This window comes from Psychromonas sp. SR45-3 (assembly GCF_014163575.1).
In the GTDB taxonomy this organism is placed as follows: Bacteria; Pseudomonadota; Gammaproteobacteria; order Enterobacterales; family Psychromonadaceae; genus Psychromonas; species Psychromonas arctica.
The window spans coordinates 1-49895 of the sequence record NZ_JACJDP010000029.1 but is presented as its reverse complement, the minus strand read 5'-3'; the positions used below and the strand labels follow the sequence as shown (position 1 = coordinate 49895).

At 37.0% G+C, this 49895-nt stretch carries 35 protein-coding genes, 1 tRNA gene and 2 rRNA genes; 21 read left to right on the top strand and 17 right to left on the bottom strand.

The window, feature by feature from the left end:
- Positions 1 to 179 precede the first annotated feature (179 nt).
- The 5 genes from rrf (H5084_RS14345) to H5084_RS14325 all read left to right on the top strand — a co-directional run bounded on the left by rrf (H5084_RS14345) (position 180) and on the right by H5084_RS14325 (position 3992).
- A 5S ribosomal RNA gene (rrf, locus tag H5084_RS14345) occupies positions 180 to 295 on the top strand.
- Positions 296 to 364: 69 nt separating this feature from the next.
- Positions 365 to 480, top strand: a 5S ribosomal RNA gene (gene rrf / locus H5084_RS14340).
- A gap of 8 nt (positions 481 to 488) precedes the next feature.
- Positions 489 to 564 (top strand) — tRNA-Thr (locus H5084_RS14335).
- A 913-nt stretch (positions 565 to 1477) separates the two neighbouring features.
- Positions 1478 to 2557 carry a nucleoid-associated protein gene (locus tag H5084_RS14330; protein WP_182690998.1) on the top strand — a complete coding sequence of 360 codons (1080 nt, stop codon included), beginning with the start codon at positions 1478 to 1480 and terminating at the stop codon, positions 2555 to 2557.
- Positions 2541 to 3992: a hypothetical protein gene (locus H5084_RS14325; protein ID WP_182690996.1), complete on the top strand. Its 1452-nt coding sequence runs from the start codon at positions 2541 to 2543 to the stop codon at positions 3990 to 3992. Before H5084_RS14330 ends, H5084_RS14325 begins: the two co-directional genes overlap by 17 nt.
- A 435-nt stretch (positions 3993 to 4427) precedes the next feature.
- On the opposite strand, the gene H5084_RS14320 is transcribed toward H5084_RS14325, so the two are convergent.
- The gene (locus tag H5084_RS14320; RefSeq protein WP_028867879.1) at positions 4428 to 4679 is read right to left on the bottom strand and encodes a hypothetical protein; all 252 of its coding nucleotides are present in this window, start codon (positions 4677 to 4679) and stop codon (positions 4428 to 4430) included.
- A gap of 422 nt (positions 4680 to 5101) precedes the next feature.
- Between H5084_RS14320 and H5084_RS14315 the strand changes: the two genes are divergently transcribed.
- On the top strand, positions 5102 to 6523 hold the full coding sequence (locus H5084_RS14315; protein WP_182690994.1) for an MDR family MFS transporter: 1422 nt from the start codon (positions 5102 to 5104) through the stop codon (positions 6521 to 6523).
- Positions 6524 to 6772: 249 nt separating this feature from the next.
- Here the strand turns inward: H5084_RS14315 and H5084_RS14310 are convergent, their stop codons facing one another.
- Positions 6773 to 8497, bottom strand: a complete 1725-nt coding sequence (locus tag H5084_RS14310; protein WP_182690981.1) for a GGDEF domain-containing protein — start codon at positions 8495 to 8497, stop codon at positions 6773 to 6775.
- A 763-nt stretch (positions 8498 to 9260) separates the two neighbouring features.
- Here H5084_RS14310 and H5084_RS14305 point away from each other — a divergent pair.
- The gene (locus H5084_RS14305; RefSeq protein WP_409077640.1) at positions 9261 to 10433 is read left to right on the top strand and encodes an NRAMP family divalent metal transporter; all 1173 of its coding nucleotides are present in this window, start codon (positions 9261 to 9263) and stop codon (positions 10431 to 10433) included.
- A 324-nt stretch (positions 10434 to 10757) separates the two neighbouring features.
- On the opposite strand, the gene H5084_RS14300 is transcribed toward H5084_RS14305, so the two are convergent.
- Positions 10758 to 12821 (bottom strand): bifunctional 2',3'-cyclic-nucleotide 2'-phosphodiesterase/3'-nucleotidase, encoded by a 2064-nt coding sequence (locus H5084_RS14300; RefSeq protein ID WP_182691014.1) that lies wholly within the window; start codon positions 12819 to 12821, stop codon positions 10758 to 10760.
- A 1237-nt stretch (positions 12822 to 14058) separates the two neighbouring features.
- On the opposite strand from H5084_RS14300, the gene H5084_RS14295 reads away from it, so the two are divergent.
- The 4 genes from H5084_RS14295 (at position 14059) to H5084_RS14280 (ending at position 19932) form a co-directional block, all read left to right on the top strand.
- Positions 14059 to 15792 carry a diguanylate cyclase domain-containing protein gene (locus H5084_RS14295; RefSeq protein ID WP_259396815.1) on the top strand — a complete coding sequence of 578 codons (1734 nt, stop codon included), beginning with the start codon at positions 14059 to 14061 and terminating at the stop codon, positions 15790 to 15792.
- A gap of 239 nt (positions 15793 to 16031) precedes the next feature.
- Positions 16032 to 17444: an esterase-like activity of phytase family protein gene (locus H5084_RS14290; protein ID WP_182690977.1), complete on the top strand. Its 1413-nt coding sequence runs from the start codon at positions 16032 to 16034 to the stop codon at positions 17442 to 17444.
- Positions 17445 to 17905: 461 nt separating this feature from the next.
- The gene (locus tag H5084_RS14285) at positions 17906 to 19069 is read left to right on the top strand and encodes a methyl-accepting chemotaxis protein (RefSeq protein ID WP_182690968.1); all 1164 of its coding nucleotides are present in this window, start codon (positions 17906 to 17908) and stop codon (positions 19067 to 19069) included.
- A gap of 26 nt (positions 19070 to 19095) precedes the next feature.
- Positions 19096 to 19932: a nitrate- and nitrite sensing domain-containing protein gene (locus tag H5084_RS14280; protein ID WP_182690966.1), complete on the top strand. Its 837-nt coding sequence runs from the start codon at positions 19096 to 19098 to the stop codon at positions 19930 to 19932.
- Between the two features lie 115 nt (positions 19933 to 20047).
- Here the strand turns inward: H5084_RS14280 and H5084_RS14275 are convergent, their stop codons facing one another.
- The 5 genes from H5084_RS14275 to betI all read right to left on the bottom strand — a co-directional run bounded on the left by H5084_RS14275 (position 20048) and on the right by betI (position 25982).
- Complete coding sequence (locus H5084_RS14275; RefSeq protein WP_028867871.1) at positions 20048 to 20527, bottom strand: MarR family winged helix-turn-helix transcriptional regulator; 480 nt, start codon at positions 20525 to 20527, stop codon at positions 20048 to 20050.
- Between the two features lie 170 nt (positions 20528 to 20697).
- Entirely contained in the window at positions 20698 to 21915 is a 1218-nt protein-coding gene (locus H5084_RS14270) for a BCCT family transporter (RefSeq protein WP_182690965.1), read from the bottom strand.
- Between the two features lie 310 nt (positions 21916 to 22225).
- Positions 22226 to 23917: a choline dehydrogenase gene (gene betA, locus H5084_RS14265; RefSeq protein WP_182690963.1), complete on the bottom strand. Its 1692-nt coding sequence runs from the start codon at positions 23915 to 23917 to the stop codon at positions 22226 to 22228.
- A 2-nt stretch (positions 23918 to 23919) separates the two neighbouring features.
- Positions 23920 to 25386 carry a betaine-aldehyde dehydrogenase gene (gene betB / locus H5084_RS14260; protein ID WP_182690961.1) on the bottom strand — a complete coding sequence of 489 codons (1467 nt, stop codon included), beginning with the start codon at positions 25384 to 25386 and terminating at the stop codon, positions 23920 to 23922.
- Positions 25374 to 25982, bottom strand: coding sequence for a transcriptional regulator BetI (betI, locus tag H5084_RS14255; protein ID WP_182690959.1), 609 nt, complete (start codon positions 25980 to 25982; stop codon positions 25374 to 25376). The genes betB and betI overlap by 13 nt, the downstream gene beginning before the upstream one ends.
- An 876-nt stretch (positions 25983 to 26858) precedes the next feature.
- Here betI and glpT point away from each other — a divergent pair.
- Both glpT and glpQ read left to right on the top strand, forming a co-directional pair.
- A complete protein-coding gene (gene glpT, locus H5084_RS14250) occupies positions 26859 to 28229 on the top strand; it encodes a glycerol-3-phosphate transporter (protein ID WP_182690957.1) in 1371 nt (456 codons plus the stop codon).
- Positions 28230 to 28590: 361 nt separating this feature from the next.
- A complete protein-coding gene (glpQ, locus tag H5084_RS14245) occupies positions 28591 to 29670 on the top strand; it encodes a glycerophosphodiester phosphodiesterase (RefSeq protein ID WP_182690955.1) in 1080 nt (359 codons plus the stop codon).
- Positions 29671 to 29799: 129 nt separating this feature from the next.
- On the opposite strand, the gene H5084_RS14240 is transcribed toward glpQ, so the two are convergent.
- From H5084_RS14240 to rhlB, 6 genes are all read right to left on the bottom strand, one after another.
- Positions 29800 to 30579, bottom strand: a complete 780-nt coding sequence (locus tag H5084_RS14240; protein ID WP_182690954.1) for a DeoR/GlpR family transcriptional regulator — start codon at positions 30577 to 30579, stop codon at positions 29800 to 29802.
- A 262-nt stretch (positions 30580 to 30841) separates the two neighbouring features.
- Positions 30842 to 32371, bottom strand: coding sequence for a glycerol kinase GlpK (glpK, locus tag H5084_RS14235; RefSeq protein WP_182690952.1), 1530 nt, complete (start codon positions 32369 to 32371; stop codon positions 30842 to 30844).
- A gap of 109 nt (positions 32372 to 32480) precedes the next feature.
- Positions 32481 to 33299, bottom strand: a complete 819-nt coding sequence (locus tag H5084_RS14230) for an MIP/aquaporin family protein (protein ID WP_182690950.1) — start codon at positions 33297 to 33299, stop codon at positions 32481 to 32483.
- Positions 33300 to 33944: 645 nt separating this feature from the next.
- Complete coding sequence (locus tag H5084_RS14225; RefSeq protein WP_182690948.1) at positions 33945 to 34610, bottom strand: DUF4136 domain-containing protein; 666 nt, start codon at positions 34608 to 34610, stop codon at positions 33945 to 33947.
- Between the two features lie 452 nt (positions 34611 to 35062).
- Complete coding sequence (locus tag H5084_RS14220) at positions 35063 to 35977, bottom strand: guanosine pentaphosphatase (protein WP_182690946.1); 915 nt, start codon at positions 35975 to 35977, stop codon at positions 35063 to 35065.
- A 1-nt stretch (position 35978) separates the two neighbouring features.
- Positions 35979 to 37235: an ATP-dependent RNA helicase RhlB gene (gene rhlB, locus H5084_RS14215; RefSeq protein WP_182690945.1), complete on the bottom strand. Its 1257-nt coding sequence runs from the start codon at positions 37233 to 37235 to the stop codon at positions 35979 to 35981.
- Between the two features lie 124 nt (positions 37236 to 37359).
- On the opposite strand from rhlB, the gene trxA reads away from it, so the two are divergent.
- From trxA to polA, 7 genes are all read left to right on the top strand, one after another.
- A complete protein-coding gene (gene trxA, locus H5084_RS14210; protein WP_025563658.1) occupies positions 37360 to 37686 on the top strand; it encodes a thioredoxin TrxA in 327 nt (108 codons plus the stop codon).
- 165 nt (positions 37687 to 37851) lie between these two features.
- Positions 37852 to 39120, top strand: coding sequence for a transcription termination factor Rho (rho, locus tag H5084_RS14205; RefSeq protein ID WP_028867859.1), 1269 nt, complete (start codon positions 37852 to 37854; stop codon positions 39118 to 39120).
- A 273-nt stretch (positions 39121 to 39393) separates the two neighbouring features.
- Entirely contained in the window at positions 39394 to 40863 is a 1470-nt protein-coding gene (gene ubiD / locus H5084_RS14200; protein ID WP_182690943.1) for a 4-hydroxy-3-polyprenylbenzoate decarboxylase, read from the top strand.
- Positions 40864 to 40971: 108 nt separating this feature from the next.
- Positions 40972 to 41667 carry an NAD(P)H-flavin reductase gene (fre, locus tag H5084_RS14195; protein ID WP_182690941.1) on the top strand — a complete coding sequence of 232 codons (696 nt, stop codon included), beginning with the start codon at positions 40972 to 40974 and terminating at the stop codon, positions 41665 to 41667.
- Between the two features lie 66 nt (positions 41668 to 41733).
- On the top strand, positions 41734 to 42903 hold the full coding sequence (locus H5084_RS14190; protein WP_182691002.1) for an HDOD domain-containing protein: 1170 nt from the start codon (positions 41734 to 41736) through the stop codon (positions 42901 to 42903).
- Positions 42904 to 42976: 73 nt separating this feature from the next.
- Positions 42977 to 44086: a 1-acyl-sn-glycerol-3-phosphate acyltransferase gene (locus tag H5084_RS14185; RefSeq protein WP_182690939.1), complete on the top strand. Its 1110-nt coding sequence runs from the start codon at positions 42977 to 42979 to the stop codon at positions 44084 to 44086.
- Between the two features lie 383 nt (positions 44087 to 44469).
- Positions 44470 to 47268 carry a DNA polymerase I gene (gene polA, locus H5084_RS14180; RefSeq protein ID WP_182690937.1) on the top strand — a complete coding sequence of 933 codons (2799 nt, stop codon included), beginning with the start codon at positions 44470 to 44472 and terminating at the stop codon, positions 47266 to 47268.
- A gap of 152 nt (positions 47269 to 47420) precedes the next feature.
- Here polA and H5084_RS14175 read toward each other — a convergent pair whose 3' ends face one another.
- From H5084_RS14175 to H5084_RS14165, 3 genes are all read right to left on the bottom strand, one after another.
- Positions 47421 to 47891 (bottom strand): chemotaxis protein CheX, encoded by a 471-nt coding sequence (locus H5084_RS14175; protein ID WP_182690936.1) that lies wholly within the window; start codon positions 47889 to 47891, stop codon positions 47421 to 47423.
- 48 nt (positions 47892 to 47939) lie between these two features.
- Positions 47940 to 48419 (bottom strand): transcriptional repressor, encoded by a 480-nt coding sequence (locus H5084_RS14170; protein WP_259396814.1) that lies wholly within the window; start codon positions 48417 to 48419, stop codon positions 47940 to 47942.
- A gap of 83 nt (positions 48420 to 48502) precedes the next feature.
- Positions 48503 to 48967: a helix-turn-helix domain-containing protein gene (locus H5084_RS14165; RefSeq protein WP_182690934.1), complete on the bottom strand. Its 465-nt coding sequence runs from the start codon at positions 48965 to 48967 to the stop codon at positions 48503 to 48505.
- A gap of 122 nt (positions 48968 to 49089) precedes the next feature.
- Between H5084_RS14165 and H5084_RS14160 the strand changes: the two genes are divergently transcribed.
- Positions 49090 to 49857 carry a ferredoxin--NADP reductase gene (locus H5084_RS14160; protein WP_182690932.1) on the top strand — a complete coding sequence of 256 codons (768 nt, stop codon included), beginning with the start codon at positions 49090 to 49092 and terminating at the stop codon, positions 49855 to 49857.
- The last annotated feature ends 38 nt before the right edge of the window (positions 49858 to 49895 follow it).

Here is a 49895-nt window from a genome sequence, read left to right as displayed (position 1 = left end):
ACCAAGACAAGTCAAAGAAGACGTTAAAATATACGCTTGTGAAGTGTATTTACTAAAATATTTTGTGATTAATCAGTTTTCCTAGTGTTTTTATATTTGAAGCCCGCCACCGGACATTAACAAAAAGACGTTAATCTCCTCATGGCCTTTGAATAAAAAGACATTCAAAGTTTTTATTGCTTGGCGACAATAGCGCTGTGGTACCACCTGATCCCATGCCGAACTCAGAAGTGAAACGCAGCTGCGCCGATGATAGTGTGGGGTCTCCTCATGCGAAAGTAGGTCATCGCCAAGCGCCTAATTCAAAACCCCAGTCCAATGACTGGGGTTTTAATATTTATAACGCTATAAATATAAGATTTTTTCTGATAATAATAGCGCTGTGGTACCACCTGATCCCATGCCGAACTCAGAAGTGAAACGCAGCTGCGCCGATGATAGTGTGGGGTCTCCCCATGCGAAAGTAGGTCATTATCAGATCCCCATTTGCTGATATGGCTCAGTTGGTAGAGCGCACCCTTGGTAAGGGTGAGGTCGGCGGTTCAAATCCGCCTATCAGCACCATTCCCCTGTTCCATATCATCAAAAACTTTACTTCCAATATCAATTACTATTCAATTTAATTAGCTTTCTTAATTTATCCTCAGAACTTCATGATTTAAAAATTTAACTTACTAAAATCGATTTCTATTAAGTTATCAGGAATTAAGTTACCTGATTAATGCAATCTCTATAACACTGCCAGAACACCCTATATTTGCCTTCTAAAGCGATCCTAAGCATCGCAGTATCTATAATGGTATCTTTTGTCGTTATAACCATAAAGCACCTATCCGCTAGTCTATTGCTCTGCATCCATTACTGAAATTACTGGTTCGAGTTTAACTCAGGGGAACAGGGAGAGTTATAGAGTTTTTACTGTGAATGTACGACTTGGGTATCCGGCTTTTTTTGCTTGTTTACGCTCGATGGATCAAAGTGAGCGTAATTAGTTAAATACATTCGACTTCAATATAAACGACTTAGAACGGTATAATTATTGGAAAGGCAAAAAGAAAGACCTGACCCTCGGCTTTTTTACCTTCATCACTTTGAAGGATAATGAATTGTCCTGTGGTGCTTAGTTTATCAGTCATCCGATTTGCCAACATTTTAATAAGTTAACACTGAAGAAAATTTTACATAAATAACAGGGGAAATATGGATTTACTGTTAATTAAATTAAAGCAGTATAAAAGTGACCTGTTTGGGTTTGATAGCTGTGGCGAAACCATTATGATATATGACATCCCCCTCTCACTGTTCCTACCCTCAAGTATAGTTTAAATGGGGAATTAACTGATTTAGGAGCAGATAAATTAATGTTTATATCACAGAATTAATAATTAACTATACAAATAAGTGTAATAAGTAAAGCTTATCTACCATAGGGAGTATATTTAAAAAATTATAAACTTTCGTAATATAAGGAAAAATAATGGCTAATGAACGTCCGTTAGTAATTAATCAGGTAATGCGAGATAGTATTAAAATTCATGATTTTATCTACCATATTTTGATTACTTCGGCAGAGGAAGTTGATTACCTTCAGCAAGTGACGCTAACTCCTAAACAAACTAATTTTTTTAAAGATATGATTGCAGAATCATCCCGTGGCACTAAATATGAATTTATAGATAAACAAAGATCATCAATATTTAATGATTGTTCAATCATTATTGACAACCCAGACGATGATGATTTTTTTATTAACCAAAGTGAAATCATTGCAAAAAACTTTAAAGAAAAACATGACAAACGAATGGCAGATGGAATTGTTATTGTTACAGTGTTTAGTATGGAAGTTAACTTGAAACGTGTACGGTTTATTGCAATATTAAAATTAGATTACAAACCTGTTTTACAACAAGTTAGAGACCCAATAAAGCCGAAACACGTTATATTTAATGAAATAACCGATACTTTACTTGAAGATAAATCAGCTATCCAAAAGCGAGCGATAATTGATATTAGTGAATCATTTAAGTGGGATGTTATTGCAGTAGAGAGAAGTAAAACAGCAGCAGAGCAAGATACAGAAACAGCAATTGGAGAGCACTTTAGTACTTTTTTAAATGTACGACTGTTGATGAATAACAGTACATCAACAAGAAAAGCTATAAGCCATGTATTTGTTTGGGCAAAGCAACAAGAAGATATTATTCCAACTGACATTAAAGCAAGAGTTATACATTATATTGAAGCCCATAACGAACAAAATATAACTATGGATGATATTCGAGATTTAGTTTGTAATCACGAAGATGACAATCGTAAAGTCAAATTAACTAATAGCTTTAATGCATTTATGGATGAAGTCGATTTTAGTGGTGTACAATTTACAGCGATGCAAAATAGCATCCCACCATCAGAAAAGAAAAGCAAAGTAAAAACAAATAAAAACGTTATCATTGAATGGCAAGGTGAACGTCAAGACGCAGGGATCAGCATAGTCACTAAGGCTGGTAAAACTACCATAACTATAATTGCAGACAACTTGGATGATCTCACTAAATAAACTCTGCCAATGCCTTGAAGAATTAGCAGAGGGGACAGATAAAAAAACTGAGAATTTAGACTCTTTCTTTATTGCGGGAAGCTTTTCGGCGTCCGCAGAAAAAACTTTGAATAAAATTATATCCATATTTAAAGACTCAGAAATGAATCCATATTTTCACTTGCAGTTAGATGGTGAGAAAGTTGAACTAAGCAATTTCAAAGAGTATCGCGACAATGACCCTTATATAAATGCTTTTCAACTCACTTTTGAAAAGAAGAAATATATCCAAAAACTGTTCTCTGGTAATGGTGATATTAATGAAATCCTATTTATTTCATTAGACATATTTAACAACAATGAAAACGGCCTCTGTTTAGACTCACCTTTCATAAAAGGACCAATAAATAACTCAACTAATACTAGAGTTCATGTTTTTAAATTACAAACCCCCTTTGGCGGGCCCAGGTTAGCGATTGTTCCGTTAAATGAAGAAAATATTGATAAGTCATGGTTATCAGGAGGAAAGCTACCAACATCTGATACTTTGTTAAAGCAAATTCATTTAATAACAAATGAGAACATCATCATTGCTCCTAGAGAGTTTCAAGTTACATGGGGGGACTTGTCTACCAGTTCTTCTCTGCCTTTTAGGTTAGCTTATGCTCAGCACTTACTTATTGCATTATGTTCTGATTTTTATTCTATTGATAAAGTTTTACTCAAAGGTGTTAAGCATATAGATGCAAATATAACGGTGACTGATGAAACTAGCATTACTGCTTGCTGGCTAAGTAAAGTAACGGAATGTGTGGAGTGGTGTTATAGCGTAGAAGATCCTGATGTACGCATTCAGTTACTAATTGATAGGCTTTCTCTCGACTATAAAGATGGAAGTTTACTCGACTTAAATACTGATATATTCAAGAATGCACTGGAGCAAGCTCGTAACAATTACAAGTTCGTAATAGCTAAAAAAAGTGATGAATATAGAAAAGAACTTAAAAATATCTACTCAGATATTCAATCCGTTACTAATAAATTTGCAGAGAAAACTTCATTATTATCTTCCGAATTATTGAAAACATTATTGGCTATTTGTTTTGTTTTTACTGTTGGTACAATTTCAAAAGCAATTATCAATAACCAATTACTACATTCGAACGAAGGGCTCTTTTTATTCAAAGTCATATCAATTTATTTAGCGATGAGCTTCTTCATTCGATGGCTAAATATAAGCGCAGATTTAAAAATATCTTATCGAGCACTTAATGATTGGTCAAATAAACTACATAGCCACATTTCAGTAGAAGAAGTTAAAAATGAAATAGACAAACAAACATTTTGGTCTAAAGTTTTTTACCGTTGTTCGCTAGCCTTTGTCGCCACTGTTCAACTATCTATTGCTTTAGCTGCCTACTATGCGGAGGGCGTATTAAAGCTTTTAGGTCTTTAGGTCTGAATTTATGTTTGCAATGTATTATCATTTACGCTTTATTAGCCTGCTACTCTTCATTGTCTTCCCATTGTAGCTTTATGTAAGTGGTGAGGATGGTTTAGGAAATTAGCTGGTAACTTTATTTTAAAGTAACCTCTCACGTAACCTTTTGTTTTTTGTTTGTCATTGTTGGCATGTAAGATGCTGTTTATTGGTGCTTATATTTTCCTGTTCGAAGATGCCTATCGCACCATTCCCCTGTTCCATACCATCAAAACTTTACTTTCAATATCAATTACTATTCAATTTAATTAGCTTTCTTAATTTATCCTCAGCAAGAAAGCCGAGGGTCAGGTCTTTCTTTTTGCCTTTTTATCAATGCTAATGAGGACAGCACTTATTGCTAGCCCTCATTATTACATTTAAAAATATTTTTGATTTAAATACTTGGCATTAATGCTGAGTGGGGTTGGTGCCATTGCGTACTAAATCTTGGCCTGTTTGAAAAACCTCTTCTGTAACCCAGCGTGAAAGCAGTAATTGGTGTTTATCATCTAATACTGCGACAAAACGGCGTCCATCTTTATTGTTGGTTGCCAGTGCCACACCTTCGATGTTCGTAAGCCCTAGTCCACCGTTTTCAACGAGTTTTAAAAAATTTTCTAACTCTTTTAGGGTTGAAATAATCTTGTCATCGCTATTCATGTTGTGTTTCTCTTTATTGTTTAATATGTTGTCGTTACATACATTTTTATTAAATGCATTATTGCAGGGATGTTACGGTGTTTACTTTTTTAAGGCAATCCTTGGCTTACTTAAAGGCTTATCCGCTTGATCACGATTGAGAACTGTATTACTAAAAATTAAAAAACTAAAAAACTAAAAATTAAACTGTCTCGTTATTATTAAAGGATTGATATCTTCTACGTTAATTCTTGAGCGAAGTGTATTCACTTAACTTTTAAATTACTCCATTTTAACTGCGTAAAATTTAGGTCATCTTATTGTGCAATGGTTATCAGAAATAGATTGATGTGTTTTGTTAATATGTCATTATTTAATATCTTAATTCTTTAAATAATGAGCGTCGACTTGAATCTGTTATTCCTACTATTTCTTCCAGCATCATGAGCTCTCCTCTAACGCGACAAGCTTTCCTCGTTTTCTTTTCAGCGGTATTCTTACCGATGTTTTTAGCGGCGGTTGATCAAACTATTTTAGCCACGGCCACACCGAGTATTGTCGGCGACCTTGGGCAGCTTCATTTATCTTCTTGGATAGCGATAGGTTATCTATTAGCGACGGCTGCGTCAGTGCCTGTTTATGGCTGGTTAGGTGATCGTTATGGGCGTCGTAATATATTGATTTGGGCACTGGGAATATTCAGCTTAGGATCCGTGATTGGAGCATTAGCGCAAGATATGCCGCAAATGATTAGTGGGCGTGTGATTCAAGGCCTTGGAGGCGGTGGTTTGATGAGTCTTTCTCAGGCATTAATTGCTGAATTAATACCTCCACGACAGCGAGCTAAATACCAGGGGTATTTCGCGGCTATGTTTGCTTGTGCAAGTGTTGGTGGGCCTGTTATCGGAGGGTTAGTCGTCACCCATTATTCATGGCATTGGTTGTTTTGGGCGAATATTCCTTTAGCGTTAATTGCCGTATGGCGATTACTTCGTTTAACGCCTAAAGCTACGCTTGAACATCGACACAAACCTATCGATTGGACAGGGTTAGTTATATTTCCATTATTATGTACTTTGTTTTTATATTGGGCATCTGTTGCCGGGCAAGATTTTGAGTGGATATCTGTAACAAGTGGTTATTACTTACTTTTAATTTTGCTACTAGGGGCTTTGTTCTATCGTAATCAACATCGCCATGCAACGCCATTTTTACCCAATGAGTTACTTAAAAATAACGCTATTTATATTCCACTGATCACCTCAATGTTATTTGCAGCCTGTATGTTTGCTTTGATATTTTTCTTACCGATTTATTTACAATTGGGGTTAAAGACTAATGCGGCAACTTCTGGGTTATTACTTTTACCATTAACGATAGGGCAGATTTCAGGAGCGTTAATAAGCGGACGTATTATGGGGAAAACAGGCATTCCTAAATGGATACCTGTGGTTGGAATGTCTTTATCTATGTGTGGTTTTATCGCGCTGGGGTCATTGACTCCTGAGCCACTTATTGTCGGGTTACTGGGTATGCTTTGTGGTATTGGGTTTGGTACTGTTATGCCCACCACACAATTAGTGATTCAAACGGTTGGTGGAAAAGCCAATGTGGGTTCAGTTACTGCGTTAGCTTCTTTGTGTCGTAACTTAGGGGCTGCGATAGGCACCGCTTTATTTGGGGCGTTGATTTATTCGTTATTGCCCGGGTTTGACCATAATACCAGTATTGAAGTGTTACGAAGTGGCCCACAGGAGCCTGTTATTGCAGCGTTTCAAACTGCCTTTTATGTTGCCGCTGTGATTGCTGCTTTAGCTGCACTTAATGCCGCTCGTGCGCCTCTTGTTCATCTTGCGAATGAATAGAAATATTCCCCCTAAAAATTCTAATGCTTATGCAGTGCAACGCAGTTATCCATAGTATTAGTGGGTGAGATTTGACTAGAACGGTTGAGCTAGAGTTGTTGGGAGCGCATTGTTAAACATTTAATAAGAGGTTTAATGGGGAGCTTGATGCTGCCACATTGAGCTAAACTGAATTAAATCGAACTATATTGAGCTATATGGAACGGAGCTAGACGGAGCTAAGCTAAACTTACAATTTATTATCTGTCGTTAACCTGATGTGACACAATTTTTGCCGCTTCCTTTAGAGACATATAAGAATCTATCGATTTTTTTGAAAATGGAATCTTTAGAATCCTGAGCACTAATTTCTGTTAAGCCAATACTGAGCGTGACTTTAACCTTATTCTCAGTATTCAGGCTAATATCTACTTTCTTTCTTATTTTTTCAATAACGGTTTTACTTTCTTCCAAGGTAGTACTTGGGAAGATGACAATAAATTCCTCTCCCCCTATGCGATAAACCATATCGCCATTTCTAATGCTAGATTGTAATGCTTTCGCGATATTTTTTAATACAGTATCTCCAAAGCTATGACCGTAAGTATCATTTATTTCTTTAAAATCATCGGCATCAAAAATAGCGATTGAAAATGTCGTGTCATATCTTTTATATAAAGAAACCAATTCCTCTATTTTTTCATCGTAAGCTTTTCTATTTTTAATCTCTGTTAGCGAGTCTATATAGGAGAGTTCTTTATTCATTTTAATTTGGTAATTTAATTCACTTAACATCTGATTATAGCTATCGATTAATACACTGATGTCTTTAATCGCAGATGTTTCATCATTGATCATTTCATTATTTTTAATAACTTTGGTGATTGAGGTTATTTTTGATGTTATTTGTTTTTGTTTAAAACACTCAAAAATAATCAAAAAAAGTAATACTAAAATAGTTATAAACAAAAATGTATTAAGGTTGTTTTTTAAGCTTTTATCTAAGGGGGCTAGCGGAAAAGAGGTTTTAATAAATAGCAAAGTGCCACTTTCTTTGCCAAATAATGAGCCGGTAGCGGAGTAAAAATTGACTATATTGTCTTGTTTATCCACAAAGCTTATTAATGTTTCATTTAAGGGGATTATTTTTTCTAATGCTTTATTTAAGCTGATTGTTCTTGTATCTATATTGGCAAGCTGCTCTATTTTTGGATCTTTTAATGCAATGTTAATATCCAATAAGAACTCTTTTGTGACCTTCCTACAATATTCATTATGCTCATCTTTAGACTTAAAATCTCCGGACTTTACATCAATATCTTGTATAAAAAACTCAGTGGCGAGATATAAGCTCGTCTTACTCTTGTCTGAGCTAAGGTAATGTAATTGCTTATTTATTTCAGAACTATAATCCAGAGAAAAGCCTATCTGAAGAATATATTTTTGATCACCAGATAATTTAATTAAATACCTTTTTAATCTTGAATCAATATCTAGTTTAGGAGAAGAGATGTCTACTTTTATCTTTTTGCTGAACATATCGTCAAAGAGATCTTTTACAATTTTAAATTGCCCTAAATTTAGCCCTATTTCTTTTTCATATGATGCTTTTTCAATAATATAATCTTTGTTAATCATGAAAATTTCATACTTACCGAACTGTACATTTTTGTTTAATATATTTTCAGCATTTTTTAAGTCAAAATTTTCTTTTTGATTGCCATATAACTCAGATAATAAATCAAGCTTTTCAAGATTTTCAGCTTCCGCTTGGATAAACTGATATTCTAACTTATCGAAAATTAACCTGAATTTTTCTCTGATTTCTAATGATTTGTTGTAGTTGTTATTGTGGAAGTTTGCTGAGGTGCTGTGATTGGCGGCGTTGTATTGGTAATAAAGACCTGAAAATATAACGATGAAAAGACTAACGAAGACAAAAACGTTAAAAGCTTTTAAGCTGATTTTGTTATTCAACAAATCATATATCTGCATAATTGATCAAAATTTTGGTTATATCCATTATTACCATTACTTTATGAGGTTTAAAATTGATGTTACATGATTAATTGACAAAATAAAGTGTTCTATATCAACCCTATTTTTATGATCAAGTCCCAATCAAACCATAATCAAGCGATTATCAATAAATATCTTGAACCTTCGTTCAGTTTTCATCTCCACCCAGTCTTTATAGGTTACTGATATAGAAGCTACTTTTAATAACATCTTCTTTTAGATGTTCAAATGAACCTGCAGGGCTTGCATTCAGCGGGGTGGAGAGAGTTAGCTTGTTCGCAATCAATAATAAATTAAAGTTGTGAGATGGGTGATTGATTACACTAAGCATATTGGAGTATTTAAGCCGTTTATCTTGATCGAAATGTTTTTAAGAAAAATAATAAACGCCAAAAATGAGGTTAAAAAGGCCATTATCAGCAACTGTAACGGTACAGTTTATTGATAGTGTCTATTTTCAATGAATTAGAGCGCAGTCCGTCATATTGTTGTGCTGCTGTTGAGGGGGATTGAAGGTGCAGATGTCGAGTAACTGATCAAATATAAAAATAGTTAAACCGGTAAACTTATCTTTAAGCTTTTCTTTCATTAAGTCTTTTAAAGTAGTGACTTACTCTTTTTTATTACTGTTAATTTCTGTATCTTAGCTTTCCATATTAATGCATATCTAGAGTTATACATGAATCAATCCGTATCTACATTAAAATCTCGTCTTAATGCCTTCGGTCCTGGCATATTAATGGCCACCGCCGCTATCGGTGGCTCTCACCTCGTTGCTTCAACCCAAGCTGGTGCTATTTTTGGTTGGCAATTATTATGGTTAATTGTTGCTGTTAATGTCCTTAAATATCCATTTTTCCGCTTTGGTGTTGAATATACATTAGCGACAGGTAAGAGTTTGATTGAAGGTTATCAAAGTCGTGGGCCTTGGTTTTTCTATAGCTTTATTGTACTGAATATTATTGCAGCAATAGTGAATACGGCTGGGGTGATTTTATTAACCGCTAGCCTGTTGCATTATGCATTACCCATAAGTGTTTCTATTACTTTATTATGTTGGTTGATTTTAGCTGTATGTTTAGTCATTTTATTACTCGGGCACTTTAAAGCCTTAGATAATGTCGCTAAAATTATTATGGTTATCCTAACAATTACGACGGTGATCGCTTTCATTATTGCCTTTAATAATGGTGCAATGGCGCCCGCTGATTATGTGGGTCCTTCTCCTTATGAATTAGTGATGCTTAGCTTCATGGTGGCGTTGATGGGATGGATGCCAGCACCTATTGAAGTATCTGCATTGAGCTCATTATGGTTGAAAGAAAAACAAGCGCAGCAAGTGATCACAAGAAAACAAGGTTTGCTCGACTTTAATGTTGGTTACTGGTTAACGGCCGGGCTTGCGTTAGTCTTTTTTGGGTTAGGTGTACTGGTTCAATATGGGCAAAGTAGTACTGTTGTCTTAGGGGGCGTGGCATTTGCTAAGCAACTTATCGATATGTATGCACTTACCATTGGCGAATGGGCTCGCCCTTTAGTGTCCGTGATTGCTTTTTTATGCCTGTTTGGTACGACTTTGACCGTCTTAGATGGTTATGCTCGTACCCTTAACGAATCTCATAAACTATTAGGTTTTAAGCAGTCTAAACACAGTTTGAATATTTGGTTATTATTACAATCCTTTACAGGGATGGCGGTTATTTTATTCTTTAAATCGTCACTTGCTCCGATGCTGACGTTTGCGATGACCCTGGCGTTTGTGACCACACCGGTATTTGCTTGGCTTAACTTTAAATTAGTACGTTCTGAAGCAAGTATTAAACATAGTTTATTACTACGTAGTTTAAGTTGGCTGGGCTTATTGTATTTAGTGGGGTTTGCAGTGACGTTTGTGGTGTGGAAAATGTTATAACTTAAACATCTCTTAACCTAACTCTTGATCTATAAACCATGATTCATAGTCTATTATAAATTTTCAAAGTGTTACTTAATACTTCGATAAATAAAAAGCTTGAAAATATTGTTTTGAAGCTTTTTTCTACCACCATATTAATCTCTCAAATACGCTATAGTGATTCGAATTAACTTTCTTTCATTGGCAATCTTTTACTTGCTACAGATTGACGTGTTCTGCGCTTTTTTATTTCTTCGAATTGCTTTTATAGTATTGATTTTAGTGATTTTTAGCCTTTATTGAGCGTTAGCGATATAAAGCCTCCGAAAAGGCTTTTTTATCTTAAGGAGCGGTTCTTAAATCAATATTGTAAACTGCAAAACCTAGTTCATCAGTACCAGCTCGTTTGATTAATGGGCGTTGTCCATATGTACCAACAAAGGTATCTGCTGTTGTGCTGTTTTGGGTTTCAAAGCGAACATCGAGTGCAACCGGTGTATCAATATCTAGGAAGTCCCAGTTATTGTCTGCAGAGGGATCAACGGTACCATTGGCAGCCGTTTCAGAGGTGATGTAAGCAGCCAAAACATCACGGTTAGTATCAGGTTGTTCCATCACCACATAATCACTACCCGTACCTGCAAATTTTCCGCCGAATGCTCGGTAGTTGTTAGTCGCAATAATAAACTCTTGCGCTGCTAATTCATCGCCTGTGATTTGATTATTTTCTTCATCAGTATAAGTTAAATCAACAATACGTTGAGCATTAGAGTTAATAACGGCGCAGTCACCATCAAATTTACTTGGCTGTGTAACATCGACTTTGTAAGTGACTCCATCAATGACATCAAAGTTATAAGTACGGTGATCTTGCCAATTAATTAAGTATTGCGGTTCGGTACTATTTTTATCAATTTGATTAAATTGATTTACACTACACTCTAGCCAATCTTTTAATTGTGCGCCTGTCACTTTAAGTGCTACTACTGTATTGGGGTAAAGGTATAAATCGGCAGCATTTTTATAGGTAAGGTCACCACTTGGTACTTGAACATAAGAGTCAGCATCTGAACCTGCACTATGGCGACCACCTGCTTTAAACGGCGCGGCAGCCGATAATACTGGCAATCCTTTTAGCGAGTCGTTATCTGATGATGCCACTTGATCTTTAACGTATTGCATTTGTGCATTCGATACGATCTGAACTGTTGGGTCATCTTGTACTAACGTTAAATAGCTGTACATGTCACTGTCTGCTTTACCAATTGGCGCATTCACAAACTCTAAAGTTGCTTCGTGTTCAATGGCGACGGCATCCTGAATATCTTTATCTGCTTCAACAACTGCTACTTTAGTATTTGTCTCATTACGTGTATAGATTTGGCGTGATTCTGATGTGGCGCTTTTAATTGTCCATTTCTGATCGCTATATTCTAAGTCAAAATCAATTACACCTAGGTTATCACCCCAACGTCCCGGCATGACTGCAGGAATTCCGTTAATTAATCCTTTTTCTATATCAACATTTGGGATGTCTGCAAACTGTGAGCTTGGGAAAACGGAGTGACTGTGGCCAAACATAATGGCATCGATACCATCAACCGTTGTTAAAGCATAAGTCGCATTTTCTGCATTGACGTCACCTGGATTCTCACTAGAGCCAATACCTGAATGCGGAATAGCAATAATAATATCAGCACCAGCAGCTTGCATTTCAGGGATAAATTTCTGAGCGGTTTCTACGATGCCTTTAACCGTTACTTTTCCATCAAGATTTTGTTTATCCCACTGTAGAATTTGTGGAGGCACAAAACCAATATATCCAACATTGATAGTACGTTGCTCGCCTTTATTATCAATGATTTGAGTCTTTTTAATTAAGTAAGGAGTGAATAGGTTTTCGCCGGCTTCTTTACCATCCCAACAATCTGCTTGGCAATATACGTTGGCATTAATATAAGGGAAATTAGCACTGTTAATTGCTTTTTCAAGAAAATCGAGCCCGTAGTTAAATTCATGATTACCTATATTTCCGACTTCATATTCTAGTAAGTTCATGGCTTTATGAGCAGGATGGGTAGCGAACTCGTTACCTTTATTGAATTCACTTGCGATATAATCACCCATTGGGCTGCCTTGCAGCAAGTCACCGTTATCAACCAGTAGCGTATTATCCACTTCTGCTCTCGCTAGTTTGATAAGACTTGCAGTTCGAGTTAAGCCGATTGTGATATCTGTTTTTGTTTGGTAATAATCATAATCCATCACATTGGCATGAATATCTGAGGTTTCAAGTACACGTAGCTGTGCTGAAAAGGTGTCATCAGCGTTAGTATCGTTAGAGTTACAGCCTTGAAGACCGATTGCTGATGAAATTAACATGGCAAGAAGTGTTTTATTCAAAATATTGTTCCCTTATATTTAAGTTAAAGATCCGTTTTCAAAAAGCAGCTTATTGTTAGTTCGTGATATTTAATACCTGCTCTTGTTGCTTAATTTTTTGAGCTACATGGGTAAATTTTGTAATTTACTAGCACGATATTGATCATCACGTTAACCATGCTTTTTATGTTGGCGCTTATTTAGACTAAGTAATCAGGATTGCTTAAAGTGTGAGCGAGTTAATAGTAACGAGCATTAATGTTCTTGTGATATATCTAATTAACAAAACGTGTTGTTTTTGTGTTTTTAAATGGTCTAGGTGATTGATTTTAAATGACTATTTGTTTTTTGTTTTCTGTTGTATGTTGAGGTTTTAAGTTGCTGTTTTTTGTCATCTAAAAGCCGATCTGTTTGCATCAGTTATGCTTTTTTAGCTATTAAATAAGTAGAAAAAACAGAATATGAAGTAGGTTAAAAGAACGTTTTTTATATTTATTTACAGGCTTAAGACATATAGAGACTGGAGGCCGACTTCGAAGGGGAGATATTTATTATTGACGCATAGTCATTAAAATATTAATTACTATTAGTTAAAATTAATTTGAATTTACCCAATTTGATTTGTTTTTAGAAGCGCATATTTTTTATCAAAAATTAAAAATTATTTTTTCTGTCTTTCATTTAATTCGCTTGATATTTTTAACTCGATTTTCGTTTACGGATTCCAGCAGTGTTTAATTGTGCTTATTATAGAGGGTAAATTGAGCACTAAATGGAGGTTAAATTAAAGTTAAAGGGAGGGAATTAACAAAATAATCAAGAAAATCTGCTCAGTTATTGATCTGCCATCGTTGTGCTTTTTACCCCTATTTTAATTTATTAATGCCTGCACTTAAAGATGGCTCATGATAATCCTCAGTTTTTCCATTACAGGGTCTTTTTATTGTAAAGTTCTTTGATAACAAGCTCTTCTCATTACAATCACATGATCATCATCTTAGTTATCTTACAAGCCACTGCTGAAGGCCCATTTATTCTATGCAATGAGAGTAATAATCAATGACGGATCAATCTTCCTTAGCAAGATAACGTATTTAAATTAACTTTTACCTCAAAATAGGCTATTTTATTGTACGATATTTGTTCTTTTTTATAATTTTTTCTATATTTTGGAGGTTACTAAATCAAAATAAACATGTCGTTGGTGAATGTCATTTATTAGTACAACGTTATATTTATGCTAATAATAAAAGAGGTGGGCATGAATGGAATGAAAAAAATCGGCATCGTTAATGCGAAATATTTTTGCTTAAAACACGTTAAACACTTTATCATTGCACTGGTGTTAATCAGTTTTGCTTCTCTGTTACTTGCTTGGTCGTTACCGTTTATTGAAAAAGAGATCACTTGGTTTATTTTTTATCCAGCGGTCATATTAGCAACATTATACGGTGGTATCGCCGCAGGCTTTATTACAACCTTCTTAACGCCTTTTACGTTATTTTTTATTTGGCCCTTAATATCGACATCTCCCCTGATTAATAATGTTTTGGATCTTTTAGAAATGTCCTTATTTATTATTATTTGCAGTTATATTTCTTACTTACACGGCTTATTGCAACGCTATAAAGCACAATTAGTACAATCCAAACAGGCACATCAATCAGATCAACATGAGTATCAGTTTATTACTAAATTGATCGACTCTATGCCCAATATGATTGGTTATTGGGATAAAGAACTCAATTGCCAATTTGCGAATAAAGCCTTTAGTGAATGGCATACTCAGCACCCTAAAGACCTTATCGGTATCTCTTTTAAGGAGTTGGCAGGGGAAGCGCTGTATAGCTTAAATGAACCACACATTAAAAGTGTTTTAGCCGGAAAAGCACAACGTTTTGAACGTACACTGCAAAAAACAGATGGTACTAAAGGTAGTATCCTTGCGCAGTATATCCCTGATTTTGATAGTGATGGCTCTGTCATCGGGTTTGCTATTCAATCCAGCGAAGTGACCGAATTAAAAGAAACAGAGGCGCAATTAAAGTTAGCAACCTGTGTGTTTGATAGTACTGTTGATGGCGTCTTGATTACCGATATTAATGGATTTATTTTGTCTGTGAATCCTGCTTTTACTCATATTACTGGTTATTCCGCTGAAGAAGCGATTGGTTTAACTCCGAATATTTTGAAGTCTTATCGACAAAATGATGATTTTTATACGGCTTTATGGGCAGAACTAAAAAAACATGGCAAGTGGTCTGGCGAGATCTGGAACCGTCGTAAAAGTGGAGATATCTTTTTAGTCCGTTTAAATATCAGTATGGTGAAAGACGAAGAGGGTAAAACAATCAGGTATATTTCTGTGTTCAGTGATATTACCGATCTTTGGCATAAAGATGAGAGTTTAAAGCATTTAGCTTTTTATGATGCATTAACAGATTTACCTAACCGTACTTTGTTAATGGAACGCTTGGGTCAAAAAATCATTGGCAGTAAACGTAGGCATAATAAACTCGCGGTCATGTTTTTAGACCTCGATGGGTTTAAATTAATTAATGATTCCTTTGGTCATAATACGGGTGACGAATTACTTAAAGTTATCTCTAGTCGATTGTTAGACTTGGTTAGGCAGTCTGATATTGTCGCTCGCTTGGGTGGGGATGAGTTTATTTTTGTGGTGGATAATCCGTTACATAAAGAGGAAATATTGCACCTTGCTGAACGCATTATTAATTCCATTAAAGAGCCTATTGAAATCGATGATAATCATCTACAAATAGGCTCGTCTATTGGCATCGCGATATATCCGGATGATGCGACAACATCGGTTGATTTAATTGAAAAAGCTGACCATGCTATGTATCAATCAAAAGATCCAGAGCGAAGCTCGCTCCATTTTTATGAGTCAGATTCTAATCAAATAAGTCGCAATCAATCACTCGGTAGTAATGAAGCATCCCTCAACGAATCAGAGCTTGGTAAAGTAGATTAATGACTAGATTCTTTTATGATTCACTATTCCGTGACTCTGCTACTAAGTTATGGTTGTTTTAAGTACTTCCAAATAGATCGATTAACTATGCTTTATTCGCTTTATTTCTCTTCTTCATCAAAACCCACATTAGCGATGTTTTAGATCGCCATTGTTCGTTATTTATCTACAGAATTCATTAAATCGTCATATTTATTACGTACTTTTAAGGCATAAAATAATCAACCTTAAGGTCTCCAATGTTAATAAATAAAATAGGTTTAGTGAGTGTGCTTTCTGCAGTGGTGTTATTTGGTTATGTTAATCGAGGGATAGCCGCAGAGATGGATGAGATTTTAGAAACGTTTCCTCAGCTAGGCAGTGAATTACCCCATTCTGTATTACGTGCCGACTTAAAAGATGCAAAAACACAATTGCCCCTTGAGATCCGCAACGGAGGCTATGGTTCAGCAATGACTGCTCACCCTACACAAGCTAACCAGTTTTATGCGTTAACAGATCGTGGCCCCAATGCGAACCACCAAGGTGATTATGGAAAAGGTAAAAGCTTTCCAGTGGCAGATTTCACGCCACGCATTGGTTTATTTGAAGTAAAAACTAACGGCAAGATTGTGCAGTTAAAAGACATTTTATTAAAACGTCCCGATGGCAGTCTGATCTCTGGTTTACCTAATAGTTCTGCATTGGGAGGGACAGGTGAAACACCTTACCATGCAGATGGAAACCCGGTGTTAGTTAATGATGAATTACCGTATAGCGTAACCTCAAACCCTATTAAGTTAGATGATTATGGGCTGGACGGTGAAGGATTAGTCGCTTTAAAAGATGGCACATTTTGGGTAAGTGATGAATACGGTCCACATATTGTTCACTTTGATCATAATGGTATAGAGATGACTCGTATTAATGCGTTCAAAGATGATAGTCGTGCTTTATTGCATTTACCTGCTGTCTTTCAACATCGTCGTGCTAACCGCGGTATGGAAGGGTTGGCGATCACACCTGATGAAAGTACGCTGGTGGGTATTATGCAATCCACCATGAAAAACCCTAATAAAGCAGCACAAAAAGGCGACCTTACACGGATTGTTAGTATCAATTTAAATAATGGTGCAACTGAGCAGTATTTGTATCGCCAACAGAAAAATGAGAATGCAAACTCTGAAATCGCCGCATTGACAGCCAATAAATTTTTAGTCATTGAACGAGATGGCAGTTTTCTGTTTGGCGGGCCTAAAAATGCAAACCCTAATGCACAAAAGCAAGTCTATCGTATTGATCTTCGCTCAGGAACCGCATTATCTAAAGTGGCTTTATCTTCAACCATTATGCATGATGAGAGCCGTGGATTATTGATTGATGGACTGACATTAGAGCAGTATGCACAGGAAAAAGGCTGGGATGCGCTCGCTGAAAAGGGTATTAAGCCGGTCACTAAAAAGTTGATCATTGATATGGTTAATGAAGTGGGTTACGCACACGATAAAATGGAAGGTTTATGGGTCATTGATGATCAACATTTAGGCATATTAAATGATGATGATTTTGCGACTTGGTCAACGGACGGGAAATTAGAGCAAAAGTATCTGGATAAAAACACCATAGATAGCAATCGTCTTTTCATTATTAAAAAGAATTTGCTTAGCGATTAATCAACAGCTCTATTTAGTAACTTTACTCAACATCTTTAGTCGCACCTTTACTCAGTCATTGGAGCAGATTTTTCAATGAGTAGAGCAGACCTTACAAGGTTTATTGCAATTAACCTTGTAAGGTATGAATGACCTATTTCTACCATTAGTTTTGCTAATTATTATCTGGTGACAGTGATTTATTCGCAATCACCTAACTGGCACTATCTAAGGCCAATTATCTAATAAAAAGCATCTAACTGATATTATTAAACTGCCGTTATCTAACTTTCGATATCTGACTAGTACTATCTTACTTTAACGCTGTACGCACTAATCTGATACTTTTTCTAAAGTAATGCACCAATTTATCACCTTCGTTAATCAACATAAATATTATTATCTTTAGTTATCATGGGGTTAAGTTGTGGTACGGTTTTTGTAACTAATTAGTAATAATCATGATCATTGTCGAGTGAAAAATGTATCAACTATTCTCTATTCCCGTACAAAAAATTATTCATTTCGCTGGTTTTAAAGCCATGCTCAGTATTTATATGGGGTTGCTCTCTGCGATTATTGCCACACAGATTGTTAGCGTTAACTTCCCTGAACAAATTTCAGTGCATGTGCTATCAATAGAGTTAGCCATTTTATTCTATTTATCCATTGCACTAGTGATGGCGATCAATAATGAATTGCACTCTTTTAAGCAAATGTTTCGTTTATTAAATGCGGATAGCTTCGATTACCGAGACCTGCAAACAAGTCATTTAATTACAGCACATTTTATTGACCAACTGCTCGCTTCTTATCGAGAATTAGGGCGAGTAAATGATAAATATAAAGATAGATTAAATGAAGTTTCTTACTCTGCCATTCAAGTGATCGATACTGCACATGCCGTTGCAGAAAACGTACAAAAACAATCTAATGCGACTAATTCAACCGCCGCTGCTATCACTGAGATGAGTGCCTCTTTAAGTGAGGTAAATGGGGGGATTCGTGAGGTACATCTTTCATCTCAACATGCATTTGATACTGCTGAAAAAGGCCGTGCATCTATTGTTGATCTTAAATTATCTTTAAAGAGTGTTGTATTTGAAGCAAATCAAACGGCTGGCGATATCGATGTTTTAATGACATTAGCCAACAGCGTTGCTGAGATATCTCAATCTATCCAAGGGATCACAGATCAAACTAACTTATTAGCATTAAATGCTTCTATTGAAGCTGCTCGCGCTGGTGAATTAGGACGAGGTTTTGCCGTGGTCGCCGATGAAGTTAGAGCGCTCGCTTTGCGTTCACGTATTGCAGCTGATGATATTGTTAAAAATGTCGATTTGGTCAAAAACCAAAGTCATAAAATAAGTACGAGTATGGCGAAAGTGGTTACTCAATCAACGCAGTGTGAGCAAGGTGCAAACTTAGTGGATCAATCTTTACAAGAAATAGAGAGTGCAAATTTAGACGTGAGAGAGAAGATGCAAACTGTCACTGATAATGTTGCGCAGCAGACTCTCGCCACCAATGAAATTAGTGAACATATAGAGCGAGTAGTACAAGGGGCAATTGCTAATGCTGATGTTGCAAAACAAGCTGAAACGGTTGCGGCTCATCTCAAATCATTAACACAAATAATTTAACAAAAAATAAGTTAAGAGGGATGGATATGGCAATCTATATTGTTATTTTATTGCTGATGGTGTTGGTTGTAATCTTGTTACATCACTATAAAACCAAACAGAAAAAAGCATTACAAGTGCGAGGCCTGGCGAATATAGCTTATTTAAAGTCGTTGATTGGAGCAGTACAAACACATCGAGGATTAAGCTCTGCTTGGTTAAATGGAGATCAAAGTAAACAAGCGATGTTACTGACTTTTGAACAACAAGCTGATAGTGACATTAAATATTTACAACAAGATATGGCGGCGGATGAAAATGGACGTTGGGACTCTTTTGTTGACCATTGGGCGCGTATAAATCAACCGGGTAATACCAATGATGCCGATAATAACTTTAAACAACATACGCAAATGATTGCTAATTTATTATATCTTTTGGAAGATGAAGCAGAACATAAACATCTTAATGCGATGTCATTACAAGCGCTAGCTCATATTGGTTTTGTGTGGCGTGAATTGGTGCAAACCACGGAGATGATTGGGCAGTCTAGAGCGATTGGAACAGGGATTGCGACCCGTAAAATATGCTCTAGTGTCGATAAAATTCGGTTATCTTTTTTACAACAAAATATGCAAAAAACAATTAATGAAACCTTACCTAAACTAGGTTCATTAGACAGTGAAAGCGAACAGCATAAGGCGTTATTAACCACTGCCTTTGCGACTATGCAGTGTTTAATGGAAACGATTAAAAGCGACTTAATTCAGGCGGATAAAATAACTATCACACAGGATCAATACTTTGCTCTAGCCACTAACAGCATTAAGTCGTTAGATGAAATTTTTAAACACCAACTAGCACAAGTCAAACAGGTTATTTGATTGGCTTTTGACGATGAGTTAATAGGCAATCAGTTAGTAAGTAGTCTTAGATGGCTCGTTACTTCTTACTCAACGAGCTGATTGATAGAGAGGAAAAAAGGGTTGTATTGTTTTCTTAAGACTCGCCGTCTTGAATGGTGCCCACTAGTAATACTGGAGCGGCATCAAGTTCAGTTGCATCCATCATTGAAGCAATTCGCTCTACGGCTGATAATAGTTGGCTTTGTTCCCACTCTTCAAGATGTTGATAACGTTTAATAAAGTGTTCTTGTAAAGGCTGAGGGGAAGAGCTTAAAACGGCTTTACCTGCTTCACTGAGTGATAAATGCACTTTACGTTTATCTGTTTTACTGCGCGTTCTGATCACAAAGTCACGTGCTTCCAATCTATCAATAATTGTTGTCACTGTGGCTGCACTGAGGGTTATTTCTTGGGCAATTTGCTTGGCAAGCGGTGCTTCAAGTTGATCAATCTTTCTCATGACTAATAACTGTGGGCCAGTTAATCCTGACTCTTTGTTTAATTGGCGAGAGTGAATACTGATTGCTCTGATCACTCGGCGTAAAGAAATTAATAACTGTTCGTGCTTTTCCATAAATCCCAACCCTATTTTTTGCGTAGCATAACAAAAATAATCGTAACTCTCATGTGTAAAGTAATAAAAAAGCAGAATAGTGAAGATCACTATTCTGCTTTTTTGGATCATCCGCTTAACCATTAAACGTGGGCTTTCACCTTATTTAATGGTATTCGCTGTGGTCTGTATTAATCCATTAACTCAATTTTAGTAAAGTCAATTTTGTTCTCTTTTGGCGAACGTTCAATATCAGATACTTTTCGGTAATGGCTTAGTAATATATAACCAAAACATCCTAAGATTAATCCGATTGCTAATGCACCAACCCATTGAATTTGTAAAAAGTCTAATTTAAACAATAATGTTAGGCCACTTAATAAAGCAATATTACCAACGATATAAGGTATTTTACCAAAGCGTTGTACTGTTAAGTTTAAGTTATCAGTGTATAAACGAACTAGTGAATCTAATGAGTTGATCACAAACGTAATACCGACAATCACCATCGCTAAGTTATAAAAACCTGCTGTTGAGATAGCATTTGCACTGTAGTAATAAAGCACAGTAAACCAAATCGCAATTGGGATAGATGGGAAGATCATCATCGCCGCTAGTACTTGATAAGTTCTCATACCACTTACAAAACGAGAGGTAAATTGGCCAATCATTATGCTCCAAGCAAACCACCAGTAAAGGTAAAACTCATGGTAATCATTGATCGGTAATACAAAGTGATGCAGGTTACCAAAGTAGTCACCTAGTAAGCCAAAGGTAGTAAAGAACTCACCTACACTTGAATTATCAGATAAGAAAGCGCCTGCCCACATAATGATGATTAACGCGAAAAATAACCAGCTACTACCTAGACTCAAGATACGAACATAACGGATGCTTGTACTTGAATATACTGCAGCGGCAATCGCTAAGAATACAATTAAGTAGAAACTGCCGACAATTGATTCGCCATCACCAAGACCAGGTAAATACCAAGGTAAGTTGGTTAATAATAAGTAAGCAGTAAAGGCACACGTACCGATAATAACCACATTATTAATGAATTTGATCAGTGGTACTTCGAAAAATTTAACTCTTGGTTCAATAACACAAAAGTAGAAACAAGTGACAAAGTAGAAGGCCCAAATTAAGAAGGCCCAAAACCCAAACTCAATAGAGAGTGGATTACTAAAGCCATATTCTGGACTGGTCGCTAAATCTGCATACCCTGCAAACTCAGTCAGCGGGAACATGATCAAACCTACATCTAAACCAGAAGTAAATAGGATCGCGATAAAAGTAAACTTACGCACTGGTGTGACACCAATACATTGCATATTACCCCAGCGGTACAGGATGAACGCAATAGCGGCAAAAACGAATAAGATGCCGGCTGATAGCCAAAGAGTCATTATTTGGCCTCCAAGTGGATAGTGTTGATAAACATAGATAATTCCTTGTTTTATGTTTTAAAACGCTACGCCATTATTTTTAAGACAATCTTGTCCTCAAACCTTAAGTATCGTAGTGATAATGCCAATAAATGACATATGTAGATGACGATAGTTAAACCCTGAAAAATAACGTAGTTTAATAGGCCATTTACAAAGTTACACATAAATTACATCGCTGTATAATTTGCGTAGGTTGGCCTTACACCTCATCTTAGTGATTCGCTGATGTTGCAATCAACGACTCACTAGGAGTGAAACTGATTTACAATTAACTGGTTTTTCGTTTTGGTGCAGTTAATCGTTGGCTATGTTGCCAATCTTCTGCAACCGTCACTTTAGCGGTACTGGGTGACAGCATTTTATTACCTAGAATAATATCTGCAGCACGCTCTGCGACCATAATGGTCGGTGAGTTAAGGTTACCGTTAGGGATAGTTGGGAAAATAGATGAATCAACAACACGAAGCCCTTCAATGCCATGCACTTTAGTTTCTGAGTTGACCACGGCCATTTCATCTTCACCCATTTTGCATGAACAAGAAGGGTGGTAAGCACTTTCAACTGAGCTTCTTACAAATTCATCAATTTCTTCATTTGTCTGTATCGCTAATCCTGGTTGGATCTCTTCACCACGATATTCATCTAAGCCCGGTTGATTAATAATCTCACGGGTTAAACGAACACAAGCTCTAAAGCCTTCAATATCATCTTGATGTGATAAGTAATTAAATTGAATTTGTGGTGCTGCATGTGGGTCGTTTGAAACAACTTTCACTGCGCCACGACTTTTCGGCTTGTTATGACCAATATGTACTTGGAAACCATGGCCTGCAAACGCTTCTTTACCGTCATAACGCATTGCTGCTGGTAAGAAATGGTATTGAAGATCTGGCCATTCTAAGCTCGCTTTTGAGCGGATGAAGCCACAGGATTCAAAGTGGTTGGTTGCCCCAAGACCTGATTTATTTAAGATCCAACGCATGCCAATTAATAGCTTGTTCAGTGGATCGATTTTGCCGTTCAATGAAATTGGTTTTAAACATTTAAATTGAAAGTAAAACTCAAGATGGTCTTGTAAGTTTTCACCCACACCAGGTAGCTCATGATGCTGTTCAATACCGGCTTCTTTTAATGTTTCTGCTTTACCAATACCCGATAATTGAAGGATATGTGGCGAACCAATTGAACCGGCACTCAGCAATACTTCTTTACTACACAGTACGTCAGTGACTTTATCTTTTACTTGGTAACGAACGCCGACAGCTTTTTTATCTTCAAGTAATACTTTGTGTACTAGAGCGTGCGTCACAACTGTTAAGTTACTGCGTTTCATCGCAGGTCTTAAATAAGCGTTTGCCGTAGACCAACGTACGCCGTTTTTAACGGTCATGTGCATTGGACCGAAACCTTCTTGTTGTTCAGCGTTGTAATCAGCGGTAGCTAAATAGCCTGCGTCTACACCTGCATCAACAAAAGCTTGGTATAACGGGTTTTTCATATTGTTACCGTTATTAACGGCTAGTGGACCAGAATCACCACGGTAATCATTACCGCCAAATGACCAAGTTTCAGCTTTCTTAAAATAAGGTAAGCAATGTGCATAATCCCAATTCTCAGCGCCAGCTTGTTGCCACTCATCGAAGTCACGTGCATGACCACGTACATAAACCATGCCGTTGATTGATGAAGAACCACCTAGTACTTTACCGCGAGGGCAATGCATACGACGATTATTCAAAAACGGTTCAGCTTCGGTTTCAAACTGCCATGCATATTTTTTGGTGTTCATCGGGATCGATAATGCAGTCGGCATCTGAATAAAAATGCTCTTATCACTGCCACCCGTTTCTAGTAGTAGTACTTTATTATTAGAATTTTCTGATAAGCGGTTTGCCAGCACGCAGCCTGCACTGCCTGCTCCCACAATAATATAATCATAATTTGTTGTAGTCATAGTCATCCTTAAAATGGGCTTTCAAGTGTTTGCATACCAACATATACCGCTTTAATTTGGGTATAAGCTTTTAATGTTTCACTACCATTTTCTCGGCCAATACCTGACATTTTGTAACCACCCACTGGCATTTCTGCTGGTGAAGCACCATAAGCGTTGATCCAGCAAATACCCGCCTTAATTTGATGTATCACACGGTGAGCACGGGTAATGTCTTGGGTGAAGACTGCTGCCGCTAAACCAAGGTGTGTATCATTTGCGCGTTTCACTACTTCTTCTTCTTCAGAGAAAGTAAGTACAGACATAACAGGACCGAATATTTCTTCTTTAGCGATCGTCATTTGGTCATCACAGTCAGTGAAGATAGTCGGTGCTACAAAGAAGCCGTTTGGCGCATTTTCAGGTTGTAATGCTTTACCGCCTGTTAATAACGTTGCGCCTTCTTTTTTGCCAATTTCAATGTAATCGAGTACTTTTTGCTGGTGGTCTTTAGAAATCAATGCACCAAAGTTTGTTTCTGGGTTCATTGGATCGCCACAGATGATGTTTTGCTCTGTACGTTCTACTAAACGTTTAATAAATTGCGGGTAGATATCTTTTTGAACGAATACGCGTGTGCCGTTAGTACAAACTTCACCTTGTGTGTAGAAGTTACCTAGCATGGCTGCTGACACTGCGTTTTCTACGTCTGCATCATTAAAGATAATTAACGGTGATTTACCGCCTAATTCCATGGTCACTTCTTTTAATGAACTAGCGGCTGCGGCCATTACTTTTTTACCGGTACCGACTTCGCCAGTGAATGATACTTTTGCGATATCATCATTACCGGTTAACCATGCGCCAACACGTCCGTCACCTTGAACAACATTAAACACACCATCAGGTACGCCAGCCTCAGTGAAGATCTCTGCTAAACGCATTGCGCCACGTGGAGTTTCTTCTGATGGTTTAAAAATCATTACATTACCGCAAGCTAAAGCGGGTGCTGCTTTCCAACAAGCGATTTGTATTGGGTAGTTCCACGCACCAATACCAGCACAAATGCCTAATGGTTCGCGACGTGTGTAATAGAAGTCATCACCAACCGTTTGTTGGTTACCTTCGATACTTGGTGCAAGACCTGCGAAAAATTCGATTGAATCAGCACCCGTTACCACATCAACTTCCGATGCTTCTTGCCATGGTTTACCTGTATCCAATACTTCGCCAGCTGCTAGGTCGTCATTATGCTCACGTAATAAAGCAACGGCTTTAAGTAAAATTCGGCTTCGTTCCATTGCTGTCATTGCTGACCAAGTAGCAAATCCTGCTTTTGAGCTGGCGATCACTGCTTGTTGCACTACTTCTGTCGCAGTTTCTACTAAGTAACTAACTTGTCCTGTCGCAGGGTTAATCACTTCAAATGTTTCACCGGTACCATTGGCGATATATTGACCATGTACGTAGTTTTGATAAACGATTAATGATGACATTGTTTTTCTCCATACTGTGTAAGCACAGTATTTATAAAGGCTTTAGATAAAATTTGAGCTTGTTTGAAGTCTTCTTCTGGTGTCGAGCTCAAGGCGCTTCGTAACCAGAAACCGTCAATCACAGCTGCAGTTTGTTTGGCTGCATTAATGGCAGCGGTATTAGGTAGCAGCTGTTTAAAGCAAAAAAGGAGGTTGCTGTATAAACGCTGACTATTGATATGTTGAAGTCTTGCTAGACCAGGTTCATGCATTGCTTGAGACCAAAAACTTAACCATGTTTTTGTTGCAGCACTGGATCGTTGCAGCTCAGTAAAGTTGGCTTCTACAATCATCGATAAACGATCTATTGGGGACAAATTTTTACCTGATATTCTGATTAATAACGCTTGTTTCAATTGATCGAGAAGGTATTTAAGCGCTGCTTCAATTAACCCTTGTTTGCCACCAAAATAATGACTGATGATGCCAGATGACATACCTGCCATTGCACTGATGGTATTAATAGTGGTGTGCTGTAAACCATGGCGTTCTACGGACATCAATGTCGCATCGATCAGTTGTTGTTGTCTCGCTTCTTTGACCGCTTGCCTTGCCATACATAACTTCCTTTTTATGTTTATGCTTCATAAAACGTTATTAATTGAACGTTCAATTAATAACGATTCTAATGATTAGTGCACTAACTATCAAGGGTTCATTTAAATTCCATTAACATATTGTGTTAACAAGGTGTACCTAAATCGTTACTTGTAACTCATTGTTTGTTTGTTTAAGCTGTTGTTTTTATTTGTTTTGCGCGCAATTGCTGTAAGTTAAATGTAACAAAATAGTTACGGATAAAATGGTTTTTGTTGTAATTAAATTAGTTGGTTTTTATGGCGGAATAATACAAGGAAAACAATTTGTTAATCATATTTACACGTAGGCAGCGGCTAAATTAAGTTTAATAAAGTGGTGGTTAAGTTCGGCTTTAATGACCATTTGTGCAGGTATTAAGTTTTAAGGAATGGGATTGTGATTAAACGGAATTGGTCTATTTTGGGTTGACCTATCGACAAAAATACTTTTATTAACGGGCATATTTACCTGTTGTGTTAGATATTGTTTGTTTTTTGTTTTGCTTATTGTCGTTGCGTTATTTTATATTCGTTTTCGAGCGAAAATATTATTAGTGTTCATTTTATTGTGCTGTTTTTAAGCGCTCGTGATTGCTTTATTGCTATCTTTTTACTGTCTATTAATTCCTTTTATTCATTTTGTTCAATAGGTTAGGCTCCAATAGCATGTCGCAAAATTATTTTTGTTGATTTAAATCATTTTGTTTTCGATTGTGATCTATTTATCATAAATCTGTGCTCGTTCGAACTATAGTTCGCTCGTAAAATAGTTGATGTGAAGGTAGTCTCGTGACTCCGAACAAAAACTAATCACTTATTTTAAAACTGCTCTTATTTATCCCAAGGAATAACATTATGCTAAACATTTTTAGGCCAATGGCGCATATCGACCGCCTACCTGAAGGCCAAATTGATCCCTTATATAAACGCCTACGTTGGCAATTGTTCCTAAGTATTTTTATAGGATATGCCGGTTATTATTTAGTACGTAAAAACTTTAGTTTAGCGATGCCTTTTTTGATCGAAGAATATGGTTATAGTCGCGGCGATCTTGGGGTTGCATTGGCGTCTGTTTCTATTGCTTATGGTTTATCTAAATTCTTAATGGGTAATATCTCAGATCGCTCTAATCCACGATATTTCATGAGTGCTGGTTTGATGATGTCTGCACTAGTGATGCTGTGTTTTGGTTTTATGCCTTGGGCAACGGGCAGTATTACGGCAATGTTTATTCTTTTATTTCTAAACGGTTGGTTCCAAGGAATGGGGTGGCCTGCTTGTGGTCGAACAATGGTTCACTGGTGGTCACATAAAGAGCGTGGCGGTATCGTTTCGGTTTGGAATGTTGCACATAATGTGGGTGGTGGTTTGATCGGTCCGTTATTCCTACTAGGCTTGTGGGCTTTTAATGATGATTGGCGTGCTGCTTTTTATGTTCCTGCTTTCTTTGCATTATTAGTGGCTGGATTTACTTTCTTAACCATGAAAGATACACCGCAATCTTGTGGTTTACCGGCTATTGAAGAATACAAAGATGATTACCCAGATAACTATTCTGAGTCTTTTGAAAAAGAGATGACAGCAAAAGAAATTTTCTTTAAGTATGTATTTAATAATAAATTATTATGGTTTATCGCGATCGCTAATGCATTTGTTTATTTAATTCGTTACGGTGTACTTGACTGGGCACCTGTTTATTTAAGTGAAGTAAAAGAGTTCTCTGTTGATAAATCTTCATGGGCTTACTTTTTATACGAGTGGGCTGGTATTCCAGGTACGTTATTATGTGGTGTGATTTCTGATAAATTGTTTAAAGGCCGTCGTGCACCAGCAGGGATTTTATTCATGCTGCTAGTAACTGTTGCAGTATTAGTCTATTGGTTTAACCCTGCAGGTAATCCAATGGTTGATATGGCTGCCTTAGTTGCGATTGGTTTCTTAATTTATGGTCCAGTTATGTTAATCGGCTTATACGCGTTAGAACTTGCTCCTAAAAAAGCAGCGGGCACAGCGGCGGGTTTAACAGGATTATTTGGTTACCTTGGTGGTGCGGTAGCCGCTAATGCATTATTAGGTTACACAGTAGATATCTTCGGTTGGGATGGTGGATTCTTAGTGATCGTATTTGCATGTGGTTTATCTATATTCTTCTTAACACTTGCTATGTTTGGCGAAAATAAAATTCATAAGCAACGTAAGTTAGATTTAGAAAAGGCAGCCGTTTAAGTATATGTAATTAAATGTTTTATATATGAATTAGAATAACCTTAACTTACTGAAATTAAGACTAAAACCCGTATTGGTTAATTGCTAATACGGGTTTGTTTTTTTACCCGTAGCAATCGATGAATGCTTAATTGCATGAAGGATTGATAATAATGCCAATGCTATTAAATAGCTGATCATTTTGTTGGTTAGAATGCTTCACTTCTGCATTAGAAGTTTTGTAATAGATCGTCAATTTCATGCAATCTTTGCTTTAAATTGACGCCTTTTTTTACCCAATAATTGATCATATAGTTAATGAAGTTGGTATAAGTCAGCCGTTATTTAACGGTTACATTTTATGATAAGGATGGATCAAACGATGTTTACAAAATTACCCCGTTTAAAAAAATTATGCTTAGGAATAATTGTAGCATTACCTATTATCAGCAGTGCTTATGCAGATAAAATCGTGGTTGCCCATCGTGGTGCAAGTGGTTACTTACCAGAGCACAGCATGGCAGCAAAATCTATGGCTTATGCTATGGGCGTTGATTATATCGAGCAAGATGTAGTGATGACTAAAGATAACGCGTTAGTTATTTTACATGATCATTATCTAGATGGTGTTACTAACGTTGCTGATGTTTACCCAGATCGTAAACGTGAAGATGGTCGTTATTACGCTATAGACTTCACCTTGGCTGAAATTCAAACACTAAGTATGACAGAAGCCTTTAAGATGAAAGATGGCAAAGCTACGGCTGTCTACCCTAAACGCTTCCCTCTTTGGAAATCGCAGTTCAAAGTGCATACTTTAGAAAATGAAATTGAATTGATTCAAGGCATGAATGCTAGCACAGGTAATAATGTAGGCATTTATGTTGAAGTGAAAGCGCCTTGGTTACATCTTCACGAAGGTAAGGATATTAGCGCCGCAGTATTAAAGGTCTTTAAAAAATATGGTTATACTAAAAAATCCGACTTAGCTTATTTTCAATCCTTTGATGCGAATGAGTTAAAGCGTGTTAAAACGCAGCTATTACCTGAATTAGGCTTGGATGTTAAATTAGTTCAATTGATGGCTGAAACCAGCTGGAATGAGACAATGGTGTATCAAGATGGTAAGGCGCAACCTTATAATTATGATTGGATGTTCAAACCTGATGCAATGAAAAAGATTGCTGAGTATGCAGATGGTGTGGGGCCATGGAAACCAATGGTAGTTGCTCCTGAGTCCACTAAAGATAAGCTTGTATTTACTTCTTTAGTTAAAGATGCACATGATGCTGGTATGGAGGTTCATCCTTATACTTTCAGATTGGATGAAGGAAGAATTCCAGCCTATGCAGAAAGCTTTGAAGACTTATTAGATATTTTCTATAACAAAGCAAATGTTGATGGTGTCTTTACTGATTTCCCTGATCGTGCAGTTAACTTTTTAAAGCAAGATAAACAATAAATCGAGCGTCTTTCGCATGATCAATGAAGTTTAATGTGAAAAAAGTTTAATCAGAAAAAGCACTTAACATGTGTAAGTGCTTTTATTTTTTTCCTATAAAAGGATAAAATAAAGTCGTTTTTAGACCTATTAAAGCTTGGTTTTAGATGAGGTCACTTCCAAAGGAATGTTATGTTCTTTTAAGATAGCAACAATTTCATCTGGTGGTGTAAGATCCGTTATTAGCATATCTAACTCACTGATATTTGCTAAGTTAACCATCGCATTGCGGCCAAATTTAGTATGATCTACTGCCAAATAAATGCGGCGACTATTCTCTATAATCGCTTTTTTAACACGTACTTCATGGTAGTCAAAGTCTAATAAAGAACCGTCATAATCAATACCGCTAATCCCAAGAATACCAAAATCCAGTCGAAATTGTTTAATGAAATCCAGTGTTGCCTCTCCGACAATTCCACCATCCTTGTTGCGTACTTCGCCACCGGCGAGAATAACTTTAAAGTCTTCATTGCCCATTAAAATGCCAGCAACATTAATATTATTAGTTACAACACGTAAGTCTTTGTGTTTTTTGACCAATTCTTTAGCAATTGATTCCGGTGTAGTACCAATATCAATGAATAAAGTGGCGCCATCGGGAATGTGTTTGACTAATGCCTCTGCAATGGAGTCTTTTTCATGTGATTGCATGACTTTACGGGCACTATAAGCTGTATTTACAGAGCTTTGTTGTGTTGTTGCGCCACCATGATGACGGCGTATTTTATTCTCATCTGCGAGTTCGTTAAGGTCGCGTCGAATGGTTTGCGGGCTAACGTTGAAGTGTTCAACTAGATTATCAGTACTGATATATCCATTTTTTTGTACGAGCTTTATTATTTCCTTATGTCTTGTTGTCTGCTTCACGAATATTGTTCCTTGCGTTACTGGCTAAATTCAATAAAACAAGTTTACTGCGACATCGGTGAATAGCAAGAAATTACAAAATTTATGAGTGCTAGACAACGCTTTCTTTTGGAATTAGAAATAAATCGTCTTTTGTTGCGGGTAATGATGAGTTTTTGAAAAGGAAGAGGGAGTTTATATCAAAAAAGAGCACCCTAAGATGCTCTTTTTATTGTTAATTAATCAATTTTATCATTAATAAATTTAACTTTATATGCGTGACTTATGGTGTATCTTCGTTATTTTCGTTGTGAAGATCAGCCCATACCATGGCACATTTGATTGCTCGTTTCCAACCGTTGTAACGTTGCTGACGTTTTTCTTGTACAGCTTGAGGCTCAAATGAACGTTCAATAGTTGCTTTGTCTTTTAGCTCTTCTAAACCATCCCAGAAACCAACTGCAATACCAGCAAGGTAGGCTGCACCCAGCGCTGTGACTTCAGTAACTGCAGGGCGATGAACTGCCGTATTTAGTACATCAGATTGGAATTGCATTAAGAAGTTATTGGCTACTGCACCACCATCAACTCGTAATGAAGCTAACTGAATCTTTGAGTCTGCTTGCATTGCGTCAAGTACGTCACGTGTTTGGTAAGCAATACTTTCTAATGTTGCACGAATAATATGGTTAGAATTAGTGCCTCGATTTAAACCGACGATTGTTCCTCGAGCATACGGGTCCCAATATGGTGCGCCTAAACCTGTAAAGGCAGGGACTACATAAACGCCGTTAGAAGAATCAACTTTGGTAGCAAAGTATTCAGAATCTTTTGCATCCGAGATTAACTTCAATTCATCACGTAACCATTGGATTGAAGCACCACCCATGAATACTGCACCTTCCAGTGCGTAAGCTGCTTCACCTCTAGGGCCACAAGCGATTGTTGTTAATAGGCCATTTGATGATGTTATTTTTTCTTTACCTGTATTCATTAACAAGAAACAACCTGTGCCGTAAGTGTTTTTTGCTTGGCCTTTTTCTACACACATGTGCCCGTACAATGCAGCCTGTTGGTCACCAGCAATACCGGCAATAGGAATACGTGTTCCACCTTTACCACCAATGTTCGTTTTGCCGTAAACTTCTGAAGAGCTTTTCACTTCAGCCATCATTGATCTTGGAATACCGAAATCTTTTAATAGTTTGTCATCCCACTCTAATGTGTTGATGTTGAATAACATAGTACGTGATGCATTGGTGTAGTCAGTTACATGTACTTTTCCTTGTGTCATTTTCCAAATTAACCACGTATCAACGGTACCAAATAGTAATTTTCCAGCTTCTGCATCTTCACGCGCGCCTTCTACATTATCCAATATCCATTTAATTTTGGTGCCTGAGAAATATGGGTCAAGCATTAAGCCTGTATTTTCACGTACGTATTCTTCTAATCCCTGTGCTTTTAGTTCTTCACAGATGCTTGCCGTACGACGACACTGCCATACAATCGCATTATAAACTGGCTTACCTGTTTCTTTGTTCCAAACAATTGCGGTTTCACGTTGGTTGGTGATACCAATAGCTGCGACTTGATCACTGCTAATACTTGCTTTTGCTAATGCTTCAGTTAGTACGCCACTTTGTGTCGCATAGATTTCCATTGGATCATGTTCTACCCAACCTGAATGTGGATAAATTTGTGTAAATTCACGTTGAGAAACACTGACAATATTTGCATCATGATCAAGGATCACTGCGCGAGAGCTTGTTGTGCCTGAGTCTAATGCCACAATATATTTTTTATCTGTCATTATATTTTTCCTTTTTTCAGTTGGGTTGAGTAATATAATCACTCTTTAGAAATTTTATAGTTATCTATGTAAAGGTTTTGATCTTTACCTATTTGTATTTTATTGTTTTTTAATCACATTCATTTGGAATAGTGCAGCCATGTCCTGTTTCTGGTAGGTAAGGAGAGATTACTTTCGGGTATACCCATGCACCAAAACAAGCACCGCAGATTGGACCTAAGATAGGCACTATAAAGTACGGAATTTCTTTAGCACCGCTCAATGCGAAATCCCAACCTGCTAAATAAGCAAATAATTTTGGTCCGAAATCACGCGCAGGATTCATAGCAAAGCCCGTTAGCGGGCCCAAAGAACCACCAATGACAGCAATTAAAACACCGATCAATACAGGGTTTAGTGCACCACGAGGTGCGCCATTGTTTTCATCACCTAATGCTAAAATGACGAACATTAGTACTGCAGTGATTACAAATTCAACAGAGAATGCACCAAATATAGATAATGAGGGATGTGGATAAGTTGAGAAAATACCTGCTGTAGACAAAGCCGCTTCACTGCTGCGCAAGAAACCATGTGCGATTTCATAGTCAGTAAACAGGTTGCTGTAAAGAGCGTAAATCAATGCTGCTGAGCAAAATGCACCTAGCAGTTGTGAGATAATATAAGGTAATACTTTCTGTTTTTCAAAACCATGAAATGCAGCTAGTGCGATTGTCACTGCTGGATTAATATGTGCACCTGATACTCCCGCTGTACAGTAAATAGCAATCGCCACTCCCATACCCCACATGATGCTTATTTCCCATTGGCCAAAACTTGCACCTGCTAATACTAGTGCTGCAACGCAACCTACACCAAAAAATATTAATAAAGCTGTGCCTATAAACTCTGCGATGCATTGGCCTAGTAATGAATGTTGTTTACTCATTTTACTTCCTTTTCCCTGTTTCAATGTATGAATGTATTTTGATGTGGTAAAGATACTTATGATTAACAAATTAGCTACATTATCAATCATTATTTGCGCGTTCGGTCATGTTTTGTTCTAAATCGAGCTTTTTGTGTGCTTTGAAAGTATTTTTGTTGTTACATGAATGTAAAGTTAAAATTAATTTTTACGTGATGTCGAGTATCTTTTTTATTGATTTTGTGTGGTTTTTTAGACGTAAGTCTATTGTTTTTGTTTGTTGGAAATGTAGTGAATAGCTAGTTAGATCATTGAGGTGTTGCTTGGTTAAATAATGTTCGAATATGCGCATTTTGAAGAAGATTTGAGTTCTTTATGTCATTTCAACAAGTGATCGGGGAAGATTTTAATGAGTGAGGAGGCGTCCTGATTGGTGTCGTTATTTAAGTGTCAAGGTTTATGGACATTATATGCTCTTATTTATTTTGTCCAATAGCTATAGCCTTAGGTCGTTATATGCGACTCTAGGTGGATCTAGGAGGTTCTAGATTGTCTTAACTTGCCTTGGGTTAGGTGAGAGTGAGCAAAATCGCACAGAACTACCCTTTAAGCTGTTGATATAGTGTTAATTTTAATTTTTATTGTTTTAGGTTTTTTAAGTGAAAATTAACATTCGCCTTCATAACGGATCGTTTGGGCTTTTGTTTTACCATTTTCTCCTGGAAAGTCTTTAAACATTGCAGCTAATAATTGATCGAATACACCTGCTATAACATCACACTCTCCGATGCTTTTCACTCGTGATTCATAGACTTTCTTTGCTTGATTTTTGTTGTCGGTAGATAGGGTTCTAGGCTTTAAGGATTCAGCTTCGACAATGTCTAATGCAAAAGAAATAGTGTATAGCGTAATTAAGCTGGCAGGATTACTGGTTGCGGCGTATTGCGGCATGACATAGCGTCGACCTGGAAAGGCGCTTCGCTTATCGTCTTCGTCTGTATAAAAGGCGTAGGGGCCAAAAATAGGTGTTAGCACAACGGAGGTTTTACCATTGTCTATACCATAGGCGACAATAGCAATGTATTGGGCCGTGTTTGCATTGTTTACAATTGAATAACCCACCATTGCGAGTTGAGTTTCAATTTTCTTTTTATAATTAGCAAACTCTAGTGAATTATTTTTATCAATATCCGCCGACACCACAAATATATTACCGGAGCTGCTGTAATTCTGCTGATAAAAAGCGGTCGTTTTAGTATCTATCTTAAGCGTTGAACAAGCCGAAATAAAAAGTATTAATGAAAGTAGGGCGAATCTGTGTAGGTATTTCATTATAAATCCTCATTAATTAATCTAAAAATTTTATTCATAGGGTAAGATTGATGACCCTTTGATAAATGTATTTCTACTCAGGATAAGCAGAGCGATAATGGGCTATGTTCCAATTAAGTTTCAACTATGTTTCAGCGATGCACTTTATGCATCTACCAATAAACAATCTAGTATGCTGGCTGCAATGTAAAACATGATGACAGAAAAGGCTGTTTGAACCGTGAGTTGGCTCTAATAGTCGTATCAAATCATTAATCAATATTTTAATGAACTGTGGTGACTTTTGCCTTGAAGATTGATTTTTAATACAGATCTTTAATACCACACTGAATACAGTTTGGTGTCGAATTAGGAATTAGGAATTAGGAATTTTAATAGTTAACAATTCACCATTTCAATAGAATCAAGTGATTTTTAGTACAAGAAAGAGTGAAAGTGTGTTCACACAGGCATTAAAAATGCGTTTGACCATTAAACATCATACTGATTAAACCTTCACGAAGTGCGCCATTGGAAAGTTGCATAGACTCAATATTTAAGGATTCAAATAGTGCGATTAAAATAGCTAACCCACTAGCAAAAACAGGCATTCTAGATTCTTCTAAACCAATAATGTTCAGTTTTTGTATGGCTTGGCATTGTATACATTGTTGCTTAATGTTGTGTAGTAGTTGTAACGACAACGCTTGGCTTAAGTGCTGTGCTTGATTGACTTCATTAACCGCTTGAATAGTACCTGATGCGCCTAGTGTCAGCTGCCATTGGTGTTGTGTATATTGTGCTTTAACAGTTGAAATAACCTGCTTTGCTGCATTTATCGCATTATTAAAATTATATTCATTTAACAGATCATCAGCAAAATAATGATTCAACCAAGTAACACAGCCAATATCTAAACTATTCGCGACATGAATGTGATTACCTTTTCCTAGTACCAGCTCAGTACTTGCCCCTCCGATATCGATCACTAACAGCTCTTTGTCTGTTTTTTCAGTAAAAGAGACGCCTTTAAAAATCGTTTCAGCTTCTTGAACCCCTGAAATTAGATTAATAGGGTGGTTGAGAATGTCCTGTGCAGTACTTAAAAAAAGTTGTTTATTAGTGGCGATACGCAGTGCTGCAGTCGCAGTAATAAGGATGCAGGCAGGTTGAATTTCATCCAACAGCGCCCTGAAGTCTTTTAGGCAATCCCAACCTTTTTCCATGGTGGCTAAATTAAGTTGTTTTTGCCCATCTAATCCGGCGGCTAAGCGTACTTTTTGCTTATGCTTTGAGACGACGTTAAAACCATTAGCTTGTTTGGTGACTGTAAGCATGTGGAAACTGTTCGAGCCTAAATCAATAATGGTATAACGCGCTGTTGCCATATTATCTTTTATGTGACCTATGATAGTTGTCTTTGCGATTATTTGGATGAACTTTATATTTAGTTACTTTCATCACTGGTAAAGAATCTAATAATGAATCTTTATCGTATTCGCTAACGGGAATATTATGCTTAATATACTCTTCAATGCCAGGTAAATTAAACACATATTTTTCACAGGCTAAACTTATCGCTAATCCTTTTTCACCGGCACGACCGGTTCGACCAATTCGATGTACATAATCTTCACAGTCATCGGGCAAGTCAAAGTTAAAGACGTGTGATACTTTTGGAATGTGTAAACCACGTGCTGCAACATCCGTTGCGATCAGAATATCCACGTCACCTTGAGTGAATTGTTCGAGAATATGCTCACGTTTTTTCTGTGGCACATCACCCGTTAACAAACCTGCACGGTGACCGTCACCCGCTAAATATCCCCATACTTTTTCACAAGCATGTTTAGTATTAGCAAAAACAATCGCTTTTTCTGGCCATTCATCTTCCATCAAGCTCAGTAACAACAACATTTTATCTTCGTTTGAAGGATAAAAGAGTTCTTCTGTAATATTAGCTGAAGTCATTACTTCAGGTTCAATCTGCACGTGCTCAGGGCTATTCATGTGCTCAAAGGCAAGCTCTTGTACTTTGTGTGACAAGGTAGCAGAAAATAATAGGTTTAAACGTTGGTCAGCAGGTGGCATACGACGGAATAAATAACGAATATCTTTGATAAAGCCTAAATCGAACATGCGATCTGCTTCATCTAAGACAACACTTTGTATTGAATCTAAGTTAATAACACCTTGTTTTACGAAGTCGATGATACGCCCCGTAGTGCCAATTAAGATATCAACGCCTTTTTCTAGTTTATTTTGTTGAATTTCAACTTTTTCGCCCCCATATGCTAAACCAAGGCGTAATGATGTTGATTTCGAAAGTATGATTGCATCTTTATGGATTTGAATCGCAAGTTCACGCGTAGGTGCTAAAATAATAGCTCTAGGCTGATTCTTGCGGCGATTTTCAGGTGCATCGTTAGTTAATAGGTGATGGAAAACGGCAGGTAAAAATGCCAAAGTCTTGCCTGTACCCGTCTGAGCTTGGCCTGCGATATCTTTACCTTGTAAGGTAATTGGCAGTGACAAAGCTTGAATCGGCGTACAGTATTCAAAACCTATAGCAGTTAAACCTGAAAGTAGACTTGGCTCTAGAGGCAAGTCTGAAAATTTTGTTTGAGTTAGGTGTGTTTTATTCATTTGCAGAGCATAGCAGTTTATACTTGCAATAAATATTGAGATCGATTCAAATATCAAAAAATATATTTTACCAGTGAGCATGTTATAATAACTTTCTACTAGTAAATCTTTTCTGGAGATAAAAATGAGCGAAAATATCGTAACTTTAAGTGATGCAAGTTTTGACACTGACGTTGTAAATGCAGCTGGTCCTGTTTTAGTGGACTTTTGGGCTGAGTGGTGTGGTCCTTGTAAAATGATTGCACCAATTTTAAGTGAAGTCGCTGTTGAATATGCAGGTAAAGTAACTGTTGGCAAATTAAACATTGACCAAAACAGCGAAACTCCACCAAAATTTGGTATTCGTGGTATCCCAACTTTATTATTATTTAAAGATGGAAAAGTGGCAGCAACTAAAGTTGGCGCGCTTTCTAAATCACAACTTACAGAGTTTTTAGACGCTAACGTTTAAATATTCTTCTCAGAATGAGGTTAAGTTAATCTAGCTTAATCTTCATTCTGGACAGTTCCAATTATTAATGCTACCTTTACGCTCAAATTATGAGCAATTCATTTTTAAGCTATCCAAATACACGTTATCTACCCAATTAATCCATATTAAAACATCAAAAGAATTATGAATCTAACCGAATTAAAAAATACTCCCGTTTCCCAGCTTGTTGAGCTCGGAAGTTCGATGGGGCTTGAAAATTTAGCCCGTCTTAGAAAACAAGATATTATCTTCGCAATATTAAAAGCCCATGCTAAAAGTGGTGCTGATATTTTCGGTGCTGGTGTTTTAGAAATCTTACAAGATGGTTTTGGCTTTTTACGTAGCTCGGATAGTTCTTATCTAGCTGGGCCTGATGATATCTATATTTCTCCTAGCCAAATTCGTCGTTTCAACTTACGAACCGGTGACAGTGTTGAAGGTAAAATAAGACCGCCTAAAGAAGGCGAACGTTATTTTGCATTGCTGAAAATTATGCAAGTTAATTTCGACAAACCAGAAAGCTCCCGCAATAAAATCTTATTTGAAAACTTAACTCCTATCCATCCAGATGAGCGTTTCCGTTTAGAGAATGGTAGTGGTAGTACTGAAGATATTACTGCACGTATTCTAGATTTAGTTTCACCGATTGGTAAAGGTCAACGTGGTTTGATAGTTGCACCGCCCAAAGCCGGTAAAACGATGTTGCTACAAAATATCGCGCAAAGTATTTCAATTAATTATCCTGAAGCTGAATTGATTGTTTTATTAATCGATGAGCGTCCAGAAGAAGTAACTGAAATGCGTCGCTTAGTACGTGGTGAGGTAGTTGCATCGACATTTGATGAGCCTGCTAGTCGACACGTTCAAGTTGCTGAAATGGTTATCGAAAAAGCAAAACGTCTTGTTGAACATAAAAAAGACGTGGTTATTTTGCTGGATTCAATTACACGTCTCGCACGTGCTTATAACACCGTTATTCCGAGTTCTGGTAAAGTACTAACAGGTGGTGTTGATGCCAATGCATTACACCGTCCTAAGCGTTTCTTTGGTGCTGCACGTAATGTAGAAGAAGGTGGAAGTTTAACTATCCTTGCTACTGCACTGATCGATACCGGTTCTAAAATGGATGAAGTTATCTATGAAGAATTTAAAGGTACGGGTAACTCTGAGATTCATCTAAATCGTAAATTAGCTGAAAAACGTGTTTATCCTGCGATTGATATCACTCGCTCTGGTACTCGTCGTGAAGAGTTATTGACTAAGTCTGACGAATTACAGCGTATGTGGATCCTGCGTAAGATTGTTCATCCTATGGGTGAAATTGGCGCAACTGAATTCATGATTGATAAGTTAGGGTTGAGTAAAACCAACGATAGCTTCTTTGATGCAATGAAAAATCAAAAAGCAAAATAGTTGATTTTGTTTTATTGAATAATAACGCTACCTAGGTAGCGTTTTTTTTACTTTAAATTTTGTCTTGGACACTTATCGCAATAGTATTGATAAGCTATTGAGCTTAATTATTAATATTCTTCTATTCAATTAAGACATGGCTTATTTTTATCAGTAAACTTGATCAGTTATTAACTGTATTTCGTATTAGTCTTACACCCTTGAAGTAATATGGGCATCGATACTAAATCAGTATTATAAGATGTAACCGTTCAACATAATAAGCAGGTAAATATGAAGTTTGATGATTTGCGTGATTTTTTAAATCAACTAGAAGAAAAAGGGCTATTAAAACGTATTAGCCAAGAAATAGACCCTAATTTAGAAATGACTGAAATATCCGACCGTACGCTACGTGCAGGCGGTCCTGCCTTGTTGTTTGAAAATCCTAAAGGTTATACAACGCCTGTATTAACTAATCTCTTTGGTACCACTGAACGTGTTGCATTAGCAATGGGTAAAGAAAAAGTGAGTGAATTGCGTGAAGTCGGCGAATGGCTTGCTTATTTAAAAGAGCCTGAGCCACCTAAAGGCTTAAAGGCCATGTGGGAAAAGTTACCTATTTTCAAGCAAGTGTTAAATATGCCAACCAAAAAGGTAAGTTCGCCTGCTTGTCAAGAAGTTGTGATGCAAGGCGACGATGTGGATTTAACTAAGTTACCTATCATGAAATGCTGGCCTGGTGATGTTGCCCCGTTAATTACGTGGGGGTTAACAATTACTAGAGGCCCTTATAAAAAACGTCAGAATCTCGGTATTTATCGTCAACAGTTGATCTCTAAAAATAAAATTATCATGCGTTGGTTATCGCATCGTGGTGGTGCGATTGATTTTCGTGAGTGGCAAGAAGCAAATCCGGGTAAACCTTTTCCTGTCAGTGTCGCTTTAGGGGCTGACCCTGCTACTATTTTAGGTGCAGTAACACCGGTACCTGATACCTTATCAGAATATGCTTTTGCAGGGTTATTACGTGGCTCGCGGACTAAAGTTGCCAGTTGTTTAAGCAATGATTTAGATGTGCCTGCTACGGCTGAAATGATTTTAGAAGGTTATTTGATGCCTGGTGAAGAAGCTCCAGAAGGACCTTATGGTGACCATACTGGTTACTATAATGAAGTTGATGATTTTCAAGTGATGACAGTAACCCATGTTACAACTAGAAAAGACCCTATTTATCACAGTACTTATACGGGGCGTCCACCCGATGAACCTGCAATTCTTGGTGTCGCACTTAATGAAGTTTTTGTACCTATTATTAAAAAGCAATTCCCTGAAATCGTTGATTTTTATTTACCGCCTGAAGGTTGCTCATACCGTATGGCAGTAGTCTCGATGAAAAAAAGTTATCCTGGTCATGCCAAGCGAGTGATGTTAGGTATTTGGTCTTTCTTACGTCAATTTATGTACACTAAATTTATTATTGTATGTGATGATGACGTTAATGTTCGAGATTGGAATGATGTTATGTGGGCTGTGACTACACGAATGGATCCTAGCCGTGATACCACTTTAATTGACAACACTCCGATCGATTATTTAGATTTTGCTTCTCCAGTATCTGGCTTAGGTTCAAAAATGGGGTTAGATGCAACTAATAAATGGCCTGGTGAAACTACCCGTGAATGGGGAACGCCTATTGTGATGGATGAAGCAGTAAAAGAAAAAATAGATGATCTTTGGAATGACTTAGATATTTTGTCATAATATAAAGGTGATACGATGATTATTTATTAATAATATCATCATCTTTATTATTCAAACATTAATGATCATCTAAACTACAATTACCGCCAAAAAATAAAAGAGAAATGAATGCCACAAATTACTTGTAATGTTGCTTCGATTGAGAAGTTAAATGCGTTTTTATATCGTGTGTTTTTAGCCCCAACTAGCAGTGCACCTTTTAAAGCGGGTCAATATGTCTCTGTGGTAATGGGAGAAGGTGATAAACGCCATTTCTCAATTGCAAATATACCTTCGAATGATTTAATTGAGTTACATATTGGTGCCACTGAAGATAATAAATATGCAATGCAAGTTGTTGAGAAAATGCAATCGGGTGAGCCAATTGAAGTTGAAATTGCTAACGGTGATGCTTATCTGCGTGAATCATCAACTCGTCCAATTATTTTAATGGCTGGGGGAACTGGTTTTTCTTATGTGAAATCGTTGCTTGAACAAATTGTTGAGTCAGATCTACAGAACCCTGTTTATTTATATTGGGGTGTTAAAGAGTATTCGCATTTCTATTTTGAAGAGCAAGCCAAAAGCTGGTCTATTGAACATCAAAATATTCATTTTCATCCCGTTGTTGAGCTACCTGAAATACATTGGCAAGGCAAACATGGTTACGTTCACCAAGCTGTATTAGATGAGTTTAATGATTTATCTGAGTTTGATATTTATATCGTTGGCCGTTTTGAAATGGCTAAGGTAGCCCGTGAAGATTTTATTAAAAAAGGGGCGCTAATCGGCCATATCTATGGCGATGCATTTGCATTCATTTAATATTTTACCAAGTGCTAACGTTTTGTTATCTCTTGGTAATGACTACTACTGGATTTCAATCGTTTGATGGTAAATAAAGTACTCTCTGCAGCAACAGAGACCGAACAATTATTTCTTCGCTTCTTAGTCGGCAAAAGTAAAGTCTATAAAGAAGAGGACTACAATGACGGTCTAAATGAACAAGATAGTGATGCTAATCAACAAAATGGTTGGCATCAACGTACTTTATTAAGTGTTGAAAAAGAACGTAGAATGCGTGTATTAGAGGAAAAAAAATTACAACAAAGACGTGAGGCAGTATTCGTCCGTGATTTTCAGCAATTACTATTAACAACCATTAATGAAAAGCTGGAGAATACTCAATGTGTATTATGTGATCACTTACAAATGCATCAGCAATGTGTTGATTTACTAACGGCACTGATTGCGAAAGAAACACGATATTCAGTATTGGCTGAGTTATTAGACCGTAACCCATATGTGCGTAATCATGTGATTGGTCTTGTTTCGAGTCAAAATTTCATGGCTTTATTAGGCAGGCAAAAACGTATTGTTCATGATACACAAACTGCTGTTGGCATGATTGGTACTAATGGATTACGTTATTTAATTCCTGCGTTGATGTTTAAACATTGTATTAATATTTATAATCACCATAATCCTTTGTTTACTAAAAAGTTGTGGCGCTATCAATTGACCTTAGGTCAAGCTTGTACTTCGTTAATGTTAGAAGCCGGATACCGTCATCCCTATGAAGGGCAGATGTTATCTGCGATGCTCAATTTTGCTTATACTGCCTCTTTTCATCAATACCTTACCTCATTTGAACACGTCCGCTCGCGCTTGATTCTAGAAGCTCGTGAACAAGATGAAAGCATGCGTCACGGCTTTTTTCATGATCTCAAGTCTGATCTTGCTTCATTGCAGGCGTTATTGATCACTAAATCCGATCTAATGATGAGCGTTACGCTTGCTACTCCAGTATTCTCCAAGGACTTTCCTCATTTAATCACTGCATTAACTGAAGAAGTAGAAAATATCGATTTTGACTCTCGTTCTGTGTTGGGACAAATTCTATTTAAAGCCGTTTATTTTGCAAAATATGAGCAATTACGTGCTGCTCGTTTATTTAAAGATGAATGGCTAGCGAGTTATTTTAAAAGTGCTCACATTGATAAAACAACTTTTAAACTCTTGTCCGAACAAGCATTGTTTCGATTTAAACCCGACTGGTAGATGTTTGAAATAGACTCGCTGAAATAGCCAAAATCGTGTAAAATACGTCATCCATTTTATAGAGAATTAAAACATGCCAAGTAACATCGATAAGTTTAGTGATATTCGCCCATATAATGACCAGGAAATACAACCTGCGATCAAGCGAGTCATTAATAGTAAAGAGTTTATTGATGCGATATTAAGCTTTCGTTTTCCTAAGCTATCTAAATATTTAGGTTTTGCCTTAAAACCATTAGTGCGCCAATATTTCTTATATAAATGGAGAGAAATTAATAGCATTGATCAAATGCAAAAAATCATGGGCCGTTACGTACAACGCATGATTGATTCTACAACCACTAACTTCACTTATTCCGGATTAGAAAACTTAGATGCGACTAAAAACTATCTATTTGTTTCTAATCACCGTGATATTGCAATGGACCCCTCATTTGTTAACTGGGCGTTATACTCAGAGAATTTTCAAACTGTGCGTATTGCAATAGGCGATAACTTACTCAGTAAACCCTTTGTTTCTGATTTAATGCGTATGAATAAAAGCTTTATCGTTAAGCGTTCAGTCACTGGTGTGCGTGAAATGATGAAATCGTTATCGCATTTATCGGATTATATTTGTAGCTCATTAAAAGAAGATAGCAGTATTTGGATTGCACAAAAAGAAGGGCGTGCAAAGGATGGTTTTGACAAAACGGATCCCGCTATCATTAAAATGTTTTATGTTAATGGTAAAAAACAAAAAGTACCTTTTGCCGAATATATTAAATCATTGAATATTGTTCCTGTTGCTGTTTCTTATGAACTCGATCCGTGCGATCAACAAAAAGCACGTGAATTATATGAAAAAGCAGAGTTTGGTGAGTACAAAAAAACGGAATTTGAAGATATCGAAAGCATTGTTAGCGGCATCATCGGGCAAAAAGGCCATGTCCATGTTTCATTTGGTACTCCATTGCATGGTGACTATGAAAATGCAGACCAAGTTGCTGAAGAGATAGATACACAAATCTATCAGAACTACTTTTTACACCCTTCTAATTTGATTGCTGCTGAACAAGATGTTGATAATATTCCTGCAGAAGAAATTGCAGCCTTTAAGGCGCGTATTCAAGCGATAAAACCTGAGTTACAGGACACCGTATTAAAAATGTACGCAAACCCTGTAGGGCATTACACAAGCTAATCGCCACTAAATAACTGATTTACGCTATTTGTTATGCACATTCAAAGAATTGTTGAATGTGCGTTTTTTGTTTTTAATTCATCTCTATCTGATTGAAAAATAAAGTTTAATTTCAATGTTTTGTGCTACCTCAAATTTTCAACAAATTCATTAACAGAGTTATCCACAGATTGTTCCATGTTGAAAGTAAATGTTTATTTTCCACTAATACCTATTAGTAGGTGATAATTGATAGTCAATTTCTAGCGTCTTCCTATCGTTCAAATTTTCATCTCCATGTAACAACTTACCGTTTTGTCGAAGACAATATAATAAAACGTGATCACTATTTTATGTCGTGTAGGTATACTAGGTAACAATTTTATCTGATTGGTAGTTAATCTATGGCTGTAGTTCCTGAAAATCCCTTTGTACTTGTTGATGGGTCCTCTTATTTATACCGTGCTTTCTTCTCTCCTCCACATTTAACTAATTCTGCAGGCGAAGCGACCGGCGCTGTTTACGGCGTTGTTAATATGTTGCAAAGTTTATTAAAGCAATTTAGTCCGACCCATATTGTGGTGGTCTTTGATGCGAAAGGAAAAACCTTCCGTGATGACATGTACGGAGAATATAAAGCCAATCGCCCTAGCATGCCGGATGATTTACGCAGTCAAATTGAACCGTTACATGCGGTGATCAAAGCAATGGGCTTACCTATTTTAACTATTCCGGGCGTAGAAGCCGATGATGTGATTGGTACTTTAGCGTTACAGGCGAGTAAGATGGGGGTTAAGACCCTGATCAGTACTGGTGATAAAGACATGGCGCAGCTGGTAGATGAACATACATTCTTAATTAATACGATGACTAATACCACTTTAGATGTTGAAGGTGTTAAAGAAAAATTCGGTATCCCACCTGAAATGATCATCGATTATTTAGCATTAATGGGTGATAAGGTCGATAACATTCCTGGCGTTCCAGGGGTTGGTGAAAAGACCGCATTAGCTATGTTACAAGGTTTAGGTAACATGGATAGCATCTATGAAAACTTAGATAAATTAGCTGATTTAGGTTTCCGCGGTAGTAAAAACATGGCTAAAAAAATGCAAGATAATGAAGCCATGGCACGTTTGTCTTATCAATTAGCAACCATTAAATTAGATGTAGAATTAGATCAAGGTTATGAAGATTTTAAACCTTCCCCACAAGATACTGATGAGCTAATTAAACTATTTGGAAAATTAGAATTTAAGCGTTGGTTAGCATCATTATTAGCCGGTGATAATTTAGTCGCAAAAGCCTCTGCAGGTCAAGAAAGCCAATCAAACCCTGTCTTTGTAGCTGCTAAATCTATGGTGGATCGCGATAGCTATAAAACTATTTACACCAAAGGTCAGCTTTTACAATGGATCAAGAAGCTACAAAAATCCGAGTTATTTGCGTTTGATACTGAAACTACCAGTTTAGATTATATGCAGGCAAAAATTGTTGGGTTATCGTTTGCGCTCCAAACAAACGTCGGTGAAGAAGGACTGCCTATTATTGAAGCCGCTTACCTTCCGTTAACGCATGATTATATTGATGCGCCTACACAATTAGATCTTACTGAGACACTTGAGCTGCTAACGCCTTTGTTGACGTCAGATGAATATAAAAAAGTAGGTCAAAATCTTAAATACGATCGCAGTGTATTATTGAATCATGGTATCACCTTAGGTGGTATTGCTTTTGACACTATGCTGGAATCTTATGTACTAGATAGCACTGGTAAACATGACATGGGTACCTTAGCATTAAAATATCTAGGCCATAAATGTATTAGTTTTGAAGATATTGCGGGTAAAGGTAAAAAACAGCTTACGTTTAATCAGATTGCTATTAAAGAAGCGGCTCCTTACGCTGCCGAAGATGCTGATATTACGTTACGTTTACACTTGGAATTACAACAGCGATTACAAGAAATTCCTGAGCTATTAACAGTATTAGATGAAATTGAAATGCCGTTATTGACAGTATTATCTGATATTGAACGAGGCGGCGTAGAAATTGATAGCAAATTACTAGGTGTACAAAGCGTTGAAATTGCAAAACGTTTATTAGAGCTAGAAGAATTAGCTTATGAAGAAGCTGGTAAACCTTTTAACTTGAGTTCACCGAAGCAATTACAGACTATTTTATTTGAAGAATTAAATATTCCTGTCATTAAGAAAACACCTAAAGGTGCACCTTCTACAGCAGAAGAAGTGCTTCAAGAGTTAGCGTTAACTTATCCGTTGCCTAAGTTGATTATTGAGCACCGTGGTTTAAGTAAATTAAAATCGACTTATACCGATAAATTACCGTTAATGGTTAATGCTGATACCGGTCGTCTACATACTTCTTACCATCAAGCTGTCACAGTGACTGGGCGTTTATCTTCAAGCGATCCAAACCTACAAAATATTCCAATCCGTAGTAGTGAAGGCCGCCGTATTCGCCAAGCTTTTATTGCTCAACCTGGATACAAAATTGTGGCTGCCGATTACAGCCAAATTGAGTTACGTATTATGGCACATTTATCACAAGATGAAGGGTTATTGGCCGCTTTCTCAAGTGGTAAAGATATCCATAAAGCAACTGCTGCTGAAGTATTCTCTGTTAGTGTCGATGAAGTGACTGTTGATCAGCGCCGAAGTGCTAAAGCGATTAACTTTGGTTTAATCTACGGTATGAGTGCATTTGGTTTGGCTAAGCAATTAAATATTGGTCGTCAAGAAGCACAAACTTACATGGATCGTTATTTTAGTCGTTACCCTGGTGTATTAACTTATATGGAAGATACGCGTCTAATTGCTAATGAAAAAGCTTACGTAGAAACTATTTTTGGACGTCGACTACAGCTACCTAATATCAATGCTAAAAACGGTATGTTGAAAAAGGCCGCTGAGCGTGCCGCAATCAATGCGCCGATGCAAGGTACCGCAGCTGATATTATCAAAAAAGCGATGATCAAAATGGCTGAATGGGTGAAACAAAAGCCGGAAGGTACGGTTCAAATCTTAATGCAAGTTCACGATGAATTAGTATTTGCTATTAAAGAACAGTTTGTTACCGAGTATACAAAAGAGATCCAAGCGATTATGGCTAGCGCAGCAGCATTAGATGTACCATTAATTGCCGATGCAGATGTTGGAGATAATTGGGATGAAGCACATTAATTTTGAACTTAATTAAGAATAACAGGACAAATAATATGAAGATATAACATTGTCCATGCTTTCTTCCTTGTTCCCCTCAATATGTGTTGCGTGTATTGAGGGTTTTTTTTGGCTGTTTTTAGGCATGCTTGGAATGTAAAGTTTTAAGGGGATTAATTCGGTTTGGTAAAACAAATCTCGATATAGGCATTACCTTTATCAGATTTAAAAGGCATTAATACTTTAGAACCATTCACTTGATGACTAATGGAATGATTTTCACCAGTAACAACAATAGGTGTTGCCATGTCAAATTCAAAGCCTTTTTCACCTAGTTGACGTTTGGCACCGCCTGCTACCATGTTGGTGATTTCACCCACCATATCGGTAATATCAGCAGAGATATCTTCGATTTTCTCACCTACCATCATTTCAAATACATTTAATGCTAATTCTTTCTCAAAACTAATTGAAAATGAGCCTGAAGTAGTTGGCCCAACCATACCAATTAATCCAGAGACATCGCCACGTGCGACTGTATCTTTTTTTAGGCTGGGACGTCCTGGTTTAATATCTAGCATCGCCATGGTTTTTAAAACATTAATAAATGAGGATAAAAACGGGTTAACAAATTCTGCATTCATAGTTTAATTACTGCTCATAATGATTAAGTGGGTGAATTTTTTATGCGACTAATTATAGAGGCAGCTTTCACAAATTCCATGCGCTTCTAATACTTTATTGGTAATTTTAAAGCCAAACTGTGAAGCTTTCTCAGAAAATGCCTCATCAATAACAGGATCACTCAATTCAATTACCTTTTTACACTTATTACAGATCAACAGCTGCATAGCATGTTCGCAACCTAAATGACAACACATTAAATAAGAATTCAACGATTCTATACGATGAATAAAGTTGTTTTCTAGCAAAAACTCTAATGCTCGATAGATAGTCGGTGGCTTCGCTTTGCTATCAAATGCTTGTAATTGTTCTAATAACTCATATGCCGTGATCGCACCTTTATGTTCAGCCATCAAAGTGAAAACTTGTTGTCGTACTGCTGTAAAACGTACGTTGTTAGTTTTGCAGATATCGATAGCGCGAGCAAGTAGTGGAGATGGTTTTATTGGCGGCATTGTTGAATGCGTTATTGACTGCGTTATTGACATAGTTACGTACTTTTTCAGTGAAAGAATAAATATAATAGCATAGCAGCAGCAGATTAAAGAGTGCAATTCATATACGTTAATACTTACTGATCAATAATTGAGGGCTTTAATGTATTTTTGCTGATCTTGGCATTTTGGTAGCGTTCTGAACGTTGCAATGTTTGAGTCGGGGTTTCTGCAAATAATTGTTTGTATTGAGCATTAAAAGTGCCAAGGTGAAAAAATCCAAAATTTAATGCAAGGTCAGCAATTGTAATCTGTTGTTCACTACTTAATAAAATGCGTCTTATTTCATTGAGACGACATTCTCTTATATATTGTATCGGTGAGATGTCTAAACCTTGCTCAAAACAATACTGTAATGATCTCCTGCTGATATGAGCAATTTGACATAATTCGGTGATCGTTAATGGGTAATGGTTGGTCTGCTTAATATAGTGAGTGATCTTTGCTATCACTCTTTGCATATTTTCAGCATTATCACCGTTAGACTTTTGATAATGCATCTTTTCTGCAAAGCACACATCGCGTAACTTTATCTTCAACATTATCCTCAACATTAAAATGAACAGAATCTGATTTTATCATTGCTTGATAATTTTTCTGGGTATAACCTGTATATATAATGCATGTTATGGTTTACCTTGGATTTTAATCTTGGAGAAACACTATGGATAATAATTCTATTCCCCCGCGTTTAATTGAAGGCACTGTTGTTGGGCGAACTGATTGGACAGAAAAACTTTTCAGTTTAAAAATACAGGCTTCAATGATGCCCTTCAAAGCAGGGCAATTCACTAAGTTAGCATTGCAAACGCCTGAAGGAGAGTGGCAGCGCAGAGCCTATTCAATGATCAATGCACCTAATGAAAAAATACTAGAATTTTTGTTAGTGACGGTACCTGAAGGTGACTTATCGCCTCGACTAGATATTTTACAACCGGGAGATAAGCTCTATGTTGGTCAAGATCCTGCGGGATTTATGACATTGGACGAGATACCAGAAGCGGCTCGTGATTTGTGGTTGTTATCTACTGGTACTGCGATTGGCCCTTTCCTATCAATACTTGCCGATCCAGCTTCCCAACAACAATTTGAACGAGTGGTATTAGTACATGCAGTTCGTAAAGAAGAAGAGTTAGTTTATCGCGAACGAATAGCGGAAATACAACAACGTTTTGGTGATCGCTTTCATTATATTCCAGTCGTTTCACGTGAAAAAGTATCCTACGCACTGAGTGGCAGGATCCCTCAATTATTATCATCCGGTGCTTTATCTGAATTCTCAGGCGTTGAATTGGACCCCATTAATAGCTTCTTTTTACTCTGTGGCAATCCAGAAATGGTTCATGACTGCCGTGATACATTGCAAGAAATGGGTTATAAAAAGCATTTACGCCGTGAAGTGGGACAGTTCACTTCTGAAAATTATTGGTAATTGATAATTGATAATTGATAATTGATAATTGATAATTG

Excerpts from the sequence above, each read along its gene's own strand:
- H5084_RS14330 (WP_182690998.1), top strand. The coding sequence starts at position 1,478 with ATGGCTAATGAACGTCCGTTAGTAATTAATCAGGTAATGCGAGATAGT.
- H5084_RS14325 (WP_182690996.1), top strand. The coding sequence starts at position 2,541 with ATGATCTCACTAAATAAACTCTGCCAATGCCTTGAAGAATTAGCAGAG.
- H5084_RS14320 (WP_028867879.1), bottom strand. The coding sequence starts at position 4,679 with ATGAATAGCGATGACAAGATTATTTCAACCCTAAAAGAGTTAGAAAAT.
- H5084_RS14315 (WP_182690994.1), top strand. The coding sequence starts at position 5,102 with ATGAGCTCTCCTCTAACGCGACAAGCTTTCCTCGTTTTCTTTTCAGCG.
- H5084_RS14310 (WP_182690981.1), bottom strand. The coding sequence starts at position 8,497 with ATGCAGATATATGATTTGTTGAATAACAAAATCAGCTTAAAAGCTTTT.
- H5084_RS14305 (WP_409077640.1), top strand. The coding sequence starts at position 9,261 with ATGGCCACCGCCGCTATCGGTGGCTCTCACCTCGTTGCTTCAACCCAA.
- H5084_RS14295 (WP_259396815.1), top strand. The coding sequence starts at position 14,059 with ATGAATGGAATGAAAAAAATCGGCATCGTTAATGCGAAATATTTTTGC.
- H5084_RS14290 (WP_182690977.1), top strand. The coding sequence starts at position 16,032 with ATGTTAATAAATAAAATAGGTTTAGTGAGTGTGCTTTCTGCAGTGGTG.
- H5084_RS14285 (WP_182690968.1), top strand. The coding sequence starts at position 17,906 with ATGTATCAACTATTCTCTATTCCCGTACAAAAAATTATTCATTTCGCT.
- H5084_RS14280 (WP_182690966.1), top strand. The coding sequence starts at position 19,096 with ATGGCAATCTATATTGTTATTTTATTGCTGATGGTGTTGGTTGTAATC.
- H5084_RS14275 (WP_028867871.1), bottom strand. The coding sequence starts at position 20,527 with ATGGAAAAGCACGAACAGTTATTAATTTCTTTACGCCGAGTGATCAGA.
- H5084_RS14270 (WP_182690965.1), bottom strand. The coding sequence starts at position 21,915 with ATGACTCTTTGGCTATCAGCCGGCATCTTATTCGTTTTTGCCGCTATT.
- betA (WP_182690963.1), bottom strand. The coding sequence starts at position 23,917 with ATGACTATGACTACAACAAATTATGATTATATTATTGTGGGAGCAGGC.
- betB (WP_182690961.1), bottom strand. The coding sequence starts at position 25,386 with ATGTCATCATTAATCGTTTATCAAAACTACGTACATGGTCAATATATC.
- betI (WP_182690959.1), bottom strand. The coding sequence starts at position 25,982 with ATGGCAAGGCAAGCGGTCAAAGAAGCGAGACAACAACAACTGATCGAT.
- glpT (WP_182690957.1), top strand. The coding sequence starts at position 26,859 with ATGCTAAACATTTTTAGGCCAATGGCGCATATCGACCGCCTACCTGAA.
- glpQ (WP_182690955.1), top strand. The coding sequence starts at position 28,591 with ATGTTTACAAAATTACCCCGTTTAAAAAAATTATGCTTAGGAATAATT.
- glpK (WP_182690952.1), bottom strand. The coding sequence starts at position 32,371 with ATGACAGATAAAAAATATATTGTGGCATTAGACTCAGGCACAACAAGC.
- H5084_RS14230 (WP_182690950.1), bottom strand. The coding sequence starts at position 33,299 with ATGAGTAAACAACATTCATTACTAGGCCAATGCATCGCAGAGTTTATA.
- H5084_RS14225 (WP_182690948.1), bottom strand. The coding sequence starts at position 34,610 with ATGAAATACCTACACAGATTCGCCCTACTTTCATTAATACTTTTTATT.
- H5084_RS14220 (WP_182690946.1), bottom strand. The coding sequence starts at position 35,977 with ATGGCAACAGCGCGTTATACCATTATTGATTTAGGCTCGAACAGTTTC.
- rhlB (WP_182690945.1), bottom strand. The coding sequence starts at position 37,235 with ATGAATAAAACACACCTAACTCAAACAAAATTTTCAGACTTGCCTCTA.
- trxA (WP_025563658.1), top strand. The coding sequence starts at position 37,360 with ATGAGCGAAAATATCGTAACTTTAAGTGATGCAAGTTTTGACACTGAC.
- rho (WP_028867859.1), top strand. The coding sequence starts at position 37,852 with ATGAATCTAACCGAATTAAAAAATACTCCCGTTTCCCAGCTTGTTGAG.
- ubiD (WP_182690943.1), top strand. The coding sequence starts at position 39,394 with ATGAAGTTTGATGATTTGCGTGATTTTTTAAATCAACTAGAAGAAAAA.
- fre (WP_182690941.1), top strand. The coding sequence starts at position 40,972 with ATGCCACAAATTACTTGTAATGTTGCTTCGATTGAGAAGTTAAATGCG.
- H5084_RS14190 (WP_182691002.1), top strand. The coding sequence starts at position 41,734 with ATGGTAAATAAAGTACTCTCTGCAGCAACAGAGACCGAACAATTATTT.
- H5084_RS14185 (WP_182690939.1), top strand. The coding sequence starts at position 42,977 with ATGCCAAGTAACATCGATAAGTTTAGTGATATTCGCCCATATAATGAC.
- polA (WP_182690937.1), top strand. The coding sequence starts at position 44,470 with ATGGCTGTAGTTCCTGAAAATCCCTTTGTACTTGTTGATGGGTCCTCT.
- H5084_RS14175 (WP_182690936.1), bottom strand. The coding sequence starts at position 47,891 with ATGAATGCAGAATTTGTTAACCCGTTTTTATCCTCATTTATTAATGTT.
- H5084_RS14170 (WP_259396814.1), bottom strand. The coding sequence starts at position 48,419 with ATGTCAATAACGCAGTCAATAACGCATTCAACAATGCCGCCAATAAAA.
- H5084_RS14165 (WP_182690934.1), bottom strand. The coding sequence starts at position 48,967 with ATGTTGAAGATAAAGTTACGCGATGTGTGCTTTGCAGAAAAGATGCAT.
- H5084_RS14160 (WP_182690932.1), top strand. The coding sequence starts at position 49,090 with ATGGATAATAATTCTATTCCCCCGCGTTTAATTGAAGGCACTGTTGTT.